Source organism: Paenibacillus sp. J31R98, assembly GCF_056269245.1.
Genome location: NZ_JBWDNO010000001.1, coordinates 1,672,052 through 1,729,722 on the forward strand (window position 1 = coordinate 1,672,052; position 57,671 = coordinate 1,729,722).

Sequence of the window (57,671 nt, forward strand, 5' to 3'; positions counted from 1 at the left end):
TGGAAAGAAGCGCTGCGATAAACAACTTGCGAATCGGAATGAAATCAGACAGCCTGCTGTACGTAATCGATGCGATTGCGAACAGGATGGAATAGCCTGTGACGATCCATGACGTCGTCGAAGGACTTAGCGCGAATTGTGCGGCTACATTAGGAAGCGCCAAGTTGAACATCATCGTATTCATAATGACTAGCACTACGGTGATGCCTAGAATAAGTTTTATTGATTTTTCATTTTTCATGCCAGCTGTTGTCTCTATTGTTGTGCTGGTATTTAATGCATTTATTGCTTTACTTGGTTTACCTCTTGAAATGGTTGTACTCATGTTCCCAATCCCTCCACTCCCAATTTGAGAACGATCGTTCTAGAATTTGCATAAAAATTATCGCTTCTCTAAAACCGCCATCGTCATATCCACAATATGGTTTAGTTTCTCTCTATCTTCCGTTGTTTTCACCATGACCCTGAGTCCAGTCAGCGCATTAATAAAGTAAGATGCCAGCCATTCTGCATTCCATTTCGCATCGATATCTCCCGACTGCTGTCCTGCTTCAATGAGCTGCCGGATGAACTGCTCCGAACGATTCAATCGTTGATTGACCATATCTCTGCATTCATCGTCGTGCAAAGAAAGCTCCACCGCAGTATTAACGAACAAGCAGCCCATCGGAGTGCCGTCTTCCTTCTGTCTCACTGTTCGCTCGAACATGGCGCGTATGGCTTCAATTGGAGATTGCTCCGGTTTAATGACATAACGATGAGCAATCATCTGATCGTAACGCTGCAATGCTTTCATATACAGAGAATGCTTGTCGCCAAACGTGTCGTATAAACTACGCTTGTGAACGCCCATATGCTCAACGAGATCCGACATGGAAGTCTTCTCGTAGCCTTGCTTCCAGAATAGCTGCACCGCTTTAAGCAGCACGGTATCTTCGTCGAATTCTTTCGCTCTGGCCATCGTCATGCCCCCCTTTCGAAACTGATCTTAACATATTGAGAACGATCGGTAAAGAATAATTATTGCCAGCTTGTCAGAGGGAAAATATCTCATAACGAAAGGAAAATAAGGACATAATGAAAGAGATGCAGACGGCCAGAGCAATAAACACGCTATTACACAAGGAGAATGCCTGTGTTCACCCTGAACGCTGTGAAAGATCACTTTTCTTCAAATCCCGACTACGTGTATCAGCGGATTCATATTGGAGGCGAAGCGATCTCCGTTACAGGTTTGAAGTCATTAATAAACTTCCCTCAATCGCTTCATTTACTCCGGGAACCGCTGCTCGCGCAGGAAACCTTCACCACCGAGCAATTCATCGAGCTCGGTCAGCCATTGCCCGATCATGCGGACGTGGAAACCGTTATAAGCGAGATATTGGATGGCATGCTGATCGCGGTTCAGGACGCTACGGGAATATGCATTCGTGTCATCCCTGTCCCTCATCCGCTCAGCCGACAGATCTCAACTCCACTGACGGAGAATAATGTTCGCGGTTCGAGCTCAGCTTTCATTGAGGACATCGACTGCAATATCGGACTGCTGCGCAAACATCTGCATACAAGCAATCTCATGATCGATCATTATTCTTGCGGAAGCATCACGAAGAACAGGGTCATGCTCTGCTATCTTAAGCAGACATGCGATCCCGCACTCCTGCGCACGATAACGGATACGTTGCAGTCCCATCTTGATGCGGAGGTTACCAATCTAAGAGAACTGTCGAAGCTATTCAAGTTCTCAAACCTCTCGCTTGTCTCCAGATACTTGGCAACCGAGCTTCCGCAAATGGCGGCACGGGCCATGAAAGACGGCAAAGTCGTCATCTTTGTCGAGCGGCTTCCATTCGCTATTATTCTGCCGAGTTTAATCTCTGACCTGTTCATGACGGAGGATGATATGAACCATCCCCCTGTATTTTCTGTGCTGCTTCGCTTACTGCGTGTTATCGGAGCATTAATGACATTAATTGCACCTGGATTATACGTAGCTATTGTCTCCGTTAATCCGGATGTACTCCGTTACGAGCTCGCACATACGATTGCAATCAGCCGACTGGATGTTCCGTATCCTGCTATTATTGAAGCTCTTCTACTGCTGCTCATCCTTGAATTGATTATGGAGGCGATTATTCGACTTCCCTCCAGCATTGGTCCAACCGTCACGATGGTAGGCGGTATCGTGCTGGGCGAAGCCGTAGTAGAAGCGAAGCTCGTAAGCAGCTTGCTCATTATTGTTCTTGCTGCCGTTACCATCTCGAATGCGACAGTCGTTGGTTACCAGAACTCCCATTCCATTCGATTATTTAAATATTTGCTGTTGTTTCTGTCCGCTATGTTCGGTGTGACCGGCTTGCTGTCAGGGATCGTCATCATCTGCGCCTACTTGTCCAGCGTCATCACGCTCGGAGTCCCCTATTTGCAGCTGAAGCAGCCTAAAGGTGAATAATATGTCGAAACAACTCAACGTGTCGGTCGCTTACGTCATCACCCATATAGGATTAATTTTCTTCATGTTTCCTACCTATATTATTGAAAGCACGAGACAATCGCATTGGATGCCGATTCTTACAGCCTTTCTCTTTCATCTGATCATCGTTAATGTTTATTTGAAAGGTCTCAGCTACTTCGAAGGCAAGAAGAATATCGTGATGATCTTGAAGGGAAGCCATAAATTAATCGCTTGGATCACTCTGATTCCTGTACTTCTCTATTTACTTGGCGTGATCATCTTGATGGTGCGGGCTAATGCGGAGATTGTATCTATCATATGTCTAGCCAATACACCGCTATGGATGCTCATGCTGCTGCTGCTGCTCATTCCGGGATATATGGTTATCAGCGGCGGCGTAAATAGTCTCCTGCGATTAGGGATCTTATTGACCTTCTTATTTGCTATACCGACTCTGCTTGTGCTCACAGCATCGTTCCAGAATATCGACTGGCGTTATGTGCTTCCCTTAATTCCTAGTGCGGAAGCTGCCAATTATCTCGCCCAGCCTTCGTTCTATAAGAGCCTATTCGCTTTTACAGGTGTATTCTTACTTCTCGGATTCTTCCCAACATTTGCAACAGTGAAGATGAAGTCCATATTTATCAGCAGCTTGGTGCTCTTGCCGCTCTATCTCATTGCGGTCTACGTCCCGATTCTAACACTTGGCGAAGAGACGGCCTTGCAGCTTCAATATCCCTATATATTCACGGTTGATACCCTCGAGATCGACTGGTTGATGTTTGACCGTGTGACCGTATTCTTGCTCATGAGTCTCATCGCATTCAGCTTCCTTCTCATCGCTTACACCATCTGGCAGATAAGTTATACGCTTCACACCAGTGTGATGAAAATAAAGCCGATCTACATCGTGTCCATTGTGCTAGTTATCGTGTACATCGTCTGCATAATCATTCCGGATTGGAAGATCGTAGACCACTTCTTCCAATGGAATACGGTCCTGCGCATCTATGTATCGATCGTTACCCCTACGATCATCTTCGTGCTTGGACGGATCCATCACAAGCAAATGAAACGTGAGCTGAAATCATCATGAAGCTGAAGTTCTGCGCGGCAGCCATGCTCCTGCTTATGCTCAGTGGCTGTTGGGATAACAAAGACATCAACCACCGAGCTTTGCCAATCGCCATGGGTATTGCTTATAAGGATGGGAACTATACCGTCTACCTGGATATTCCGAAAGTGAGCAGTCAAGAAAAAGGCATTCAGGTCTACTCGGATACCGGCAAGTCTATCAATGAGGTGATTGATCGAATCAGCATGAATCTGGAGAGTCAGGTTGATCTGCTTCATCTGAAAGTGATTATTGCCGATAAAACCTTCGCTCGGCATGGTCTGGAAGACGGAATTGCGAGCATCATTCGATCACGTTATATCGCACCGAAGACAGTGTTTGTAATTTGTGACGAGCCTCTTGGACGTTTCTTCGATCATATCAATGCCCAGTCCAATGATGGCAAATCGATCTATGACTTCTTCCAGAAGGATGCTGGCTGGAGTCCCCAAATTGCATATACCCATGTCTGGAAAATATTCCGCAGCATCCACTCCTACACCAATGACGTTGTTCTCCCGGTTATTAAATCCGGCGATACGACCGTTCTTGAAAGCACGGGCGCTGCCATTATGAAGAACGGCGCCATGGTTGGGCGATTAAAGAACGAGCAGACGTTGCTCTATAATGTATTTAATGGCGACAACATGATGGGGAAAATCGAGGTGATGGGACATTGCACCGTTCAAATCGTCAGCAGCCGCATCCATAATCGAGGCAAGTTCAAGGACGGCAAACCTGTCTTGAAGAGCACCTTGTACTTAAAAGTTATTCTTATCGACACCAAGGGCAATCCCTCGACGGAGCTGATTAAATCAGAGCTGCAAGCGCTTGTGAAAACGCGGTTTGATCAGATCTTCAAGAAAGTTCGGGAAGATAAAGCTGATATTTTTGGACTTGGCCAACATTTCCGCGATGATCTCCCAAGACCGGAGCTAGCGAAATGGCGGACGAAATATCTGCCTCAGCTGCAGATTGAGCTTAACGTGAAGACAATCGTCCGCAATACCGGTGATTTGAAATCTCCATAAGACAGCAGGAAACCCTGGTCCTTCGACCAGGGTTTATTATACTTATAGACAAGCTACCATGTGTTATCTTTAGTCTCTACGGGTACAAGCAGTGTAATGAACCACCAAATTGAAATCCCCATGCAGATCCAGAGCAGCGTATGCGTATCGATAAGCGCGTACAACAACCAGCTGAATCCCATAATTACGAACCAGACCCACGAGCTAAAGAGCAGAAACCAGACAATCCCTTCCGCTAACAGCTCGATCAGAAACTCAACGAAAGCTTCCAGCATTGAACCTGCCTCCCGCTTCCTCATCTCCGCGCCGCTTAGACGCTACATTCTCTAATATGCGAGTAAGCGGATTTTCGTGACAAGTTAATTCGCGAGTAGCTGCAAGCAAGCATCAATTGAATAAGCCGTGATTCTCGATTGTCACATGGACATGGGGGTGAATTTCGATCTTCGGATATTCTTCTTCCCAATTCAACGTTTTCCACGTCTTGTTGTGTAACGCCTTCAATCGCAGCCCGATGCCGAATCCGTCGCAGTTCGCTTGCTGCAGCTGTTTGATCATGGTTTGGGCACGATTGTTTAGAAGTTTCTCCAACTCCTTCTGCATGCTCCGCACGACCGCGCCCGTCACTTTAGCTCCGGAAGGGTTGTCTTGGAGCGCGCATCTTAATGTAACATCGATGTCTGCGCTGATGCCGTTATCCCTGCTTATCTTCATTCGTTGAGACGAAGTGACAAAATTAAAACTCGAATAAGATTGATCCGGACCGATTGGTTCAGTGAGCGAACCTTCAGATTTCTTGGGAAATAACATAACAAACATTCTTGAGAGATCGACGTTAAGCTTTCCCGTCATTTTCTTGCCATGCATCAAAGCGATCCCATCGATTCGAACTCGATTGCTACCCGATTTCGGACTCATATACGGAAGCATATTGTCGATGCCAGGGGTGAACAGAGTCGAGGTGAACAGAAACGGAGATTTCCTAGGTATTATGCCTTCCTGCTCCCCACTCACGACTAGATCGAATAAATACTCGCTAATTAACGATCGATCCTCAATATCAAGCTGAACGATGCGAGCGGCTGATTCTTTGACGATGATCAAAGCGACATCAATCGGATAAGCAGCTTCACGGTTAAAGAAGTCAATGGCTTCATACAGATCATTACTCGCGAATTTCTCGTTAATCAGGAGCACTCTGATTTCTCGCATATCCATATGCTGAGAGATGACCCTCTGCAGCTCAAAGATCGCCTCCTGCACTGAATGTCCCACGCCGCTTACTCGAGGTGTAACGACATGTCCCTGAGCTTCTAATGAAGTCTTTACTGTTGGTATGGAAACTGTCAACTTTACACGGTTGTTATCGAGTCGGTCAATGCCCGCAGTATGAACTGTTCGAATATTTTTCAGCTGTCGTTGATCCCAGCATCCGCTTATTAAAGGCAATAACAAAAACAGTAGCATAGCGGCGCGTTTCTTCACTTTGCTCGTCCTCCTGATCTGGAAACCCCTCCAGTGAGTGTAAATATGAGCAGCATGCAACAGATCAGCATGAAGGATACAGCTCCTCCATATTGACTGATCATGCCCAGCAGCCAATCCAATTGCGCTGAGGTGATTTTCCACAGACAGGCGATATACAAGAGAACGCAGCATACGATAGCCAGCTTCGGCGGAACCTCTTCTTGTCGCTTTAATAATGCGGAAACGGACGAAATGAACAGGAGCAAATAAGAATATAACGAGGTGATAATAAATAAATTCCATACCGAAATTAACAACAAATCGATTCTCTCGATGATGTCGAGCGAGATCGCCTTCATTTGATACAATAGCGGTTCCCTGATCATGGAGATGGTTTCTTTACCAAACAAGGCTGTCGAGGAGAATACGATAAACGCATAGAACAGCGTCGTTGTGCCATTGGCGTATAACGCAATGCGCAGTGCTTTCTTCGCTTCTGCAGCCGGATAATAGCGAAGCTTGAGCAAGAGAACTTCGACGCCCATTAACGCTAACACGATAATGATCGAACCGTTCCATATGCTTCCCGGTCCAGCTTCAAATACCGGCAGCAGGTAGTATGGATTCCAAAACTTCAGCAGGTAAGCAGAGCACGCGATGAATAACGTGATAAAGAATGTCGAGAAAACGGCAAATCTCGCATACGCCACAGTCGATTGCATGATCAAATAGAGCGTTATCGAAAGCATCAGCAGGAGCAAGAACCAGTCCGGCGTCTTCGGATAGGCCCATAGAGTCGTGGTGTAAAGCCAATTTGTCAAGATCACGTATGCGATTATGGCGTAGAAGGCTGACAGCAAGACCAGATAGATGCGGCCCCAGCTTCCAATACGGCTCACAAGCGATTGAAAGGCATTGGTCTCCCCCGACCCGCTTGCCAGCTTCCATATGAAGTATACGAATATGCAATTCATCGCTCCACCGACTAAACAGGACACCCATGCCCCAGTACCGGATTTCTCGTTTAATGCGTTCGCAATGGAGATGATTGCAGAGCCGAATTGCGCTTGAATGACGATGCAGAACAACTGAAACGATCCGATTCTTTGCCCTTTCCCGCTCATTTCGCTCTACTCCTTATCGGCATGCAGTATGGAACTCCGAACGTTTCAAGCGCGAAGAAATGAATTAGCAATAGGATCGATATAAGCGTTATTCCGTAAAATCCCAATATCCAAGCGCCAAAGACGAGCATAAGTTGGACGACTAAAGTAAAGTTGCGCATCTGATAAGTTGGAATCAAGAAGGATCCAATCATCGATAATGCGACGATAACAATGTATATATTGGAGACGAAGCCGATCTTGACGAGTGATTCGCTAACGATGATCCCGCCGGCAACGCCCACCATCTGTGCAATATGAGAAGGCAAACGGATCGTAGCTTCCGCGATGAGCTGAAAAATGACAATCATCATCACAGCTTCCACGATCGGAGAATAAGGTACGTTCTCGAGCGAGCTCTTGACGCTAATTGCCATCTGCGAAGGAAGGACTTCATAATGGAAACTCGTGGTCGCGATGTATAAGCTGCAGATATACAGACTGAGTATGATGCCGATTGCCCTTAAGGTCTGTAATAAGATGGCGGACATTGGACCTAACAGCACGGAATCGATTGACCTCAGAAAGGTATAAAATGAAGTAGGAACGATAAGACAGGTCGAGCTCTGATCGCAAAGTACGGCGACTCGCCCCTGCATAACAAGGCTCGTCGCCATATCGATACGTTCTGTGCCATACACTTGCGGGAATATGGAATACTTCGCGGTTTTCAGCTTTCTTTCCAATCGGCCCGGATGGACTTCCAGCTCCGTATTCACTTCCTTCACGCGGCGAATGGTTTCGGCAACGATCGCTTCATCCGCAACTCCCTCTTTCCAAACGACGGCGACCCGATGCAGCGACTCTCGTCCAAGCGAATGATAATGCACCTTCACACGGCCTGATGAAGCCCGTTTGCGAATGAGGTTCAAATTCACATTGAGTTGCTCGACAAAACCAGCCCTCTCGCCAACGAGGGAGCGTTCATTATCCGGCTCTTGTATGGATCGTACATTCGCTTGGTCAACATTCACAGAATACCAAACATCGTCAGCGCCATTGTGTCCGATCAACGCTTTTCCGCTTAATAAAGCTTGAACAGCCTGCTCCGCGTTGCGGCATACGCCTACATCGGCAGCCGTCGGCAAGTATCTCAATTCCATCTTCTCATAATCAGCGGATAAGGATTGAAACCACTGCTTGAATAAGCTGATTTCAATCTTCGATGGATCGCTGAGTGTTTCAATATATAGCAAGAGTACCGGCAAGCCGCTCATCTCGAATTCCCTGACAATGAGATCCTCTGTATGGTGCAGTTGGCTTTGGATGGTGTTTAGTTTCGCAGGCATCGATAATCGAATCCTTTGTGTGAGATACCAGTTATAATTTCCACCTTAAGGAAAATTATGACTACAGCTGCAATACCGTAATCTGCCCGCCTTCGATCACTTCGCCATTACATACATTTTCTTCTATAAAAATAATAGACTTATACTGAATTTTTTAATAGACTATTATATAGCGGTGCCATTAAAACCAAACACAAATAAGCAGCTACTGTCCCGGAACTCCAAGACGATAGCTGCTTTTTTTAATGGCTATGAATTAACACCTGACGTATTTACGCTTAAATCCGATTCTGCCTCGGTCAAGTTCTTTCTGGATGTTCGGGGCGGCATGAATCTGCTTCTTCGGCCCCTTGCCGTTATTCACTTCAACCGGACCTACCGCAGCAGCCGTCGCTACCGCTTTATCATGGAGTGGCACATAGGAAATAGCGACCGTGTAAATAAAGTGATTCATCGCGTATTTCGCTCGTTCCGGTGCATCATAGATCGTCTGTGCGATTTGATCGAGCATCGCGGCAAGCTTGCTCTCGTCAAACTCACTGTCCTTCCGGTTCCCCAGCAGCCAGCAATAACAGTTCCACCCTGCCGACATTTTCAGCTCGTCACCGCTTGCAATCCATTGATCGGCCACTTCTTGCGCAATGTCCGTCTCAGACAGAGTAACGGCAACTACATAATCTGACAGCATATAGAAGTAAGCTTTCGCGATCCATCGCTCGAAATCCGCAGCAGTCATCGCTTTCGGATCGGCAATGACCCCGGCAAAATACATCGCATCATAGTTGCCTGTATCATAAAGCTGATCAGCAAGCTGCTGATCCTTCTTAATCTTCTTGGCAATCGGCTTCATTTCACCCGTAGCTACGCCAAATACCGGTTCTGTCGCACCATTGGACATATACATCTTCTTCAATCTTTCCTTGCCTAGTGCTTCAAGCTCCTGCAACACCGTTGCTGCTTGCATCAATGGACTCATCCTCTCCCCTTGGTATTCCGATCGGCTTTCACATGCTTGAGCTGTGCAACAATGATAACACTGATGATGACCAGCAGGAACCATGAGCTGATCTTGCTGAAATGAACCACATGCCATTCATGATGCTGGTTCGGATATCTCCAGGCGCCAAGGAATGTCGCGATATTCTCCGCCAGCCAAATAAAGAAACCGACGATGAAGAATGCAGCGGTAAGCGGCATTCGATACGTCTTGGATCGAACATGATAGATGATCCACGTTCGCCAGAAAACAATCACGACAAGCCCTGTCAACCACCAACGGAGGTCAGCGATATAATGATTGGTGAAAAAGTTCAGATAGATGCTTCCGCCAACAAGTCCCGCGGGTATCAGCCCCGGCCAGCCAGTCATGTCCATCCTTAGTCTACGCCAGATCTGGCACATAAAGCTAGCTACGCTTGCATACATAAAGCCGCTGTACAACGGGACATGGAACAGCTTCGTAATCGCCGGCTCAGGGTACGACCACGACCCGATACTAACTTTATAGATTTCCAGCAGCAAGCCAATGACGTGAAACACACAGATTACCTTAATCTCATCTATGGTCTCAAGTCCACTGAAGTACATCAGAGCCTGCACGCCAATTAAGATTAGAAGAATGGCATCGTACCTCTGGATGAAGGGCACATCGATCATGCTTGAAATCGCCAGCGTACCGAAGATCGCTACTGGAAATATACAGCTCATTGCCTGATGATAGCCGAAGATCAGCAGCTGTAGTATAGGCACCATCGACCGCTTCACGTTCAATCCGTCACCTCCCATTATCGTCCTTCCTTTTCCTTAGAATACAAGAAAAAACAGAACAATAAAGAGAAATTTGGTTCGCGAAGATTTCGTATTTACAAGCATTTTGCCGCATCATAGGCCTACTAAGCCTATTCATCCTTACGATAACACTCCTGCTTTAGTCGTACACGCGCCTACAACCCTACTCACTGTCCTAGCCTAATTCTACCGTGCCCATCCATGCCAAGAGCCCCGTGATCGGGATATAAAAATTCGAGATGCCTATTGTGAACACGGTTATGCCTAGTGCCAATCACCTGATTATGGCAATAAACCTTTTCCTCCGTTCGTTTTCATGTAATATGGTCTATACCGATTCTGCCCATGAAAGGAAGATTCAACGTTGAAACCGAATTCGACAAACCCTAAATATGGTCCTAGAGCAATGCGAGCCCGAAAGCGGCGGATCGCTTCGATTCTGCAAGTCTCTGTAGGACTGCTGCTCATGTGTGTTGTGCTATATAGTATCTTTGCCACACAATCTCATTTCGCAGATAAGCCGCTCGCCTCGAAACCAAGCGGTCAACCAGCAGCAGACGATGCGACCAACAGCAATACGAAGAACGTAAAGCCGATAGACACTCGAGTCGATTCGACGACAACGACAACGTCAGCGCCGAACAACTCAGCTCAGGTGAAAGACGGTCAAGGGAAATCCAACTCGACGAGCGGGACTAACCCATCAACAACTTCAACGGCTACTGCTTCATCCGCATCGAAGCCGACGACAACCGTGAAAGACGCAAGACCCGTTAGCACTGCTTCAGCTTCGGCATCAACCTCTTCCGAATATCCGAAGAAGTATGTGATTCAGAAGGGCGATACACTATCGAAGATTGCGATGAAGTTCTATCATTCCAAGAAGCAAGTCAACCTTATTGCGAAAGCAAACGATATCCTGTTTATCAACGATATGGTTGAAGGAGAGACAATTACGATCCCTTCTCCGTCCGGTGGCGCTGGCTCATCGAATGGAGATCAACGTGATTTGGATTATTCGAAAGTCACTCTTCCTGCAACCTATCTCGTGCAATCAGGCGACACTCTATACCACATTTCGAAGCAATTTTACCGTACGGATGATTACGTGGATATGATTGCAAAGCATAACAAGCTGGATGCGAATGTAGGCTTGAAGGCGGGGACGTCACTGCTCATTCCAGCACTTCCTAAGCACAAGGTGAAAGTTGGCGAGACATTATCGAGCATCTCCAGACTTTATTATGGCGACAGCAAATATGCGAACGCACTTGCTAGCTACAATTTGTTGGAAGATCACGATATTGTTAAGATCGGCGACGAGCTCCTACTGCCTCAGCTTGATACGCAATAGAACCTATCAAAAAAAACCGCCCACATCCTGGGCGGTTTTCTAATTTGATGGCCATTCTTCTCTTTTGCTTACTCCCTGCTTGCTCTTATCGCTTGTTCAAGATCAAAGATGATATCATCGATAGCCTCAGTACCAACCGACAAGCGGATGAGACCCGGCGTAACGCCAGTCGCTTGCTGCTCTTCACCTGAGAGCTGCTGATGCGTCGTGCTGGCAGGATGAATAATAAGAGACTTGGAATCGCCTACGTTAGCCAAGTGCGAGAAAAGTTTAACGGAATTAATAACTTTCTTGCCTGCTTCTACGCCACCTTTAATCTCGAACGTAAGGATCGCGCCTTGTCCTTTCGGCAAGTACTTCTTCGCGAGCTCATACGATGGATGGCTCTCAAGTCCAGCGTAGCTGACCCACTCAACAGCTTCGTGCTGCTCCAGATATTCCGCCACCTTCTGCGCGTTCGAGGAATGGCGTTCCATCCGTAGATGAAGCGTCTCCAGCCCTTGCAGCAGCAAGAAGGAGTTGAATGGCGAGAGCGCAGCGCCCATATCGCGCAGCAGCTGAACGCGTGCTTTAATGATATAAGCAATCGGACCAACAGCTTGCGTGAAGACGACGCCGTGGTAGCTCGGATCCGGTGTTGTCAGTCCAGGGAACTTGCCGCTTGCCGCCCAGTCGAACTTGCCGCTGTCAACAATGACACCCCCGATAGACGTGCCATGTCCGCCGATAAACTTGGTAGCGGAGTGAACGACAATATCTGCGCCGTGTTCGATCGGTTTCAGCAAATAAGGGCTTGGGAACGTATTATCGACGATCAGCGGAATACCATTCTCATGTGCAATGCCGGAGACAGCCTGAATATCAAGCACATCGCCCTTCGGATTGCCGATGGTTTCGGCGAAGATCGCTTTTGTCTTATCCGTAATCGCCGCACGGAAATTCTCCGGGTTGCTTGGGTCGACGAAGCGCACCGTAATGCCTAGTTTCTTCAGCGTATACGAGAATAGATTATAAGTACCGCCATAGAGGCTTGTTGCAGATACAATCTCATCGCCTGCTTCGGCAATATTCAAGATCGAATATGTAATTGCTGCTTGTCCAGACGCGACGCCAAGTGCGCCAGCACCGCCTTCAAGCGCATTGATTCGCTGCTCGAATACGTCGGTCGTCGGATTCATGATGCGGGTGTAAATATTGCCGAACTCTTTCAAACCGAATAAGTTCGCTGCATGCTCTGTGTCTCTGAAGCCATATGATGTCGTTTGATAGATAGGAACTGCACGTGCGTAAGTCGAAGCATCCAGCTGCTGGCCGCCATGCACGGCAAGTGTCTCTTCAAGAAAACGTCTTTCCTCTGAAAATTGATTCGCCATTGACGTTCATCCTCCAAAGTTCAAGTTATGTCATACCCTTCCAATATATCATAGTCGTCTTCAGCGGTATAATAGATTCATTCTATTCGGGGCTCTCTCCCTCTCAGCCACCAATCTTCGCAACAATCTTCCCTTGTACATGCCGCTCTGACAGCAGCTTCAGCCCTTGTGGAATCTCTTCCAAAGCAATCACTCTATTCACCATCGGATCGAGCTTCTTCTCCGCAAGCAGTTGCAGGAATTCGGCTGCCATTGCTGCGAGATCTTCCTCAGCCTTTCTACCCGAGCCATAGGCTCCGCCGAGCATCAGCTTATGCAATGTGAATGTCTTCGTGGAAGGCTGAAAGTCAGCTACCGTCTCAGGTGCGCCTGCGATACATGCGAGCTGACCTCCGAATGACAGAACGGACAGATCCTTCTGCGAAGTGGCACGATTAATGGAGCTAACAATTAAGTCCACCCCTTCGCCTGCCGTGATCTCCATCACCTTCGCGTGCACATCCTCTTGGTTATAATCCAGCACATAATCAGCGCCAAGACTGCGCACATAATCGGCATTGTTCGGCGAAGCGGTTGCGATAATGGTGGAAGCGCCAAGCAGCTTAGCCAGCTGGACCGCATAGCCGCCTACTCCGCCGGCTCCTGCGTGCACCAAAATGGACTGTCCACGCTGTATGTGCATTTTGCGAACGAGAATTTGGTAAGCAGTCAAGCCAGCGCAAGGGAATGCTGCGGCATCCACGAACGAGACACCTTCGGGTATTGCCGCCGCTGTATGCGCTATAGTTGTGCTGTATTCTGCGAAGCCGCCAGGCTTGGAGAAATCACCATGATAAACGACACGATCGCCCACGTTCCACTGGGTAACGCCTTCCCCAACGGCATCAACGATTCCCGCGACATCGACACCGCTGACGTGAGGATACTGCCAATTCGGATGGCCGTTCATCGCTACCTTGTAGTCAACCGGATTAAGTCCCGCAGCTTGTACGCGTACCCGGATCTCTCCTGCCTTCACAGCTGGGACTGGCACCTCCGACAACACGAACTGCTCGGGCTTGCCCGGCTCATTTAATACGATTGCTTTCATTCGTTCCATCGTTTACTCCCTCTCCTTAGGACTACTATTCACTTCTACTCATAGAGCGTTCCTTATTCAACTGATTCTATACGGAGGTCGAAGGCTCCTGCTGCCCTGCCTCGATTCATTCCGAACGACTCGCCACTCCAGCCAAGAAGCTAAGCATGAATTGTACCGCAAGGCGTGAGGTTACATTGCGCATGTCAACAGTCGGATCGATACAGACAAAGTCGATTCCCATCACGTTTGGCAGTGTTCCAAGATGATACAGCGCATCAAGCGCGTCCCACGGATTCATCCCACCGGTCCCAATTGCTGGGCAGCCCGGTGCGTATGCTTGGTCAATAACATCGACGTCAAAACTCACATAGATCGCATCCGTTCCATCTCCTGCGGCAGCAAGCGCCTCGGCGAGCACCGTTTGAATCCCCTTGTTTCGCACATCCCGGGAAGTGAAAACATGAATCCCTTTGCTGAGTACATAGTCGTGGTAAGGCTTCGAATTCATAAATCCGCGGATACCGATTTGCGCGATGTTGCACCCCTCGGCAGCGCCTGATTCCAGGATGCCGCGGAATGGCGTTCCATTCGTTACGCCGCCGTCCTCGAAATTTCTAACATCGTGATGCGCGTCGAAGTGGATCATGCCCACCTTCTTACCTGGGTAGCGCTTGGCGAATGCTTTGACCGATGGGCAGCTAACCGAATGATCTCCTCCGATGACGATTGGGATAAGCTGAGGCTGTCGTTCATAGAGCATAGCTAGACAAGCTTCAATGCGCTTATGGCATTCACCGATATCGGTTACATGCATCTGAATATCGCCAAGATCACGGACTGTCAGCTGCTGTAGATCCACACCGTATTCCAGCGAGTAAGTGGTAAAGGATTTGAACGCTGCCCTCACAGCTGCAGGAGTCGTCGAAGCGCCGGATAGCGAGATCGAAGACTTGGAGAGAGGAACGCCGACGATGCCTGCTAGTAGCTCCTCTTGACCATCCCATGGACGGATCCAATGCGAAATTCTCGTCTCCATATGATCTCGAAACGTTGCCTGATCAGGCGATGCCAGAAAAGGTATACTTCCATTGCCACTGTCGCTCACTGCCCCCACTCCTCCGTCACAAGCTGTGCATTCCATACTGCGATTCGACCTCTCTTGATCACACCAAACGTATGGTTGATGCCAAAATGATAGGGCAAATAAGCAAGGCTTGGCGCATTAAGTATCGTTATATCCGCTTGCTTCCCAGCCTCTATCGAACCGATCTGGCCAGCTAAGCCGATTGCTGCAGCCGCGTTAATGGTGCAGGCGGTTAAAATCTCTTCGGGCGTCATTCTCAGGTTAAGGGAAGCCAGCATCATGATAATCTGAAGCGACTCCGTAGGGCACGAGCCCGGATTATAGTCTGTCGCAAGTGCCACCGGCAGCCCGAATGTATCGATCATCTCGCGTGCACGCGCATGCTGCTTGAGACCAAGATTGAAGGATGTTCCGGGCAACAGCACCGGAATAACCCCGCTGGACACAAGCGCGCTTAAGCCTTGATCAGAGGCAGCAAGCAGATGCTCCGCCGATATCGCACCGATCTCTCCGGCAAGCTCCGCTCCGCCGAGCGAGACGATCTCGTCTGCGTGAATCTTCGGAAGCAATCCGTATCGCTTGGCTTCTTGCAGAATTCGCCTAGATTGCGAAATGCTGAAGACACCCGATTCGCAGAACACATCGCAATACACAGCGAGCCCTTGACTCCCCACCTCTGGCAACATCTCCCTCACGATAAGCTCGACATATTCATCCGACCGCCCAGCATACTCGGTCGGCACGGCATGCCCACCCATGAAGGTCGCTACGAGATCGACCGGATGGTGCGAATGAAGCTGCTTGGCTACGCGCAATTGCTTGAGCTCATCCTCGAGCGACAGCCCATACCCGCTCTTCGCTTCAACGGTCGTTACGCCGCCCATCAGCATAATATCGAGACTTCTTCGTGCCTTGTCATATAGCTCTTGCTCGCTTGCTGCGCGGGTCGAGCGCACTGTGCTTAATATACCGCCGCCCTGCGCCAATATCTCCAAATACGGCACGCCCGAGCGCTTGAGCGATAGCTCATGCTCCCGTGAGCCGCCGTGCACAAGATGCGTGTGCGGATCAACGAAGCCGGGCGTAACCAGCTTGCCTTCAGCACTGACCGTCTTCGTGATTTCGATTCCGCTGAGCTGATTCCGTACATCACTCTCCGTTCCGAAGAGCACAATCCGCTCGCCTTGAATTGCAATCGCTGCATGTTTAATCTCGTTAATTATATGCATTTCCGCACCGTAACGAGGAACAGAGCCAGGCGGCGGCGTGACCAGAACGCCAATATCAGTAACAAGCAAGTCAATCGGCTTCGCATTCGAACTCATCGTGTATCAGTCCCCCTACTCTCGCATCGGGATGCGAATGCCGTGCTTCTGCGCTGTTTCGACCGCCTCATCGTATCCGGCGTCCACATGGCGAATGACGCCCATGCCGGGGTCTGATGTCAGCACAGCGCTTAGCCGCTCCGCCGCTTCATCGGTCCCGTCAGCAACAACGACCATGCCTGCATGCAGCGAATAGCCCATCCCAACCCCGCCGCCATGATGGACAGACACCCAGGAAGCGCCTGCCGATGTGTTGATTAACGCATTCAGTATCGCCCAATCGCCGACCGTGTCCGAGCCGTCCTTCATCGCTTCCGTCTCCCGGTTAGGGGATGCGACCGAACCGCAGTCGAGGTGATCGCGGCCAATGACAATCGGCGCTTTCAACTCCCCGCTGCGCACCATTTCGTTCAGCGCGAGGCCGAATTTCTCACGTTCGCCGTAGCCCAGCCAGCAGATACGGGCCGGCAGCCCTTGGAAGGCGACTCGTTCTCCCGCCATCTCGATCCATCTTCGAAGCCTTTTATTACCCGGGAAAAGTTGAAGGACAAGCTCATCCGTCTTCCGAATATCCTCCGGATCTCCGGATAAGGCCACCCACCGAAACGGTCCCTTCCCTTCGCAGAATAAAGGGCGAATGTACGCAGGAACGAAGCCTGGGAAGCGAAAAGCATCTGCCACCCCTTCGTCGTAAGCGACCTGCCGAATGTTATTACCGTAATCGAACACAACAGAGCCCATCTGCTGCAGATCGAGCATCGCTTGAACATGGGTAGCGATGCTTGCTTTGGCAAGCTGCACATACTGCTCTGGATTACGTTTACGCAACTCCCCTGCCTCTTCCAGTGACAAGCCTGCTGGCACGTAACCAATCAGCGGGTCATGCGCCGAAGTCTGATCTGTCGTGAAATCCGGCTTAATCCCGCGCCTTACAAACTCCGGATAGATCTCAGCAGCATTGCCTAGCAGCCCGATTGAGAGCGCCTTCCCCGCAGCCCTTGCTTCCTCTGCCAGCTCCAGCGCTTCGTCTAATGTCTCTGCAAGCAAGTCGCAATAACGAGTCTGGATACGCCGCTCGATTCGGGAGCGATCCACCTCAACCGCGATAACAACGCCTTCGTTCATCGTTACTGCTAGCGGCTGGGCGCCGCCCATGCCGCCAAGTCCTGCTGTTAGGGTGAGCGTGCTTCGCAAAGTGCCGCCCGCATGCTGCCTCGCAGCTTCAGCGAACGTCTCATATGTTCCTTGCAAGATCCCTTGCGTACCGATGTAGATCCAGCTGCCAGCTGTCATCTGACCATACATCATTAGCCCTTTCTTCTCGAGCTCGCGGAAATTTTCCCAGGTTGCCCATTTCGGCACGAGCACGGAGTTCGAGAGCAGCACACGCGGCGCTCGCTCATGTGTCTTGAAGACCCCGACCGGCTTCCCCGATTGAATAAGGAGCGTCTCGTTGCTCTCCAAGCGCTGAAGCTCGCGTACAATGGCATCATATGAGGGCCAATTCCGCGCAGCCTTGCCAATTCCGCCGTATACGACCAGATCCTCCGGGCGCTCTGCTACGTCCGGATCCAGATTGTTCATTAGCATTCGCATCGCGGCTTCTTGAATCCAGCCTTTGCAGGACAGCTCCGTCCCGCGCGGCGCACGAATGAGTCGCTTTGGTTCGATCGGTTGATGGTCACTCACTGTCATGGATGAGAACCTCCTTCAAGCGTTAATACAAGGGACCGCACACCGCTTCCACGCTCTTCAACCATTCGCCTGACAATAGCATTGTCGCCGTTCGCTCAATGTCCGCTGAAGTCGAGCGATCCTCTTCGACTTTCGGAACGATTACCCGCAAGCTGTCATATAACACCTTCGTTGCGGGCGCTAAGCCGCTTGCTCCGACGAACTCCGCTGCTTCTGCCGCGCAGATAAGCTCAATGGCCAACACTTTTGCCACATTATCGATCACCAGCTCCGCATGCCTCGCGGCGGTCGTCCCCATCGACACATGATCCTCCTGGCCTGCAGACGATGGAATCGAGTCGACGCTGGCGGGATGCGCGAGCACCTTATTCTCAGAGACGAGTGACGCGCTGACGTACTGCATAATCATAAGGCCAGATCCAAGACCTGGATTATGACTCAGAAATGCCGGCAATCCCCCGGATAGTGCCGGATTCACAAGCCGCTCCGTCCGCCGCTCCGATATATTCGCTAGCTCGCTCATGCCAATCTTCAAGAAGTCCATCGCAAAAGCAATCGGTTGACCGTGAAAATTACCACCTGAGATAACAAGCGACTTCTCTGGGAACAGGAGCGGATTATCCGTGGCGGCATTCATCTCAATCAGCAGCTTATCTTGCGTGTAGGCGAGCACCTGCCGAGTAGCGCCATGCACTTGCGGCAAGCAGCGAAGCGAATAGGCGTCCTGAACCCGAAGCTCGCCTTGGCGGGTTGTGTGAGCGCTCCCTTGCAGGAGCATTCGCAAGTTGCGAGCCACACCGATTTGCTCCGCATATGGCCTTGCAAGCTGCACTTCCTCAGCGAAAGCTTCCGGTATGCCATGCAACGTTTCCAGCGTCATTGATGCGATTACGTCCGCGATTCTCGCTAGCCGCAGCGCTTTCACATATGCGAGCGTTCCGATTGAGGTCATCACCTGAGTCCCGTTGATAAGCGCGAGTCCTTCTTTGGCTTGCAGCGTAATCGGCTGAAGTCCAGCTCTTGCCAGAGCCTCCGCTCCTCGAAGCCTCTTCCCTTGATAATACGCCTCTCCCTCGCCAATCAGCACGAGGACAAGATGAGAGAGCGGCGCGAGATCACCGCTAGCGCCAAGCGATCCTTGCTCAGGTACGACCGGATGCACGCGCTTGTTGATACAATCGAGCAAGAGCTGCAGCGTTGCCATCGTAATACCTGAATGGCCTTTACTTAGCGCGTTCGCGCGAAGCAGCATGAGCGCGCGTACCGCCGGTTCGCTCATCGGATTGCCGACTGCGCATGCATGGCTGCGAATCAAGTTCATTTGGAGCTGGGCTGCGTGCTGCGACGAAATAACGACGTCGCTGAACTTCCCGAAGCCTGTCGTCACGCCATACACCACTTGCCCACCTGCAACCAGATCCTCCACCATTTTTCGACAGGTGACGACCCGCTTCTCTGCTTCGCTGCTTAAGACGACAGGCCGATATTGGTACGAGACCTCTGCGATCAATTCAGGAGTGAGGCTTTCTCCATCCAGTACAATTGGCAACATGTCGACACTCCTCCCAGAATGGACGAGACAAGCAATGTCTTTCTTGCTTTACCATAAGAAAGGGACCGTGCGGAAGTTGTTCGCTTCCACGCGGTCCCTATTGACGAAGGGCAGTAATGCGATTGTCCTGTATCGTGCTTCGCGCCAATACATCGCCATCACTCATTCCCTAATGAATTTAGGTTTCAAGGTCATTGTTGCATGCGGCCATGATCAAGTCAATATAGATTCGCCCATCCCCGGTTGTCCTTTTTGAGCTAGCTTGCCCAACACATTCCACACCGTTTCATTCAACTACTGCCCTACTTTAAGTTCCAAACTGGCATCCAACCGCAAATAATCTTTGCTGCTTACGTTCGAGCCGTTGTGCTCTGGTGCGAATTCTGCCCAGCCGGAGACCTCATAATCACCTGTTGGAAAAGTCCCTTTCTGCGTTGCAGCGTAAAATTCCTTGATGAAGTCAACAAATGCTTTTGGATCATCTGCGCTATACCCGCCGCCGCCCTGATATCGTTCCTTTAACGGTACACCCTTCTTTAATGTGGTCGTAATACCGGGTTGATTCATCATATAGGCGATATCATACCCTCTTGTTCTCTCCTTGAGCGTAAAGTAAAACGGTGAAGCGGCATGTCTAATCTTGATCTCTGGTTGGTCCCCAATATACTCGAGCTCAGCGTAAAGATTCACTTGCTCTCCTGCTGCATAGTTTGCTTTATCGGTTATAAGACGATATACGAAGTCGTCCTTGGTCATTTTCCCATTCGAAGCGTTCTCCGAATGATTAGAGCCAGTCGAGCATCCGGCTAGCAGCAGAACAATGGCAACGCTGATTATCATGAGGAAGCGCAATCCCTATCACCTCGCCAATTCTCTGACAGACCCATCACGAGCGCCAATTATCACTTTGGCCGCGAGATTGATGAACAACCCATTCTCAACGACACCCGGTATCAGGTTAAGCGCTGTATGCAACTCACTCGGTTGTTCTATCCTGCTAAAATCACAGTCGGCAATATAGTTGCCATTATCGGTTATGAAAGGTGTATCGACTTGCATTCTCAACCGAGGGATGCAGCCATAAGAGGCCAGCTTCCGAATCGTTAACTCGTATCCGAATTTCACGATTTCCACAGGCAGAGGGAATCTGCCCAGCTTCTCTACGACCTTGCCTTCGTCGGCAATGATGATTAACTCCTTGCTGGCAGAAGCAATGATCTTCTCACGGAGCAGCGCGCCTCCCCCGCCCTTGATTAAGTTCCAGTCAGCATCGACTTCATCAGCGCCGTCAATGGTAAGATCAATTTCTTCAATCTCTGATAACGGAATTAGCGGAATCCCCAGTTTCTTAGCCTGTATTTCAGACTGCATGGACGTGGCAACAGCCTTCATGCTGAGGCCGCTCTTCGTCAACATGCCGAGCTTCTCAATTGCCCAATAAGCCGTGGAACCTGTCCCTAAACCAACTATCATTCCGTCACGTACATACTCAGCAGCCTTCTCCGCTGCAGCTCGTTTTGCTTCCATAGTCGCGTCCATCATCTTCTCCAATCTCGTAGATCTTATTAACGTAGTGTAACCTTTGGAGTTAACTCCAAATCAATCCTTATCGTCTGTTGCTCACACCATCCAGTTTCTAGTAAACTATGGCTAATTGCAAGGGAGGATTGAGCATGTTATGAAACAGAACAAATATGACGATTCCGGATTTTTCGCCAAATACAGTCAGATGCCACGTTCGGTCGGCGGGTTGGACGCTGCTGGTGAATGGAGTACGTTTCGCGCCATGCTACCTGAGCTACAGGGTATGAGGGTGCTTGACCTAGGCTGTGGGTTTGGCTGGCATTGCCGGTATGCTCGCGAGCAGCGGGCAAGCTCCGTGCTTGGCATTGAATTATCCGCGAACATGCTGGATCGCGCCAAGGAAATGACGAATGACGAGCAGATCGAATACAGGCAAATGGCTATCGAGGACGTCGAACTGCTAGCAGAATCGTTCGATGTTGTGCTTAGCTCGCTCGCGCTTCATTATGTGGATGATTTTGCCGCAGTTTGCCGTAACGTGCATAACATGCTGGTGCCTGGCGGCAGCTTCGTATTCTCGGTGGAGCATCCCATCTTCACAGCGCTAGCGGCGCAAGATTGGCACTATGGGCAGCAAGGCGAGAAGCTGCACTGGCCGCTGGACAACTATCATCAAGAGGGTCAGCGTCAATCGAGATTTCTGAATGAGGATGTCATTAAGTATCACCGCACGGTTGCAACATACATCAACGGCTTGCTCGCAGCCGGGTTTAGCTTGACGAAGCTGTCTGAGCTTCAACCAACGAAGGAGATGCTTGAGAGCAACCCTGCTTGGCAGGAGGAGGTTCGAAGGCCGATGTTCCTCTTAATCGCAGCGGTTAAGAGCTAACTGCTGCTCGAACAAACGAATGAAGGCCGCTTCAATTAGCGGCCTTCTTACATACTCATTCTATTTAATCATCTTCACGGGATAATAGTCTGGAATTGGCTTCTTGTAGTTCTCTCGGGCGAACTTAATTTGGTTCGGCGTCCACTGCGAATAGAACAAGCGAGTCTCGTGATCATCGCTGAGTGCGAGCACCTCGGGCACGGTTGCCCAGTTCGTCAGCGGATAGCTGGATGCGCGCGAATGGTAATTATGCATCGTGCGACGGCCATGCGTGCAGTCAGTCGTACCGCCTTTGCGTGTGTGATAGGTTGTAATGTTGTACAAGACGGCAGTGCCCGCTTGACCACGAATCGGAATCTCTTCGTAAGCCTCCCCAAGCTTAGCTTTCGCCTCATCAAGCGAATCGTACGTATGACTGTTCGGCACGAGACAGAACGCCGGGCAGCAGTCATGAACATCCGACAGATAGTAGATGACACAAGTGTAGGTGCTGATGTAGGGATTCTCGGGATCGTAGATTTTCCCGCCGAGCGTCCCGTAATAGCTGATATCACGGTGAAAATGCATCTCGCTGCTGCTCGCAAGGTCAGCCGTTACATCGCGAAAATCAAACTGGGCAAAACGAGCCTCGCCGAGCAATACCTCCTGTACGAGCGGAAAAGTAACGGGATGCCTGATGAAGCGATCCATCTCCAGCGGATGCGTCTGCAGCAAACCAACCGTACCAACTGCGCCTTCTTTGGGCTGATGCCACTGTTCCGGTGTCTGCTTCAAGGATGATTCTACCAACTGGTTCAAATAATCAAGCTCCGCTTGTGAAAGCGCCTTCGGAATAACCGCGAAGCCCTTCTCCTTATAGTGCGCGAGAATATCCTCTCTCGAAGGCTGGACCGTCTGTGTATTCATTAAGATTAGCCCCTCTTTCGTTTCATGGATAAGGAATCACTCGTACATTATGCAGATTGGGACAGGTTTAGACGATTTCTTTCCTAAAAAAATGAAGCCGGTACCGATATCCAGTTGGAGCATCCTCCGTCATGTTAATCGGTCCTGCTTTTCTCAGCAATATAATGTAATAAAAATTCGAAATCCTCTTCGAAAGACAATTGAAGCTCGCGAATCGCCTCAGCGCTATGCCAAGCAATCTCATGAATGAGCCCGTCAGGATCATGAATCGTTGGACTTCCTTCTATCACTTCGATCTCGTAATACGAGACGTGGAAAGCTGACTCCTCGAATCCGCCTTCTTTCTCATGAAGCTTCTGCTTAATCCTGCACCGATAGCCGGTCTCTTCATACACCTCGCGCACGCAGCAATCTTCCAATGTTTCGCCTTTCTCCATGCCGCCAGAAGGAACTGACCATGACTTTTCTTCTTCAGGCTTACCTTGCAGCACCATTAACAACTGCCCCGCTTCATTCACACATACGCCAGCAGCGCCATACCATTTATTCATGTACATCCCTCTTTTCTTTACTGGAAGAGTTCTCCAGAAACACCAGCTTTCCTGCCATATAAAAAGAAAAGAGCCCTTATAGGACTCACATGTTTTCGAAACTTTCACAGATGCGAGGAATTATCTACGTTACTATCTGAGAGTTCTTATTCGGCTCTCTCCAATTATTTCAGTGCCCCGAGCACGAATGCCTGCATCCGTGAACGCACCGTCATGGTCTGATAGAGATATTGAACATTCTTCGAAGATGTCACTTCACCGTTATACCACGAAATCGCGGAGGTCGTATCCGGATTCATCAGTCCCGATTCCTTAATGGTCCGCACGAAGCTTTTCTCAGCAGGCGCATACTGGCTGTCGAAGATCATGCACCAATCTCCTCTTGCTCTGGCGAGCGCTTTGTGCAGCGCATAACTGATCGTATGCTTCACATAATACAAGACTCGCACGCGCGGATCTTGATAAGGCTCGATGATGGCCTCGACCTCTTTCTGCGTCGCTAAACTCACGATTATAATCTCGCAGTTCGTCTCGTACTGATCGATGAGATTCCCGAAGGCAATTCTCGCCTTCTCGACTTCATTCGGCTTCACGACGAATAAAGCGGTGTATAAGAGAGGCATCCCACGCCGCATGCGAGTCTCAAAGTGCGAATGATGCACCTCGTTCCAGCACATGCGATACTTGGATGACTCATTCGCTATGTGCGTTGAGAGGCTGAATGGCGAATTGATCCGATAATCCATCAGCTCAATCGGCACAAACTTAATGTCGCAATAATCCGTCATGCGCAGCCAATAATCGTAATCCTGAATATACTTCATCCGATACCCGTCCAGCTTCCGGCAATATTCCGTACGATGGATGAAGGATGGGCCGATAATGCAGCCATCCAGTAGCGCTTCTTTGGGGCGATTCTGCCAGTTCCGCAAGGTAAGAAGAAATTCAGGCGTATGCGCATTCGTCCCATCCTCGAAGATCTGATTAAAGCTGCTGTATACAATGCCCACATGAGGTCCAGCGTGATCCATCTCGTACACCAATGTGCCAAGAAAATAAGGATAGTAAATATTGTCCGTCGATACCCATGTCAAATAATCATAACCTTGGTCCATCAGAATTTCGAAGCCGTAATTAAGCGCATAAGCTACGCCTTGATTGACTGGATATGACACGATCGTTACTCTTGGATCCCCATACGTACATTCCTGAATGAGCGGCAGAAGCTCCGGCGCCCCGTCGATTACAATCAGGAAGGTAAAATCGCTGTAGTTTTGGTAGCGGACGGATTGAATCGCCAAACGGATAAACGTTTCATCCTGATAATAAACGGGCATAACAACACCGACTTTCGCCATACCTGCACATCCCTCCCCCTTCTATTGTAATCTATGAAAATAGCACGCCTTTCGAGATAGTCAGAGCGCACATTTTGTCCAACTCTTCGTGAAAAAGAGAAAGCACGCCTGCATGTTCAGGCGTGCTTTGATCATTAAGGATTTATGGCCGCTCTAACTTGACAGGCAGCACGCCAACCGCGTCCTTCTGCCCAAGGACAACCCCTATCGCTGCCGCTGTGTTTGGCTCCTGCTTGCCGTACACGGCCAAAGCGGATTGTACATCGTGCAAGTAGAGCAGCTCGTATGGATTACCGAGGGACAACAGCGTATATCGCTTCTTTAGCCTATTCAACTCATCGATGACCGACTGTGTATCGCTCCAGTTGAACTGGCTGGCAACGTTACGGAATTGGTAGGATGCAGCGATGATATAGTCCGCTTTCGCAAGTGCTGGAAGAGCTTCAGCCGCATGCCCCGGCTTAATCAAGACCGTATCAACCTGCAAAGCTTGCGTAGACGCCGCTCGCAGGAGCTGATCCTTCAACTGCTTCGCCTGCCCTTCATCGGCAGCAGCAATAACAACATGGTCCCCCGGATGAATGAGATCCGGATGGATTTGGTCTCGGCCGGCGAGCAAGGTGACCGCCCGAGCCGCAATTTCATTCTCCACAACTCGGTGCTCGTATGCTCCGATGATGTTCTTCAGAGCTGCGAGCTGGGAAGCGAGACTCTCCCTTTGATCGAACAGTCCGTACTTGGATTTGAGCTCCAAGATCCGTTTAACCGAATCATGGATCGACGAAGCGGACAACCTTCCGCTCTTCACCGCTTCCACCAGCGTCTGATGTGCTCCTTCGATATTTTGCGGCATAAGAATGATGTCTACACCGGCAGCGACCGCGCGTTCAACCGATTGATTCTCGCCAAAATGCTCAGCGATCGCGTTCATCGTGAACGCATCGGAGATGATAACGCCTTTATAACCCAGTTCCCCACGAAGCATGCCCGTGAGTACCTTCTTCGACAAAGTCGCTGGGAGAGGAATGCTGCTGCCGTCCTTCAGGGACGTTACGCGTTCATTATCGACCGCGGGGAACGCGATATGCGCGGTCATGATCATCTCGACGCCGCTAGCTATCGCTGCTCGGAATGGCTTCAGCTCCACAGCATCGAGCCGCTCGCGGTCGTAATTCAATACCGGCAGACCGAGATGAGAATCGACTGCTGTATCGCCATGACCTGGAAAATGCTTCACAGCTGCGATGACGCCCGCTGCCTTCAACCCCTTCATCGTAGACAAGCCAAGACGAGTTACCAAGTCGGGGTCCGAGCCGAACGAACGCATCCCGATAATCGGGTTATCCGGGTTGCTGTTAATATCCAGATCCGGTGCAAAATTCAGCCGCAGCCCCAGCGCTTTCAGCTCTTCACCAGTCAGCTTCCCAGCTGCTTCCGCGAGAGAGTCATCCCCGGTTGCCCCTAGCGCCATCTGTCCTGGCAGATTCGTGCCGCCAGGAATTCGCTTGATCACTCCGCCTTCTTGGTCAATGCTTAAGAATAGCGGGATATCTCCTGCTTCCGCTTGAAGATCATGCGTGAAGGTGGTGAGCTGCTTCGCATCGACGATGTTCTTCTCGAATACGATCAGACCGCCCAGATCTTGATTATGCAATTGGCTCTTGATGCCTTCGTTCACAGTAGTCGTCACTTGACCATTCCACTGCCGGATGTCCGGCATCAACATTTGACCAACTTGCTCGCTCACGGTCATGTAAGAGATGAGCTTATCCCAATCCTTAGCCTCGATCGCTTCCGCTCGCTCGAAACGGATCACCCTCGCCAGGAATACCGCATATTCCGCACGCGTAACCGACCGATTCGGACGATAGGTCTGATCCGCGTACCCGCCTATGAGACCGTTCGAGCTCATGATCGCAATCGGATCAGCCGCCCAATGCGTCTTCGTATCCGAGAGGTTAACTTGCTGCGAACCGCTCTTCAAGCGATACGCGCGAGAGAGGAACGCTGCTGTTTCTGCGCGGCTGATCGGTTCGTCCGGATGAAATGCACCGTCCGGGAAACCGCCTGCAAGCCCCATCTCGGCTGCTACCTCGATCTCTTTATAGAATGGATGAGTGCGCGGCACATCCGAATACGTCGGATTAGCTCTCGCATTCTTATCCGGATAAAGCTCCCTCACCATGAATGTGACCGCTTGCGCGCGAGTCACTAGTCCTTCCGGCTTGAACATCCCATTGCCGTAGCCGGCAATTGTCCCGCGATGCGCCATGTAATGAATGCTGTCCTCCGCCCACTTCGCGTAAGTAAGATCAGCAAACTGTTGTTCTTTCGCGGATGCCGAAGCTGCATCGGCAGAACCAGCGCCAGCGTTTGCGCCTACAACCAACGCTCCAAGCACAGCTCCAGATATAGCAAATGTTCTAATTCGCATGGAATAACCCTTCTCCTACTCTATTTCTCTATTTTGCCAAGTTAGACGCCGGTTGGATCGTTTAGTTGCGATAGGAGCAATAGAAAAAGCCCGCATTCTCTGCGGGCACTCGGCTAACGGACTCCAGAAACGTTATTCGCTACTTTTGGACATGAAATAGGTTCATTTTATCAAAATAGCTTCTCTGGGTACCGTTAGAATAAAAACTCTAGCCATTTCTACCAAATAACGTGTCTGTAGTCCGTTAGCTTGCACTATGGAACACTCGTTAACACCACATCCCGATTCTTGATCGGAACAGTCGGTCCCTTCGTGATCTCATAAATATCCCCATTCAAGGTCTCCGTTTGAAGCGACAGATAGCCCCCGATAACCTTCCCCTCGCATTCCAACACATAACCAATGATATCGTTGTAAGGGCCGACCGCTTCCTCGAGATCGTATCCTGATTCTATGATTTCCTTGGAAGCGTAGGGAGCGAGGTCGAGCTTACCTTCATTAATGAGCAAGTCATAATGTTCCTTTACTGTCGGCAGTGATCCCGCACCATAGGTGTTCTCAGCTTCGAAACTTTTCAGCGTCCACCCATAACCCTTGAAGTAATCGACATGAGCGCTAGGGAAGTTTGGTTTCTGAATTGCAGTATTAGAGCAACCGCACAACATGATAATTAATGATATTAAACAAATGATAAATCTAAATTTCATCAGGGCTCCTACTCATAATTAATGTCGTTAAGTTAAACAAATTCTATTAATTTCCGATCAATGATGGCGATGTCGCCAATATCGGAGATTCCATCCCACCAAATGATCTGCTCCGCCTCTTCATTCTCCGCGAATTCTCTAGGCGTGTCGATCACGGTATAGAATAACGCGCCATATTCAGTGCGCTCCCCACCGTGAAAGCTCGGCTGCAGGTCGAATTTCATCAAACCTTTGAATACGACATGAGAAGCCATTTGATTCGTCTCTTCATAGAGCTCCCGAACCGCACACTCGCGTGCTGACTCGCCAGCTTCGATGACTCCACCTGGCAGCTCCCAGCTTTGTCTCCATTTATTAAACATCATTAAATACTTATTGTCGCATCGGACTACAATTAAGGCATGCGTGAATGGCGCATCGAATTCGAAGTTTTCTAGTTCGTGTTCCTTAATCGCAAGGAAGTCTGTAAATACATTTCCTTGTTGGTCGGTTACGATTGCCACGGTGAATCCTCCTAAGTCGAATGTTACAGCCATTCCGTCATATAGATCCGGTTCCCATTCAAGTCCGTCAGGATGAACTCGATATGATCCGATCGCTGAACAAGCTCCGTCACCTGTACATTTGCGTCTAACAAGGATTGATGCAATCCAGCTGCATCATGGACATTAAGGCCGAAAAAAGGCCGCTCCATTACAGGAACAGGTGATTCAGCCTTAAATAGATGAAGTACATGACGCTCGTACAGATGCAGCTCTACAAAATCATCAAAGTTATGAAGGCCGAGCGTAAAGCCGAGATGGTCGCAGTACCACTTCGATGCTTGTTGCAGATCAGCTGCGTAAAGCATAATCCCATACTCTCCTGTCAATCTCGTACTCATCTCTCGGCCTCCTATTTCACTTAAGTCGTTGCGTACACTTCACGAATCGCATCCTCAATATCTGGCTCCTGCACGCTGAGATCCTGTATCGGCAGCTTCTGCGATAAGTCCGCGATGAGATCAGCCGCCGTAATGCGGGCTTTCTCGAATTGATACCAGAGCCGCAGCCCATCCTGCTTAATGATCTGAGCGGATTCATGCTCCACATCTGCGCAAGGATGCTGCAGATCAACGACGAGCAGACGCTTCGGCGTCAGCTTGCCGATCAGCTCGCCAATCGGGCCATCCTCGACGACTTTTCCGTGGTTGACGATAATAAGCCTGCTGCACAGCTCTTCAACATCATCGAGATCATGTGTTGTCAGAATAACGGTAATGCCGCGTGTCCGATTCATCTCTTGGATAAAGCCGCGAATTGCACGCTTCGCATCCGCATCAAGTCCAATTGTCGGCTCATCCAGAAACAGCACATCCGGAGAGTGGAGCATCGCTGCGGCCAAGTCACCGCGCATCCGCTGACCTAGCGAGAGCTGCCGGACTGGCGTATCTATGAATTGATCCAGACGAAGCACTTCGGTAAGAGTCTTCATATTGTCTTCGTATGTTTGATCATCGATCTGGTAGATTCGTTTGAGCAGCTCGAACGACTCGCCTAGGCGCAGATCCCAGTACAGCTGTGTTCGCTGTCCGAAGACTACGCCAAGCTTACGTACAACTGCCTTACGATCCGCTTGCGGTGAGACGCCGCATACGCGAATATGGCCGTCGGTCGGGTGCAGAATGCCGGTGAGCATCTTAATCGTCGTGCTTTTGCCAGCTCCATTCGGTCCGATATAGCCGACTATTTCGCCGCGTTCGATGGAGAAGCTGATCCCGTCCACGCCGCGCACATTTGTTTTCTCGGGAAAGAAAAGCCCTTTGAGAGCTCCGCGAAGTCCCCGTTCTTTCTTGACAATGACATATTCTTTGACCAAATCTGTAACTTCAATAACTGGCATCGCTGCATACCTCCCGCTTATGAACCTGCACTCTCGTAATTTCGTAGCCCGATCTTAAACATCCTTTGCGACAACCAAAAACAGAGAATCCCGATTATTGGCGTCCAAAGCGCAATGCTCGTCGGCAGCCCGAACTCCCCTGGTTTGGATAGAAATTCAATTGAAGGATAGAACGTAATGAAGCCGATTGGTATTAGGAAGGTGAACAACAGCTGGATCATATATGGAAAAATATTCAGCGGGTACATCGTCCCTCTCTCCAGCATCGAGAGCGCGAAGTCTACCATGGATGCGTTCCTCTTCGTCCAGAATGCAATCGTACCCAGCGTGATGAACAAGGCTGCCCGGATGAGGACGCCACCGATAATGACGAGGATGATTTTGACCGTGTTTAATAATGTCCATTCGAAGCCGACAAGATGGCAGCCATAAGCAAAGATCAGCACGCCTGGGATGAGATCAATGAGTCCAATAAAGTTGAAATAGCTGGCGATAAGCTGGAAGAACACGTTCATCGGCCTGAGCAGCAGCCGGTCGAAAGCGCCGTCTATGACCATTCCGTCCATATGCCAGGTGTTGATGAACAGCACCACATTAATCCCGTGACTGAGGAGACCTAGTCCATAGATGAAGGCAAGCTCTGGAAAGTCCCATCCATTAAGCGGCTGGAACCTGTCGACGATAATCTTCAGCACCCAGATGCCTGAGAAATATTGGATGGGAATCATGAGCAGCCAGCTGAACAGAAAGAGCGGATATTCGAGCTGACGCTGGATCGCAAGCCGGGCGAAGCATGCAGCAACTGAATAGTAGTGACGGATCGTCGCCATCTCGTCGTCAACCTCCTTGAATTAATGTTTTGGACTTGGTGTGGCGCCAGAAGAGCGCGAGTCCGAAATATAGAATTGCGATCCATAAACCTTGAATCGCCATTGCGCGAAGCGCTTCGGCCGGTTCGGTCGCACCGATATAGATGCCAAGCGGTGTTTGATAGGTGTATTGAAAAGGCAAAAACTTGGAGATGGTTTGCACCGATTGTGGGAAGAGCCACAGAGGAACGAGACTACCGGAGAGGACACGAACGATGGCGTCTTTGACATTCCCCATGTTGCCTAGCTCCATCACCCAGAAGGCGACCAAGCCGACAAGCGCGCTCAGCAGCCACAGAATCGCATAGCTTAACAAGCAGCTTGGGATGAAGAGCAGCATACCGAGCCAGGTTGACGGCAGCGGGACACCGAACAAGATGGATGCAACGAGAAACAGTGGAAGCACCTTATTCAATAAGGAGCTGAGCATGGCCCCGATGTCTTCTGCTAGGTAACAAGCAAGCAGCGGGACTGGCCGGTAGAAATCGGTAACGATCTTCCCCTCGCGAATCTTGTAATAGATCGTGTTCTGTACATCCGTGACGAACAAAGAAGCTAGCAGAATCGAGACAATCGTGTACGTAACCAGGTCGTGCAGCGTCATTCCGGCGCCACTGCCCGAGCCGCCGCTATAAGCTGCTCTCCACAGAAAGACGGACGCCACCATAAGAATGAGGTTTGTACCGACAGAAGCGAACACTTCAAACCGGTAAGTGAGTCCCGTCAACACTCTTAACTTCGTCATATACCAATACGCTTGGAACATAGATGCCCTCTCTTCTCTATCTCTATTGGCAAATCAGGTGTAATCCACCACATATTACCACTTCTTTCGAGCTGTTGTCATTCGATTTGCAGAAAAAAGTACAAGCTTCGATGGGTCGACTTCTATTATAATTGTTCTGGTAGTTAATCCGGTTAATTCTATGATTCATTTAAAAAATCACATCTATGTTTGTACACGTCAGATTATGTTAAAATGTGTCGTATTGGAGGTCATTACAATGAATATTAAACAAGTATTGGGTTTACCGGATTTACTGGACGTTCGGAAAGTTATCTGCGTTCAGCCGCATCCCGACGACAACGAGGTTGGAGCCGCAGGCACACTGCGCGAACTTGCGCTGCGAGGTTGTGAAATCGTTTACATTACCGTCACGGACGGCAGTGCCAGCGGTTCGACAGGCGCTTCCAGCCCTGAAGAGATCATTCGCATTCGAGAGCAAGAGAAGCAAGCAGCTGGCCAACTGCTTGGCGTATCGAAGCAGATCGATCTAGGCTTCCACGATATGGGCCATTATTCGGAGGAAGATGTGCTGAGCAAGCTTATCCCGATTATCCGCGAAGAGAAACCGGACATGCTGATGACCGTGGATCCGTGGATGCCATACGAAGCCCATCCGGATCATATGAAGACAGGCAAAGCGGTCGCAACAGCGATGCTGTTCGCCGCGAACAAGGTTCGCTTCCCTGAAGGCGAACCGCATAGCGTTCCCCAAATCGCTTTCTACGCGACTTCGCATCCAAATACGTTTATCGATGTTACTCCACATTGGGAGACGAAGCTCGCTTCCATCTTGGCGCATAAGAGCCAGTTCGATAATGAGGAATGGCCGATGCTTCGCATGTATTTCGAGTATCAAGCCTCACAGCTCCACAGCAAGCTGAATCTGGAGCAAGCGGGTTTCGCAGAATCGTTCAAGGTTCTTGCGAGCCAGCAGCTGCACTTCTTCCCAGCAGCCTTATACAGCTAGATTCGAACCAGCCATTCACCCTACTAGGAGGCATCTCAGCTATGGTATCCACGTCCAAGAAGCTTGCGTACTCACTGAACCAAATTGGACTTAGCGTCTTATGGCAGGCGTTCAGCGCTGTTGCCGTCTATTACTACGTTGACGTACTCCATGTTTCCGGCACTTCCATTTCGATCGGCATGATCGTCTACGGAATCTTGAACGCGCTCTTCAATCTGCTGGCTGGCCATGTCAGCGACCGCACGCGCAGCCGCTTCGGCAGACGAATTCCTTATATCTTGTTCGGCAGCCTCCCCTTCGGCATCGTCTTCTACTTCCTGTTCAGTCCGCCAGCGGTTGATACGACGATGCTGCTTATCTATTTCTTCGCGCTTACTTTAATCTTTGATCTGATCTACTCATTCATCGGGCTGAATACAGGCGCTCTGTTTCCAGAGATGTACCAATCAAAGAAAGACCGCTATCAAGTATCTGCCTATCAGCAAATATTCAGCATTATCGGTATGATCTTCGGCATAGCGCTGGCCAAATCGCTTGGATTATCGCTCGGCTGGAGCTTAACCGCAGGGATCTTCGCTTTGATCGGTATCGTTACACTCTACGCATCACTTTACGGTTCATTCGAGAATCCAGCCTACGCAGAGAACCCGCTGCGCTTCAAGGAAGCAGCCGTCACAACGCTGAAGAATAAACTGTTCACTTCCTACGTGGTTGCTAATTTGCTTATCCAGCTGACGACGACGATGTTCGTCTCTCTGACCGCGTTCTACACCAAATATGTGGTTGAGCTCTCAGCAACGCAGAATTCGATTTTCCTAGGGGCTGTCTTCATAGTAGCCATACCGATGTCATTCATCTGGGCGAAGAGCGGTCTCCGTTTCGCAACAGTGAAAGCCGCAATTCTCTCTTCCATTCTGTATGCCATCATCTCGCTCGGCTTTCTGTTCGCGCATTCGCCGTCTGCCGTTATCGTCATTGGCGCATTGCTCGGTATTCCTGTTTCAGGCTTCATGCTCTCACTTCACGTCCTCATCTCGGACGTTATTGATTACGACGCGGAGCGCTCGGGGCGTCGCCGCGAAGGTATGTATTACGGCATCAACGGCTTTATCATCCGTATCGGCATGTCGATTCAGTACGCGATTATGGGCATCTTCTTCGCGACTAGCGGCTTTGACGAGAATGCCTCATCGCAGCCTGACAGCGCGATTAACGGCTTCCGGTTCTTGATCGGGGGCTTGCCATTCCTTATTTTGCTAATTACGGTATGGTACTTGCGACAGTACAGCAGACGAGAGAAGCAGTTAAGAGGAACGAATCTATAGCGTAGAGAGGCGGTTGAACGATGAAGAGGACACCGATTTCATTCCAGATCGCATCTGTGCCGCTTGCCATACAGCCCTATCTAGAAGATGCTTCCTTCTATGACAGCAGCTGCTCCGAGGATGCTAGAACTTATTTTGTTGAGCGATCAGACTTAAACCATGCTTTCCTCAAGATTCACAGACGAGGCGTATTAGAACGAGAAGCGGCCATGACCTCTTTCATTCATGAACACCAGCTTGCTCCCAAGGTGATCGCATACCATTCGGATGAACAGCATGATTACCTGCTGACAGAAGCAGTCAGCGGCGACGACGGAGCAGAGCAGCAGCATCTGAGTGATCCGCACCGGCTGGCGACGGTATTCGGTCATTATCTGCGCAAGCTTCACTCGCTGAAAGCGGATGGCTGCCCTTACTCGAATAAGACGGAAGACTTCTTATCCGACGCGCGGAGCAAGGGCAAGGATCTGTCACTGCTCGAAGCGGCCAACTACATCCCAACCGATGATACCGTTACACACGGAGATTATTGTCTGCCTAATATCATCATGAAGGACTTCGAGCTGCAAAGTTTCATTGATCTTGGAGATGGCGGAATCGGTGACAGGCATCATGATCTCTATTGGGGACTTTGGACGCTTCATTATAACTTGAAGACTGACCAGTATGACGATCTATTCCTGGATGCATATGGCAGAGACCATATTCACGAGAACGGTATCGCCTATTTCGCGAAGCTTATGGAACTGATGGAATGGTAGCCTAATCTTAATGAAAAAGCCCTCGTCCTGTTTAATAGGACGAGGGCTTCGTTGTTTATTTGACAGTTTCCAGTTCACGATTAAGTCCGAGCAGCTCGGAAGTTGAGGAATGAAGCTCATTAATCAGTTCCGGATACTTCACGAGTGACAAACCGTAGGAAGGAATCATTTCTTTAATCTTCGGCTCCCATGCTTTCATCTCTTGCGGGAAGCATCTGTTTATGACTTCAAGCATAACGGATACTGCTGTCGAAGCGCCTGGCGATGCGCCAAGCAATGCCGCGATGGAGCCGTCTGCACCTGTAACCACTTCCGTACCGAACTGCAGCGTTCCTTTGCCGGCTTCTGTATCCTTAATTACTTGAACACGCTGACCTGCCACGAGAATGTCCCAATCTTCGCTCTTCGCGTTCGGAACGAACTGGCGAAGGTCTTCCATACGCTTCTCCTTAGAGAGCATTACTTGCTGGATGAGATATTTCGTGAGCGACATACTCTTCGCACCGGCTGCCATCATCGTAACAACGTTGCTTGGCTTGACCGATGTGATCAGATCGAACATCGAGCCCGTCTTCAGGAACTTCGGCGAGAAGCCTGCGAATGGTCCGAAGAGCAGCGATTTCTTGCCATCGATGAAGCGAGTATCCAAATGCGGAACAGACATCGGCGGAGCGCCAACCGGCGCTTTGCCGTATACTTTCGCATGGTGCTGTTCAACCACTTCCGGGTTCGTACAGACCATGAACAATCCGCTTACCGGGAAGCCGCCGATACCCTTGCCCTCTGGAATTCCGGATTTCTGAAGCAGATGCAAGCTACCGCCGCCGCTGCCGATAAAGACGAACTTCGCCTTGTGGCGTTCAACCGCACCCGTACCCATGTTGCGAACTTTCAAATCCCACTCGCCATCACGCGTACGTTTTATATTATTCACAATGTGGTTGTAATTTATTTCAACATTCTTCTCTTGCAGATACTCAAACATAACCCTTGTAAGAGCACCGAAGTTAACATCTGTTCCAGTGTCGATGCGTGTTGCCGCGATCGGATCCTTCGGATTGCGGTTCTCCATAATGAGCGGAATCCACTCTGCCAGCTTCTTCGGATCATCCGAATATTCCATGCCTTGGAACAGCGGATTGCTGGACATCGCTTCGAACCGCTTCTTCAGGAAGCTGACGTTCTTCGTCCCTTGTACCATGCTCATATGCGGAATCGGCATGATGAACTCTTCTGGATTGCTGATTAATTCCTTCTTGATCAGATACGACCAGAACTGTCTGGAGACTTGGAACTGTTCGTTAATCTTGATCGCTTTCGTAATATCGACGGAGCCGTCCGGCTTCTCGTCTGTATAGTTCAATTCGCATAAAGCCGCATGTCCGGTGCCCGCGTTATTCCACTCATTGGAGCTTTCTTCGCCTGCGCTTGCAAGCTTCTCGAACACTTTAATTTCCCATTCCGGTTTCAATTCTTTCAGCAGTGCCCCGAGTGTCGCGCTCATAATTCCGGCACCAATTAGGATAACGTCTGTTTTGGATTGTTTGTGACTCATTTCTACCTTCCCTTACATGCTAATATTTTGAAGAAAAGAAGTAGGCGCATTGCAAATGCCAAGAGCTGATCAACTAGCTGTGCCTGCAGCCGTACTTTTCTCGGTTCATAACCAGTCGTTCGTCGGTCAGCGCTATTAATTACATTCTATTATATGATAGTTAGTTGTTATTTAAAAGTCGGTAAATTTCTGTGACAGAATCCTATAGCTGTTAACATGTGAGATACTGCCCAGTACATCCGAAGTTTGACATGCCTGTCATGAAATGTAGCTCGGGACATGCTTTGCACCTGTCCTTTAGCTGTGCAAGGCACCAAAAAAAGCAGCGACCGATGGTCACTGCTTCATAGGATCCGAGTCTGCTGCGTCGGACTCGCCGGTATTTGTAGCTTTAGACGTTTGATTAGAAAGTTGCTTCTTCGGAGTCGGCTCCGTTTTCTTCTTATTCATCTGCTTGCTTGGGAGCGCCAGCTGCTGCTTGTTCCGCTTAATCGGAGCAGTTGTATCCATTTTGCTCGCTGCAGTTTTGTTGGCTGCTACTTTGTTAGTAGCAGTTTTATTAGTAGCTACTTTGCTAGAAGCCGTTTTGTTGGGATTTTTCTTTGCGTCTGTTTTCTTTGCATCTATTTTCTTTGCTGCGGGTTTACTCGTCGAAGATGTCTTCTTACTCTTATTATTTTTCTTCTGCTCACGGATAATGGGTTGCATATGATCCAGATAGAATAACTTCTCTTTATTCTCTTTCACCGCGCAAGATTCTCTTAGCTCAGTAATTTCATCCGGCTCTTCAAACGTTTCCGAATCTTTGATCTGTTGCAGCTCCGCTGTCGTAATCGGTTGCTTCACGACGAGCACATGCATCATCATCTGATTCGCTACATTAAACTGTGACTGCCGAAGCAGTGACAGCTCCTGTTGATCGAAGCCACTGTTGTACGCCGGAAAATAAAAAAACTCCATGCGCATCAGACGCATATCTATCATCGGCTGTTCATTTTCCACTTCTATTACAGGCTCGGACCATGGCATACTCTGTGCAATCATATACTCATCATCCTGGCTAAGAATACGATCCGTACTCGTAGTCCAATAGCGCGGCGAATGCTCATTAAATAGCTGCTTGAATTGCGGATTAACGATATGACTGCTGACATGCGCATAAGGAACAACCATACAGATGATCGCTTTGTGCCGGCAGACTCGGTACAGCTCTTTCAATACTTCCACTAAGTTGTCTGCATACTCCAAGCTGTGCGAGGCCATAACGAATGAAACCGAATGATCCTTCAGCGGCAGTCGTTCATTGAAATCATGCACAAGATCGACACCAGGATACGCAATCCTGTCGATTCCGTAACTGTCGTGGAATTTATGGGCACCGCAGCCCAAATCGATTCTCATGCCAATTCCTTCTTTCTCATTTCCTGTTTCTATTAAGCTATTCACCTCGCAATCTACCGGACTATGTGTTTGTTCGCTAGCATTGACCTATCTTAATTGCTATTTTTCATTAATTGCTTGCCAGCCTGCTTAGCTTTGTGTTACGATACACCTTGTGTTCAGAACACATCTTCAAAAATGCGGAGCCGTGGTGTAGTGGCCCAACATGCCTGCCTGTCACGCAGGAGACCGCGGGTTCGAATCCCGTCGGCTCCGCCATTCCTATTCTTCTGACCTAATATGAAATGAAGTTATCGCAAAGAGCGGCATTGCCGCTCTTTTTTTGCGTTTACCTATAAATTAATCAGCGGCAGTTATCGACTTGGAACCACAAAGTCGTTAACTGCCGCTTTTTCAATTCTCATGTGCCGGTTGATCGATAAATTGATGGGTTCGCAGCAAGGTGAATTGACTCGCCAGATAGGCTGGCGAATAGGGCATATCATGACGAATCCAGGACACAATTGTGCCAATTAAGGCAGAGGAACCGTACCAGATAGCAATATCCTTCTGAATGCCCGCCTTTGTAATGGAAGAACTCGGTCCTGCCTGCTCCACTCGGGCGGCTACAGATTCAGATAACATTTTCAGCAAGCGTTCCGTAAAGATCGGCGTTCGCTTCGTACCCAGCACCACTTTGTAGAATTTCTTGTTCGCTGCGATATGCTCGAGCAGGCTAATAAACTTATGCGAATCCGCATCCTCAGCACTGCGGTTTACTTCGAGGGATTTATCGATTACCACTTGGATCTCTTCAATCATATCGTCCGCCATCTTCTCCAGCATATCGGGAATGTCGCGGTAATGCAGATAGAATGTGACCCGATTAATGGTGGCCTTCTCTGCGATCTTGTTGACCGAGATCTTCTCAAGCTCCATTTCTTGCAGCAGGTCAATCAATGCATCTTTAAGGAGCTGGCGTGTCCGAATGATTCGTGGATCAGTCTTAGGCTTCGTCGGCTCAGTCATAACCACCATTTCCTTTCCTAGTTCTGGAACAACAATATCCCATTGATCTGTTGTTTAACTGACCTGTAAGCGACACTCGCTTGTTAAAGTGACAATTAATTGACATTCCAGCTCAATGTGTCGCTTGTAAGAACCCGCAAACTGACTATAATCTAATTCATACAATGTTTATTATGTTACACGTTGTAAATTAAGTCTATCACTATTTTAGGGGAGATGGAACAAGTGAGTACTACAAAACTAGACATCAGTTCCGTTAAAAAGGGGCCAATCCTGTTCATTATGATTCTCGGCGCCTTTCTTGCGACACTGAATCAAACCGTCATGAGCGTTGCGACACCGGAGCTTATGAAAGACTTCAGCATTACCGCGGCAACCGCACAATGGCTGACCACGGGCTATATGCTCGTCAACGGTGTACTTATTCCGATTACGGCTTATTTCATGCAGCGATTCTCGACGAGGCAGCTATTCCTTGCTTCGATGATTATTTTCTTAGTCGGCACGGTCGTATCCGCACTGGCTGGAACATTCCCGATTCTATTGACCGGGCGGATGATACAAGCTGCTGGAGCCGGTATCATTATGCCGCTGCTCATGAACGTCATCCTCACGCTCTTCCCGCCTGAGAAGCGCGGTGCCGCGATGGGCATGATGGGCTTCGCGATTATTTTCGCTCCGGCAATCGGCCCGACGCTCGCAGGTTATCTGCTTGAGAACTACGCTTGGCAGTCGATGTTTTACGGTATGATTCCATTCGCAGTGATCGTTATTATCTGCGGTCATGTCTTCCTGCGGAACGTATCTGAACGCCGCGACACTCGAATTGATATCATGAGCGTGCTGCTGTCGACCGTTGGTTTCGGCTTATTGCTCTACGGCTTCAGCCGCGCGGGTTCGGCAGGCTGGTCAAGCGCTGAAGTTATCAGCTCAATCGTAATTGGCGTTGTTGCGCTCGCTGTATTCACTTGGCGCCAGCTCGTATCGAGTAGCCCGCTGCTTGATCTGCGCGCCTTCAAATTCAACATGTTCACGCTCACGACCATTATCAACGTGGCAGTGACGATGGTCATGTACGCAGATATGATGCTGCTGCCGCTCTACCTTCAGAACGCTCGCGGCTATACCGCTCTGGAATCCGGCTTGCTGCTCCTGCCTGGTGCGCTCGTGATGGGCTTCCTGATGCCGGTTGCCGGCAGACTGTTTGACCGCTTCGGCGCCAAATGGCTCGCGATTGTCGGTCTGATTATCACGATTGCCACGACAATCGGTTTCGTTGATTTGACAGATTCGACAAGCTACACGTATCTCGTTCTGATGTCCACAGGACGCCGGATCGGGATGGCGCTGCTCCTCATGCCGATTACGACAGCAGGTCTTAACCAGCTGCCTAACCGCCTGAATGCGCATGGTACCGCGATTTCCAATACGATTCGCCAAGTTGCCGGCGCTGTAGGTACTTCCCTGCTCGTTACCATCATGACGACCCGGACAACAACACATCTGACAGATATGATGGCTTCCGGTAGCGCCAATGATACGCAAGAGCATATGGTCATGGAAGCGTCGATCCAAGGCATCAACGACGCTTACCTCGTTATCGTAGCAATCGGTGTCGTCGGTCTGCTGCTCTCCTTCTTCATTAAGAAGGTGAAACAGGCGAATGAAGAAGAAGTCACTGTTCCGCTCAAACGTGCAGTGGCCAAAGAAGCTTAAGCGCGCAACGAAACTAAGGGCTGTCCCAGAAGTCATCACAGATGACAATGGAACAGCCCTTTTTCTTATGTTCAAGTATGGTTATGGTATGAAATGAACAAAATAAAGAATCCGAGCTTAAAGCCATATCGAAGCTTGAAGCTATAGTAAAATCAACCAAATACTGAAGAACAGCATGGCTGAACCTGCTTCTGCCAGGATGATTTTGACAAAAACCGGATCATTCATGACAAGCGTCCATCTGTACAATCCGATCCCTAGCGCAAAACATGCAATCATCCACACCAATCTCCACCTGAACAGATACAGATTCACAGCATTCGCTCCCTTCACTGCATTTCCTACATACTTTCAGCATATAGGTTCCATCTAAACGAATTGTGAACCAGATATTAACTTTATCTTAACTATCAGCTTGTGAGCTTCCTGAGCTTCTCGAGAGCAACAAAAAACCCGCCAAATACTGGCGGGTTCTAGAATAGAGCTGAAGCTTACAGAAGCAAGCCCTTCTCTTTCAAGTTCAGGTAACTCACAGTTGCCGTCTCAAGTCCGGTCAAATTGCGCAGCTGATCCTGCTCGACCGTCATCCATTCGACACCGATTTCTCGTGCCGCTTCGATGGATTCCTTGATCTGAACGACACCTGTTCCGACCGCTGTCCACTTGCCAATCTCATCTGTAGCGTAGACATCCTTCAAGTGAATCGCAGGCACGCGTCCTGCCATCTTGCGAAGAATATGCGCCGGTTCTGCGCCGCCAAGCGTAATCCAAGCGACATCGAGCCTAAAGTACAGATTGCGCGGGTCCGTATGCTCTGCCAAAATATCAAGCGCGTACAAGCCATTGAATGTCTTCTGGAACTCATGCGCGTGATTGTGGTAGCAGAAACGAAGTCCTTCCGCAGCGAAGCGCGCGCCTGCCGCATCATACAGCTCCGCGTCGAGCAGCAGTTGATCACGTGACTCAGCAATCTCCCACCAATAGGTAACATCCTTCGTTTGCAGGGCATGCGCCTCACGAATGACATTATCCAGCAGCTTCTCATCACGCAGTTGTTCTTTGTTCACGCTATGCGTTGCAACTTGAAGTCCAAGTTCGTGGAACCGTGCAACGTTCGCCAGAGCATCCCCATTCAGCAGCTCTGAGCCGCCTTCAATGCCTTCATAGCCGATTGCAGCGACACGCTCCATCGTTCCCCAGAAGTCTTGCTTCGCTTCTTCATGAACAATACCGATTAATCCGAGCTTTGGTCTAGTCATTGTCAATTACACGCTCCTATTTGGCGAATTGGCCATTCTCCAGCATTGTAATGAAAGGGCTGTCCGTAAGATCGGCGGACAGCGGCAGCATAACGCGCGCATTCCGGCGAACGGACTCATAGATGGCAAAGATAATTTCAGACGCACGAAGCGCTTTGCGGTGCGAAGCTTCCGGTTCCTCGCCAGATTGCAGACAGTCAATCGCATGGTGGACATAGCCGATCATCTGATCCGACATGGAGGACAGCTCCATCTCCGGCTTCCAGGAAGAATCGGAGTAGTTCACGCCTCTGACGATTTGGCCATCCCACATCACTTCGATGAAGCCTTCGGAACCGATTACCCGTACGCCAGCCCAGATCTTCGAGACATCGCCATCCGGTTCCCATGTGTCAATGGCGCCAGAATAGAGGTTCGCTTGGACGCCATTAGCAAAAACAACCTGGCCTGACGCGCCGCACTCGGACGGTACGTTGAACCAGTTGTAAATTTCGGTTGTATCCACTGCGCCTAGTACCGATTTCGCAGGTGTCTCGTTCATATAGCTAATGGCTTGATCGAAAGTATGAATGCCGCAATCTAGCAAATTCGGCGGAGAGTAGAGGTCAAGTCGAATCACTTGTCCGATACGGCCTTCCGCAATGAGCCGGCGAACCGTTTGATTGCCTTTGGCAAAGCGCCGCTGCAGCGAGAATGTCAACTGGCAGCCCGTCTCTTCCGCGATACGGCTCATCTCTTGGCACTCGCCCCAAGTGGCAGACATTGGCTTCTCACAGAGAACGGCTTTCGCGCCAGCTTCCGCACAATCCCGGAATACCGGCAGGTGAAGCGGTGTCCAGAGACAGATGAGAACGACGTCCGGTTTCTCCTTGTCTAGCATTTCCTTATGATCCGTATAAATGTTCCCTTGGAATCCAAATTCCGTATTCAACGTTTCAGCAGATGCTGCTGAGATATCAGATAAGGCAACAACCTCGAGTCTGCTGTCAGCTTTAATGCCGATCGCGTGCTCATGTGCGCGTTTCCCGCAGCCGATAAAAGCGACCCGGTAGATAGAAGAATTGCTCACTTCAATAATCCTCTCCTAAAACTGGATTTATTGGAACCAATTGAAACGTTTCAACTTCTCTATAAGAATACTCAATTATTATAGCGCTTTCAATATAAGAATTGAGATATGACAAAACTAGACAAACTACGAGCGAAAAGCCCGCCATACCTTAAGGTATAGCGGGCTTTTCTGTCATTTTAATAACACGATTCTGCTATTATTTGAACCATTTCGGCAGTTTCACAAGCAACAATTGAAGCACGAGGACGCTAACCGCACCGACTAGTATCGCATTCGATAGCAGCGTTCCCCAGAATCCAGGCAGCGATGCCAGATTCGATGGCAGCGCGATGGCTAGAAGCAAGGAAATACCAGCGACAGTGAGATTCGCCTCCGTCCGTTCCATCTTCATGAGCAGCGAGATGCCTGACATGAATAGCCCGGCTGCCGCCGGCAAGAACAGACCTCCGACGACGGCTCCGGGAGTTAAGCCGAGCAGCGCGCCAGCTTTCGGAACGAAGCCGAGGACGAGAAGCAGCCCGCCTGCCCAGATGACCGGATAACGAGATCCGGTCCGAGTTAGACGCAGCAAGCCGACGTTCTGGGCATAGGCTGTCGTTGGCAATCCACCTAACAGCGATGAAGCGATCGAGCCTGCCGATTCGCCGATAAAGCCGCGTCGAAGGCGGTCGTTCGTCAGCTCGATATCTGTAATCTCAGAGGCTGCTTGGTAGACGCCCATCGCCTCCATTATCGCTGCCAAGTAGGCAACCATAAATGTGAGGATGACGGTTGTATCCCATTCAAACGCGCCATACGGCATAAACTCCGGCAGTCCGAACCACGCCGCCTCTCTGACGCTGCTGAAATCCATTCCGCTTGTGAATGCCGCAAGTAGATCTCCAGCAAGCAATCCGATCAGGAAGGCATATCGCTTCCACCAGCCGCGCCCGAACACGGATAACAGCGTAACAACTATCGCAGTCATGATCGATAGCGTCAAGGTGGACGCTGACAGGAAGCCTTCCTCACCAGCACTTCCGCCTAGAAACTCATACATCGTGAATTGCGCCAAAACAACGCCGACCACACAGATTACAGTACCAGAGACGACAGGCGTGAACCACGAACGAAGCTTGCCGATCAGTCCGGTTGCAGATAGGAGAAATACAAGAATCGCGCTAATCAACATCCCGCCATAAGCGGCAGCTAATCCCGGCGCTTTGCCAGTCGTTATCATCAGCGTATCGAACGAAGCCGATGGCCCTTGTACAATCGGCAGCTTCGCGAGGCGCGTCGCTTGCAGCAGAGTCACAAGTCCTGCTACAACGAAGACCGTGTTAATGAACGAAGTCGTTGCGATCGGAGTCATGCCGATCATCGCCGCAATGAATAACGGATCGAGCCAAACATTAGATACGAACACATGTTGAAGGCCAAGCAGTAAGCCTTGGACTTTACCAACCTGCTGCTCGACTTCAAGCTTGATCTCTTCGGGTGCTGTTGTCATTGCTACTCGCCTACTCGCATGGTATTGCCGCCGGTCCATCGTGAAGTTTGGACGGCTTGCCGCAGCTCGCGCGCTGCGGCAGTCGGATTCTCCGCATGCGAGATCGCAGTGATGAAGGACACGCCGTCCGCACCAGCTCGGATGACCTGTCCCGCGTTCGCTGCTGTGATACCGCCGATACCGACAATCGGGATATGGATCCCATTCTCGCGCATCTCAGCAAGCACCTGCAGCCCAGATGCTGCCTTGGCATCTTCCTTCGTTTGCGTCGTGAACAGCGGCCCAACGCCGATATAATCAGCGCCTGAACGGATTGCAGCTTCCGCCTCGGCAACGTTATAAGCCGAAACTCCAAGCAGCTTGCCGCCAATTCGCTCACGCACCGCAGCAGCGCCTTCGTCCTCTTGCCCGACATGTACGCCATCTGCATCGATCGCAATCGCCAATTCCACATCATCATTTACGATAAAAGGAACGCTATGCCTCCGGCACAACTCACGCATCCGATAGGCGATTTCCACCATTGCCTCGCCCTTCAACGCGCCAGTTCCTTTCTCGCGGAATTGGAACAGCGTAATGCCGCCTTCAATAGCTTCCTTCAGCACTTCCATTGGATCCTTCAAACAATTGTTGCTGCCCATTATGAAATACACTTGCAGCGCCTCACGAATCGCCGCATCATGCCATGTTCGTTCACTCATCAGTTGCTCCTTCTCTCCCGGTAAGCCCAATGATTCGTTGGACCATGTCCTTGTCCGAGATGCAGCGTATCTTCAATTGCCGCTTGGATGAACGCTTTCGCCACCGGTACAGCATCGAGCACCGAAGAGCCTTTTGCCAGTTCTGCGGTGATCGCTGCTGCGAATGTGCATCCCGTGCCATGTGTATGTCTCGTCGCCTTACGCTCGCTGCGGAATTCGTAGAAATCGCGGCCATCATAGAGCAGATCGACAATTTCATCGGCTTCGGCTGGATCATGCCCGCCTTTCATCACTACATGCTTCGCGCCATAGGCTATTAGCTTCCTAGCTGCTTCCTTGCGGTCATTCAGCGTGATAATCTGCATCTCCGTGAGCAGCTCCGCCTCCGGGATATTCGGAGTAACCACGTATGCAAGCGGCAAGAGCGACTCTTTCAAAGCGCGAATCGATTCTTGTAGCAGCAGCGCCGCACCGCCTTTGGCAATCATGACCGGATCGACGACGACTTTCTCCCACTTATACTGCTGCAGCTTCTCCGCTACACAGACGATGATATCGCTAGAGAAGAGCATCCCTGTCTTCACAGCATCTGCACCAAGATCCGTGCCGATCGAGTCGATTTGCTGAGCTACCGCCTCGGTCGATAGCGGGTAAATCCCTTGCACGCCAAGCGTGTTCTGTGCAGTCACGGCCGTTATCGCCGACATGCCGAATGCGCGCAGCTCCTGAAATGTCTTGAGGTCGGCTTGAATGCCAGCGCCGCCCCCGCTGTCTGACCCTGCAATGGTTAATGCTCGTGCGACATTCATACGGTTACTCGCTCCACTTGTCCCAGTCGCTCAATATCTTCAGCCGATACGCGTGCCAATTGATTCAGGAACTCAATCTGGAAACTGCCTGGCCCTTGTTCAGCTGTCTTCGCAGCTGCAAGCTCGGCCGCTACGCTGTACATAACAAGCGCCGCTGCCGCCGCCTTCACGAAATCAGCCTCAGCCGCAGCGAACGCGCCGATAACCGAAGTTAGCAAACAGCCCGTGCCAGTAACGCGCGTCAGAATCGCATCTCCACCACGAACCACATAGGCCGCTGACCGATCTGCGACCACATCTTCTTTGCCTGTGATTACGATAATGGCGTTCAATTGCTCCGCTGCATGCTTCGCAAGCTCCAGCACATCGCCGTTTCCTTCGCCAGCGTCGACGCCTTTAATGCTCCACTCGCGACCGACCACATTGGCGATCTCAGCGGCATTCCCGCGCACGATATCAACGCGAAGCGTATTCATCAGATCTCTTGCGGTCTGCGTACGGTAAGCTGTCGCGCCTGCACCAACTGGATCAAACACCACCGGAACTCCGTGCGCATTCGCAGAAGCGCCAGCCAGCTTCATCGCTTCGACCTCTGTGCTGTTCAATGTTCCGATGTTAAGCACGAGTGCGCCTGAGAAAGAGGCAACATCAGCGACTTCCTCTTTGGCGTAAGCCATAATTGGCGACGCTCCAAGCGCGAGCAGCCCATTCGCTGTAAAATTCGTAACCACCACGTTCGTAATATTGTGAACGAGCGGATTCATTTGCTTCATTCTTGACCAGATCTGTACCACTTCTTGATTATTCATCTACCCCACGTCTCCCTCACATGATATTAATGATATAGATTAAGCATTAACATGCCTGAGCAACAAAAAACGCTCCACCCGCAACAAATTAGTCGCAGGCAGAGCGCATTAATAAACGCATGCTTCAGCAGTACCCTTCCTACGATGGCATTACCCAACAGGTATAACGGTCTACGACAGGTTAGCCGTACTCTCAGCCTGCTATCCGCAAGCTCCCGCGTTTATTCAATTGTGACAAGTGTAGTCTACCTTTTTGGAAAATGCAACAAGATTATTTGTTGGGCTGGATTGGAAGATATATACGAAAATGTAATGTCCGTAAACCATTTTCATTGCTAAGCTGGCTGCTCTTAGCGGGCAATGCCCTACGAGTGCGAGTAACCCCTCTCTCAGCGCTGAATTCACCGAGAATTCGAGCTGAGAGAGGCAATATCCTCTCTCACTCCTGAAAATGCTCCTCTTCGCGGCGAAATGCCCTCCGAGTGCGGGTAAACCCTCTCTCAGCGCTGAATTCGCTGAAAATTCGAGCTGAGAGAGACTATATCCTCTCTCACTCCCGAGAATGCTGCTCTTCGCGGCGAAACGGCGTCCGAGTGCGGATAAATCCTCTCTCAGCGCTGAAATCGCTGAAAATTTAAGCTGAGAGAGGCAATATCCTCTCTCACTCCCGAGAATGCTCCTCTTCGCGGCGAAATGCCCTCCGAGTGCGGGTAAATCCTCTCTCAGCGCTGAAATCGCTGAAAATTCGAGCTGAGAGAGGCTATATCCTCTCTCACTCTTGAAAATGCTACGCTTCGCGGCGAAATGCCCTCTGAGTGCGGGTAAACCCTCTCTCAGCGCTGAATTCGCTGAAAATTTAAGCTGAGAGAGGCAATATCCTCTCTCGATTATTCAACACGACCCTAATTGCTTTGATTTAAGTTGTATGTTCGGATTTTTTTCGTCCCTCTACCAGCGGGAAGTAGCAGTTTCTTTTGAAGCATGCGGTGAATGATCAGGTATGCCTGGTCTCTACTTAGTTGCAGCAACTCCATCACATCACGCGGGCGAATCGGACGGTCGAGGCGCAAGGCGTGGCGGAGGATTTCTGCTTCGATGAGATCGTTGAGACTGCTGGTCGAAGAGCGGTTGCTGCCAAGCCAACTGCCCATGAATTGCTGCAGCGTTTGTTCGCACATGCGCGGCCGTTCGTTCACATCGTCATAGGAGAACCGGAGGATTTGCCATCCGTCGATAATGAGCTGATTTTGGCGCATGAGTGAGTCAGCGAATTGCCAGCGAGTGGCTTTAGCGGCGTGAGGGCCGTATCCGTCGATTTCAATCGCAAGTTTGATAGGTGCTTGTATGAAAGCGAAGTCCAGAAAACGCGAACCGTCTTTGAAATCTGCTACCTCGTACTCTGCTTGAAGATGGTCGAAGCTTCGGAAAGCAGGATACCACACCTGCTGCAAAAACAACTTTTCCGCATGCCCATGCCCTTCCACTAACCGATGCTTTCTATCACCTGTTGCACCGACTCTCTGCTTCTCTAACCAATGTTGATAGGCCATCTGAAAGTTCATCGTCGAACGCTCCTCGCTTTAATAAAATAAAAAAACCGCCCATTCCAGAACACGTCGTGTCCAGAAAGAGCGGTGTGTGCTTCACAACCGTATTGAATTGAATTAAACATATCATAGCTTCTGAAAAATGAAAAGTAGAGGGATGCCAATTCCCACCATTATAGCAATTCCGACGAGCATACTTGCTCCATATGATACGGTGCGTTCAGATAATTGGATGGTTTCGCACGGAACTGGTGTTTCACCTGGAGATCGTTATTCCAGCGCACAGCGATCTTCCAATAACTATGCGGTTCGTTATCTCCTTGTTCCCACCCGCTAACTGCTCCGATACTTCCGAATCTTATCCGCATAAGACGCCGCCATCTGCTTGGCTGCCAGCTGGGACTCTGCATTTGCATACACCTGGAAGATCGGCTTCTCATGATCAGGAAGAATGAGCGTCCAGCCCTCTTCATGGAAGATCTTAATGCCATCTATCAGCTCGACATGCTTCCCTTTCGTCTCCTGCATCAAGAAGCGCATAACCTTCCCTTTCTCAGACCAAGGGCAGTCAACCTTCTCTTTCAGCAGCGCAAAAGCCGGGATCGTCTGCACCAGCTCGGATAACGAAGCTCCCTTATCCGCCATCATCTCCATGCAATGAACGAGCGTGTAGATGCCGTCGAGATAGACATGGAATCCGCCATGCTGGCAGCTCTCCAGAATGGAGCGCGTATCCGCCTTCGTCCGCGCGACTTTGCGATTGCTCTGGGCAACCATAAGCTCTGCGATCTCTGGAAAATGAACCGGCACATGAATGACATCGTCCTTGGACGCTTGCAGCTGGATGAGCATCTGAATCATATGGGTCAGCTCATCCGAGATCAGCTCGCCATGCTCCGTAACCAGCTGAATCCGCTGTCCGTTCGTATCGAGCATCAAGCCGAAGTCAGCGCCGTTGTCTCGCACCCAATGCGCAAGCTCCGAAGGCTCTTTAATGACGCCGTTCAACTGAATCACGCGGCAGCCCAGCTCCTGCAGAAACTCCGGCAATACATGGTTCAAGTTGTTCCCGTTATAGACCGTTACCACCTTATAGGAACGGCGCGCGATGAGCTTCGTATCGACGGACTCAAGCAGATCGCGGCGGTATAGACGGCTTACTTCTGCACAAGTGCGCTTCCGGCCGACTTCGCTTAGCTTGATGATGCGCTGATCTTCTTGCACAAAGGCATTCTCGATCTTGCGCTCCAACGCTTTCGTGATCGGCAAGCCTTGCTCATCCAAAAACTCAATGACTGCCTGCTCTTCTCCGTCTTCCTCAGTCATTCGCACGTAGATGCCAGCTGTGCAGTCGAGGTGACATGCCCCATAGCGGGCAATCGAGGAAGTGACAGCGCCAAAATGATACGTATGGATACCCGAAGCATGCAGTCCGGCAGCGAACGCTTCCGCCATCAATTCGGCGAATGGTGCCGCGTCATGGCCGATACCGACCGTAACGCCCATCGGCATCGATGTGCTTAGCGCCATCGACAACCGGTTCACGAAGCTGGTCGTCATATGGACGTTGCATGCGCCTTTGACGCCAAACTGCCCGAAGATCGTCTTCGCCGCCTGCTCGCCCCAGATGAGCGAACGCTTCAAGACGGCATTGTCTTCGACCGACTTGTTCGGGAACATTTTCACACCTGAGCCTACAACACTATGAACGCCAACGACACAATTGTCGCCGAGCACCGCGTCTTCATGAATCGAAGCACCGTAACGGCAAATCACATTCCGGCATAGCGTTGCGCCACTAATCTCCACGTTATTGTCCAGCATATTGTGCTTCCAAAGCACGGTTCTCTCTACCGAAGCCCGATCCAGGATCATAGATCCGCCGCCAATAATGCTATATTCGCCGATCATAGCTTGCTTGCCGATGACGCTGCGCTCCCCTATATAGGCTGGGCCAATAATGGAAGCCGTCGGATCAATCTTCACTCGCTCGCTCGCCCACACGCCCGGCGCAATCTCCCGTCCAGGCAAATCAATGTCGACTTTGCCGTCCAGCATATCGAACTGCGTTTGGCGATATTGATTCAGATTACCGATATCCGACCAATACCCATCAGCCACATAGCCGTACATCGGTCGGTTATTCTTCATGAGCAGAGGGAACAGATCCTTGCTGAAGTCGAACTCCTGATTCTTCTCCGAGTACTGGAATACTTCCGTCTCCAAGATATAGATCCCTGTGTTGACCGTATCGCTGAACACCTCGCCCCAGCTCGGCTTCTCCAGGAATCGGTTGATGCGGCCGCTCTCATCGGTCATCACGACGCCGAACTCTAGCGGGCTGTCGACTTGCGTCAATACAAGCGTTGCGACAGAGCCTTTCTCCCGGTGATAGTCGATCGCGCGAGTGAGATCGAAATCCGTAAGCGCATCGCCGCTGATGACGATGAACGTCTCGTCCAGGAACTGCTCTGCATTCTTCACGCTGCCGGCTGTGCCGAGCGGACTTTGCTCCTCGAAATAATGAAGACGGACGCCGAAATCCGAGCCATCGTCAAAATAATTTCGAATCGCTTCCGGAATAAATTGCACCGTAACTGCGATGTCCGTAATGCCGTGCTTCTTCAGCAGTGCAATCGTATATTCCATGACCGGACGGTCCAAGAGAGGAACCATAGGTTTCGGTGTGTTGCTCGTTAAGGGACGAAGACGGGTTCCTTTTCCACCAGCCATAATGACAGCTTTCATTGTAGCCCTCCTGTAATTTCAATTGTGGCAGCCGCTTCTTTGCTAGCTTGCAGCTGTGCTTGCTCTAGCACGACCTTGCGATACGTGCCGATTGTTTCACGCGCAATGGTATTCCAGTCATATTCATCAACCACTTTATGATAGGCGTTCCTCGCCATCGCTTTGGCATTGCTTTCGTCTTGCAGCATCATAGTGAGCCGCGTACTTAATGACTGCACGTCGCCTGGCAGCACCGTGTAGCCGTCTTCGCCGTCATGAACAATTTCCGCAAGTCCGCCTACACCGGAAACGATAACTGGCAGCTGTGCGGCCATAGCTTCAATCGCTACAATGCCGAACGGCTCGTAGAGACTTGGGAAGACTGCGGCATACGCCTCACGGAACAGCTGATTTCTTGTGCTGTCGTCTATAAATCCAGGGAAGCAAACTTTATCGCTAATACCCAGCTCGAATGCCCGGGATTTCAATTGATCCAGCATCGGTCCTTTGCCTGCCAGAACAAACTTCGCTTGCGGACAGGATGCGAGTACAGCTGGAATACTCTCGAGCAGAATATGAACGCCCTTCTCTCGAACCATTCTGCCGACATAGAAGACGATCTTCTCATCAGGCAGCGCGAAGGTCTCTTGTGTAACGTGTTCGGAACTAGAATGATCAGCTATTGCTTGGAAGTTATCTATGATCACGCCATTCGGAATCACATCCAGCTTATCCGCTGGGAGCTGGAAGAGACCGTGCAGTTCCCGCTCCATATACTCGCTGCACACGATGACCCGCCATGCTTCGTAGGTCATTTCCCATTCCTGATGGTGGATCTGATGCTGCAGCTCGGTGTGAATGCCTTGGTTGCGGCCATGCTCAGTCGCATGGATCGTTGCCACAAGCGGCAAGCCGAACTGGTACTTCAATGTCTTCGCCGCTTGATTGACCAGCCAATCATGGGCATGAATCAGATGGAACACGCCATAATTGCGGATCAAATGCGCAGCGTAATCGCTCATTGCTAGATTCAGCTGCAGAATCCATTCCATGAACGATAGATTCGCCGCTTGATAGGTGCGCACGCGATGGACATGCACGCCGCCATTGATCTCATAGGCAGGGTAGCCTTCTACATGAGAAGTAATGACGTGAACCTCTGTTCCAAGACTCACAAGCGTCCGGCTCAAATCAAAGACATGTCGCGACAGACCACCGACAACCATCGGCGGGTATTCCCAAGCCAGCATGAGCACTTTGAATCCTGTCGACGATGATGCCTGCAGATGGACGATGTTATCGTTGTCTATGGATCTGCCTGAGAAGTACACGCGATAATCCAAATCCGGGAACAGGTTATCTCGAAGTTCCACCTCAGCCAGCCACCGCTCATCTATGAATCCGGTTTGCAGCATTTCATAGAGTCGACCGAAACGGCCGACGTGATTATTCACTCTCTTAATGGCGTAGTCGACCATCGTGCGATTATCCATAATGAACGGCCAGTCGCTGCTTTGCGCCAGCAGCAGCTCACGCGCCGCTTGATTAAGCGCTCTGGTCTTCAGAGCATCCGCAGCCGGATAGCGATCTGCAAGCTCAATCATACGATCTTCCATATCATGCAGATGGCGATAAATCCACTGATTCGTATCGTTCAGCCATACTTCTCCATATCCGCCTCTTCCCCACGTTGAGAATGCGAGACGGCACTGTTCATTGACCGGATACTCATCCAAATAAGCCGTAGGTGTCGACAGCTTCACCGTCTGTTGCTCGGAATCTATCTTCCTGAACAGCTCCTCCAGCCACATCGGACCTTCATACCACCAATGACCGAACAGCTCCGCGTCATACGATGCGACGATGATCGGTTTGCGGTGCATATTCCCCGCTAGATGCTGAATTTGCTTCTCCCGGTTGAACATGAAATTGCCCGCATGGCGCTCAGCCTTCTGGCGCGCCCAGTCCAGGTTGTAAATCTGCTTCTCCATGTTCTGGCCTGTGATCCGGCAGTATTTCATCCCCGTGTTCAATCTCAGCCCTTCCACCGGAAGATGAGGATTCAGATATTCCATATCAAGCTCGTAGCCTATATCGCGATAATATTCGCGGTAATCGTTATCACCCGGATAGCCTTCCTGTGCGCTCCACACCTGCTTCGAAGTCTCTTGATCCCTAGCGAATGCGGCGATGCCTCCAGGAGTCATGATCGGCGCGTATACGCCTTGAGCCGGCGCTGGATCTGCATGCTGGAACACATGGCTATCGGTCATGAAGAATTGGATACCGAATTCCCGAAGCACATGATCAAGCTCCTCTCGGTATCCGCATTCCGGCAGCCAGATGCCGCGCGGTGCTTTGCCGAAATGCTCGCTGTGTACCTTCACGGCATTCTCAATCTGAGCCCGAAGCGCTTGCTCCGTACGGATATAAGGCAAGATGGCATGCGTTGCGGAGCAAGTGATGATCTCCAAACAGCCTCGATCCGACATCGCTTTGAAGCCTGCTATAATGCAGGAATTGTAATCCTCTAGGAAACGCCGGCGAGTATGGCGGAACTTCTCCGCGTACATCATGACAACAGGCAGCAGCGCTTCATCTTCTTGAACTCTAGCAATCTCTTTATCCGCAAGCGCGATAAGTTGATCCATATGTTGAACGTACCGCTCCTGCAGCAGCGGGCTTGCAAGCATGGAGAGCAGCGTCGGCGTCATCGACATCGTTAGCTGAAACGTCACTTGGTCCCGAACGAGCCCCTCCATCATGTTCAGCAGCGGAATATACGTTTCGGTAATGGCCTCAAAAAGCCAGCGTTCCTCGATATAACGTTCACTTTCAGGATGATGCACATAAGGCAGATGAGCGTGCAGCACAATGGAGAGATAACCTTTTTCCACAGTAGACTTCCTTTCCGGTTGTTTATTCTGCAATGGAGTACCCGGTGAACGATTCAGCCCAATCGGGCTGCTTGACTGGCTCAACACTGGCCCACACGCTGTTGTTCTGAGCGGAGCTGTGCTCGCCGTGCAGTCTTGGCGTTTCGACCGCTTGTGAGCGAAGCAGCGAAATAAATCTGCCGTCAATTGCAGTCGTGCCGAGATCGACACAGTAAACAGTTCCCGCCGACATTCCTTTGATGAACCAATTGTCCGCCTGCGCATTCACCTGAATATCCCACGACCGGTTCGCGTTATCGCCATGGAAAGCCGTGTACGATACGTCGTATACCCGTAGCCATTTGGGCAGCTCTTGCCAAGCACAGTGAAAATGCTGCTCAATCATCCGAATTCGCCGCTCGGTCAGCATCCAATAAACATATAAGGTATTCGGATCTCTTGGGAGCAGCACAAGCCTGTCCTGATTGAGGCTTGAGGTCTGCGGCAAGTATGCAAAGTCCACATCAGGAACTTCTGCATGCTGACCTTTCCTTCCACCGCTACGGCTGCTCTGCGGCAGAAGACCATGCTTCGCCAAGTGATACCTGACCTTACTGCTGCTGATGCCAAGACGCGCTGCAATTTCCCTCTGAGACAATCCATCTTGCTTTAATCGAATGATATCTTCCAAACGACAACGTACCCCCTTCATGCTTATTGCGGCTGCTCTACAATCGCTAAACATCTACCGCACATTTACGCATTATAAAGGGATCTGGCTGAAAATTTGCTCGAACGATGCGATATAAAAAAAATAGAGACAAGGACTCATCTGCAACAGATGTCCCATGCCTCTTTTTCCAAATTCATGTTTTTTTTTCGTGAAAATCCATCATTGAATACGCTTTATCAGCGCGATACACAAACAGGCATAAAGAACTAGGGGACTAAATACCTATTCAACGTTTGGCTGATGCTGTCGGCAGATTTACAGATATTAGTCGTGCTTCGACAGCAATCACAAAGCGACTGACACGGCTTGTAACAAATCAGTCACTTTTCACATCAAACGAATAACTGACTGGTTAATTCATTGCGTTCTCAGCTGAATTTACTCGTTATTGAAGCCGCTCATGAAGCTCTTGCCGATATTGTTCCATATCAATGACGCGGCTCTCCAGGCGCGATTTCTCGGCGGCGAATGCCATCAGATGGCTCTGGACGGATACTTGCGCCCCTGTCAGGCTCGCTCCCTTCCCGCCTTCGCTCACCAGCTTAATGAAGTCGCGCATAATGCCGAAATCTCCTCCGCCATGCCCTTCAGCCGGCGCTTGAATCGTAATCGTCTTCGTTGCTCCTGTTGAGAAATTAAACAGCTCGATGACGTTCTTCTCCATATGCGCTCGTATCTGACCACCGGTTCCCATCACATTCATGGACCTGCCGCCTTCCATCGTAAAGGCGCACATGGTGAAGGCAACCGTTACCTCATTGGCGAATTCCAAATTGACGACCTGGTGATCGACAACGTTATTATCGCAGTGGTAGACGCATCTGCCATAGGGTCCAACTCGCAATTCATGCAGTACAGCTTCTCTGCTGATATCTTCACTGACGACCTTGCGTATTGCGAGACCAGCCCAATCTTCGCGCTCCAGGTACATTCTCGGTGCGTAATACGGGCATGTTTTCTCTACAGGACATCCATCCGTACAGCGTAAGGGAGCACCTTCCGGAGCATGCTCAGCACGAAAATGCGTGAGCGACCCGAACGACGATACTTTTGTACAATTCGAATCCGCTAGCCATAGCAGCACGTCCATATCATGGCAGCTTTTGGACAGAATCATCGGGCTGGAAGACTCCGAGTTGCGCCAATTCCCGCGTACGAAGCTGTGTGCTTGATGTCGATGCTCCACATTCTCTGTATGCTGAATCGCAATCAATTGTCCGATCGCGCCATCGACAAGCAACTGCTTCAGCTGTTTATAGAATTCGGTATAGCGCAGTACATGACATATCGCGAATACCCGGTCATGCTTCGCCGCAATTTCACCTAATTGCACACACTCTTCCGGACTCGCCGCCATTGGCTTCTCCAGGAGCACATGATAGCCCTTCTCGAGCGCTCGTTTCGCTGGTTCGTAATGCAGCTGATCCTGCGTGCAGATCACAACCGCATCTGCAAGCTTCGGGCCATCCAGCAGTTCTTCCCATTGAGCGAAGCTGTACTCTACGGCGATGCCATGAGCGACTTGAAAGTTCGCACGCCTAACCTCGTCGAATTCGGCTACAGCTATAAACTGCAGCTCGCCCGGGAACTCGAGACCGTATGGACCATACGCGCGAGCACCGCGTTGACCAGCTCCGATTAACGCCGCTGTCACTATTGACATCAACATCCATCTCCTATCGCAGCGATCCTTTGTATGCTCGATTATGATGCGACTACGCCTGCCTTAACAAGTGACTAAAAAGAACAAGACTGCCTAAATCGGCAGTCTTGTGAGGATTATCCATAGAGTTGTTCGAATTCAGCCTTCGTCATGCCATAAATACACTCATCGTAATGCCGGCCTTTCGTATAGACCATATTCCGCAACGTGCCTTCCAGCTGGAAGCCAAGATGTTCTTGGAGCGCTCTCGACCCGTCGTTGAATGCATACACAGATGCGCTCACCTTCTGATAGCGGAGCTCCTCAAAGTAGTAGCGCAGCACCGTCTTCACCGAATCCGTAGCATAACCGTTGCGCCAATGCTCGCGGAAGATAGAGATTCCGTACTTAAACGTTCCAGTACGCGCATTGCAGCTCATCGTATTCATGCTGCCGACAAGCGTCCCGTCATGGGTAACAATCGCCAGAAACACATTGTCGCCGTCTGGACCGCTCTGCGCCTGCTGCAGCGCCCACATCCCAGTGCCTTCCTCCGAGCGGGGAAAATGAATCTCGTCACATAATCTCGCATTCTCGGAATCGAGATCATTATTATGAAACTCTGCCCAATCCTCCGGCTTGACCGGACGCAGCCTAACTTTGGAGCCTGACCAAGCGTAATGAGTCGACATTCTGCTGCTTAACCTCCTTGATCTGCTTGCATAAACTTCCATCTCTTCTACTACGTTAGCATAAAATGACCTTAAACTGCATAAAAAAGTGCCCGAGAAGAAGTCACAAAGACCTCACTCTCGGACACACAGCTTCGTCGCTATGTCGATACAGACGCCACTTCGTCCCCATCGCGTCTCAATTTGCCTCTAGCAAACGAACACTTGCCTCGTCGTTGTAATATTTGCTCATCGCGACAAGCATATTGCCCATGCGTTCCTCTTCTGGATATAAGACGCGAAGGACGCCTTCTTCCCTTATCGATTCTGCAGTCAACTTGCCAATCGCAACCGCAAGCACGCTTGTCGACATTGCTTCATGAACTGCTTCCAAGATGCCAAGACGCGCCGCGTAGCCCATCACATAGCGGACCTGCACCGTACTCGTAAAGGTCACGGCGTCGATTTCACCACGGACGATCTCCTGCAGAAGCTGCTCAATGACTTCGTCAGCTGGCGGCACATGTCGATACGGCAAGAGCTCCTCACATATCGCTCCGCGCTGAATGAGCTCCCCGGTAATCTTCGGCGCAGGATCGCCATATAATTGGAGCGCAACACGGCAGCCATGCAAGTCATAGCCGTCTAGTGCCCGCAGCAAGCCGGCTGTTGTGCCGTCATCATCGCGCACTTCCGGCACAAGATCCAGCTTGCGCAGCGCATTCACCGTCTTGTAGCCTCGAGCAGCCAGCTTCATTCGGCTAAGCGCTGCCCGGAACGGCTCGGCTAAGCCGAGCTTCTCTGCGGTTTGCAGCAGCGCTTCAGTCCCCGCGCCCGTCGTGAGGACCAGCCAATCGGCGGGCTGGTCAATGAGTTCCCGAAGCTGCAGCTCGATATGCGAATCATCGAGAAATACCGTTCCTTGC

At 50.3% G+C, this 57,671-nt stretch carries 52 protein-coding genes and 1 tRNA gene (2 of these 53 running past the window's edge); 10 read left to right on the forward strand and 43 right to left on the reverse strand.

The annotated features are described in order from the left end of the window. Both AC0YNX_RS07540 and AC0YNX_RS07545 read right to left on the reverse strand, forming a co-directional pair. Positions 1-325, reverse strand: the 5' portion of a protein-coding gene (locus tag AC0YNX_RS07540; protein WP_475815006.1) for an MFS transporter. The gene continues 1,082 nt to the left of window position 1, outside the view; 325 of the gene's 1,407 nt are visible here — the first part of the coding sequence; it begins with the start codon at positions 323-325; the stop codon falls past the left edge of the window. Between the two features lie 57 nt (positions 326-382). Then, entirely contained in the window at positions 383-961 is a 579-nt protein-coding gene (locus tag AC0YNX_RS07545) for a TetR/AcrR family transcriptional regulator (RefSeq protein ID WP_475815007.1), read from the reverse strand. A gap of 174 nt (positions 962-1,135) precedes the next feature. On the opposite strand from AC0YNX_RS07545, the gene AC0YNX_RS07550 reads away from it, so the two are divergent. From AC0YNX_RS07550 to AC0YNX_RS07560, 3 genes are read left to right on the forward strand one after another with little or no spacing between them, the layout of a single operon-like run. Next, positions 1,136-2,452, forward strand: coding sequence for a spore germination protein (locus tag AC0YNX_RS07550; protein WP_475815008.1), 1,317 nt, complete (start codon positions 1,136-1,138; stop codon positions 2,450-2,452). A 1-nt stretch (position 2,453) separates the two neighbouring features. Beyond that, the gene (locus AC0YNX_RS07555) at positions 2,454-3,551 is read left to right on the forward strand and encodes a GerAB/ArcD/ProY family transporter (protein ID WP_475815009.1); all 1,098 of its coding nucleotides are present in this window, start codon (positions 2,454-2,456) and stop codon (positions 3,549-3,551) included. Next, positions 3,548-4,600, forward strand: a complete 1,053-nt coding sequence (locus AC0YNX_RS07560) for a Ger(x)C family spore germination protein (protein WP_475815010.1) — start codon at positions 3,548-3,550, stop codon at positions 4,598-4,600. Before AC0YNX_RS07555 ends, AC0YNX_RS07560 begins: the two co-directional genes overlap by 4 nt. Before the next feature lie 53 nt (positions 4,601-4,653). Here the strand turns inward: AC0YNX_RS07560 and AC0YNX_RS07565 are convergent, their stop codons facing one another. From AC0YNX_RS07565 to AC0YNX_RS07590, 6 genes are all read right to left on the reverse strand, one after another. Next, positions 4,654-4,875, reverse strand: a complete 222-nt coding sequence (locus AC0YNX_RS07565) for a hypothetical protein (protein ID WP_475815011.1) — start codon at positions 4,873-4,875, stop codon at positions 4,654-4,656. A 112-nt stretch (positions 4,876-4,987) separates the two neighbouring features. After that, positions 4,988-6,085 carry a Ger(x)C family spore germination protein gene (locus tag AC0YNX_RS07570; protein ID WP_475815012.1) on the reverse strand — a complete coding sequence of 366 codons (1,098 nt, stop codon included), beginning with the start codon at positions 6,083-6,085 and terminating at the stop codon, positions 4,988-4,990. After that, the gene (locus AC0YNX_RS07575) at positions 6,082-7,191 is read right to left on the reverse strand and encodes a GerAB/ArcD/ProY family transporter (RefSeq protein ID WP_475815013.1); all 1,110 of its coding nucleotides are present in this window, start codon (positions 7,189-7,191) and stop codon (positions 6,082-6,084) included. The genes AC0YNX_RS07570 and AC0YNX_RS07575 overlap by 4 nt, the downstream gene beginning before the upstream one ends. Next, complete coding sequence (locus AC0YNX_RS07580; protein WP_475815014.1) at positions 7,188-8,519, reverse strand: spore germination protein; 1,332 nt, start codon at positions 8,517-8,519, stop codon at positions 7,188-7,190. Before AC0YNX_RS07580 ends, AC0YNX_RS07575 begins: the two co-directional genes overlap by 4 nt. A gap of 256 nt (positions 8,520-8,775) precedes the next feature. Next, entirely contained in the window at positions 8,776-9,483 is a 708-nt protein-coding gene (locus AC0YNX_RS07585; protein ID WP_475815015.1) for a DNA alkylation repair protein, read from the reverse strand. An 8-nt stretch (positions 9,484-9,491) separates the two neighbouring features. After that, a complete protein-coding gene (locus AC0YNX_RS07590; protein ID WP_475815205.1) occupies positions 9,492-10,271 on the reverse strand; it encodes a DUF817 domain-containing protein in 780 nt (259 codons plus the stop codon). A 400-nt stretch (positions 10,272-10,671) separates the two neighbouring features. On the opposite strand from AC0YNX_RS07590, the gene AC0YNX_RS07595 reads away from it, so the two are divergent. Next, complete coding sequence (locus tag AC0YNX_RS07595; protein ID WP_475815016.1) at positions 10,672-11,661, forward strand: LysM peptidoglycan-binding domain-containing protein; 990 nt, start codon at positions 10,672-10,674, stop codon at positions 11,659-11,661. 68 nt (positions 11,662-11,729) lie between these two features. Here the strand turns inward: AC0YNX_RS07595 and AC0YNX_RS07600 are convergent, their stop codons facing one another. The 8 genes from AC0YNX_RS07600 to rpiA all read right to left on the reverse strand — a co-directional run bounded on the left by AC0YNX_RS07600 (position 11,730) and on the right by rpiA (position 21,298). Next, positions 11,730-13,034: a homocysteine synthase gene (locus tag AC0YNX_RS07600; protein WP_475815017.1), complete on the reverse strand. Its 1,305-nt coding sequence runs from the start codon at positions 13,032-13,034 to the stop codon at positions 11,730-11,732. Positions 13,035-13,137: 103 nt separating this feature from the next. After that, positions 13,138-14,133, reverse strand: a complete 996-nt coding sequence (locus AC0YNX_RS07605) for a zinc-binding dehydrogenase (protein ID WP_475815018.1) — start codon at positions 14,131-14,133, stop codon at positions 13,138-13,140. A gap of 106 nt (positions 14,134-14,239) precedes the next feature. Then, a complete protein-coding gene (gene hutG, locus AC0YNX_RS07610) occupies positions 14,240-15,220 on the reverse strand; it encodes a formimidoylglutamase (protein WP_475815019.1) in 981 nt (326 codons plus the stop codon). Then, on the reverse strand, positions 15,217-16,524 hold the full coding sequence (hutI, locus tag AC0YNX_RS07615) for an imidazolonepropionase (RefSeq protein ID WP_475815020.1): 1,308 nt from the start codon (positions 16,522-16,524) through the stop codon (positions 15,217-15,219). The genes hutG and hutI overlap by 4 nt, the downstream gene beginning before the upstream one ends. A 15-nt stretch (positions 16,525-16,539) precedes the next feature. Beyond that, the gene (gene hutU, locus AC0YNX_RS07620; protein ID WP_475815021.1) at positions 16,540-18,219 is read right to left on the reverse strand and encodes a urocanate hydratase; all 1,680 of its coding nucleotides are present in this window, start codon (positions 18,217-18,219) and stop codon (positions 16,540-16,542) included. Between the two features lie 22 nt (positions 18,220-18,241). Next, positions 18,242-19,771 carry a histidine ammonia-lyase gene (gene hutH, locus AC0YNX_RS07625; RefSeq protein ID WP_475815022.1) on the reverse strand — a complete coding sequence of 510 codons (1,530 nt, stop codon included), beginning with the start codon at positions 19,769-19,771 and terminating at the stop codon, positions 18,242-18,244. 294 nt (positions 19,772-20,065) lie between these two features. Next, complete coding sequence (locus tag AC0YNX_RS07630; RefSeq protein WP_475815023.1) at positions 20,066-20,611, reverse strand: hypothetical protein; 546 nt, start codon at positions 20,609-20,611, stop codon at positions 20,066-20,068. A gap of 18 nt (positions 20,612-20,629) precedes the next feature. After that, positions 20,630-21,298 carry a ribose-5-phosphate isomerase RpiA gene (gene rpiA, locus AC0YNX_RS07635; protein WP_475815024.1) on the reverse strand — a complete coding sequence of 223 codons (669 nt, stop codon included), beginning with the start codon at positions 21,296-21,298 and terminating at the stop codon, positions 20,630-20,632. A gap of 151 nt (positions 21,299-21,449) precedes the next feature. Here rpiA and AC0YNX_RS07640 point away from each other — a divergent pair, with 151 nt between their 5' ends. Continuing rightward, complete coding sequence (locus AC0YNX_RS07640) at positions 21,450-22,184, forward strand: class I SAM-dependent methyltransferase (RefSeq protein ID WP_475815025.1); 735 nt, start codon at positions 21,450-21,452, stop codon at positions 22,182-22,184. Between the two features lie 60 nt (positions 22,185-22,244). Here the strand turns inward: AC0YNX_RS07640 and AC0YNX_RS07645 are convergent, their stop codons facing one another. From AC0YNX_RS07645 to AC0YNX_RS07690, 10 genes are all read right to left on the reverse strand, one after another. Then, complete coding sequence (locus AC0YNX_RS07645) at positions 22,245-23,090, reverse strand: phytanoyl-CoA dioxygenase family protein (protein WP_475815026.1); 846 nt, start codon at positions 23,088-23,090, stop codon at positions 22,245-22,247. Between the two features lie 134 nt (positions 23,091-23,224). After that, positions 23,225-23,641: an NUDIX hydrolase gene (locus AC0YNX_RS07650; protein WP_475815027.1), complete on the reverse strand. Its 417-nt coding sequence runs from the start codon at positions 23,639-23,641 to the stop codon at positions 23,225-23,227. Between the two features lie 164 nt (positions 23,642-23,805). Continuing rightward, the gene (locus AC0YNX_RS07655; protein ID WP_475815028.1) at positions 23,806-24,999 is read right to left on the reverse strand and encodes a glycosyltransferase family 2 protein; all 1,194 of its coding nucleotides are present in this window, start codon (positions 24,997-24,999) and stop codon (positions 23,806-23,808) included. A 142-nt stretch (positions 25,000-25,141) separates the two neighbouring features. Continuing rightward, complete coding sequence (locus AC0YNX_RS07660; protein ID WP_475815029.1) at positions 25,142-27,433, reverse strand: glycoside hydrolase family 3 N-terminal domain-containing protein; 2,292 nt, start codon at positions 27,431-27,433, stop codon at positions 25,142-25,144. Between the two features lie 254 nt (positions 27,434-27,687). Further along, positions 27,688-28,140: a hypothetical protein gene (locus tag AC0YNX_RS07665; RefSeq protein WP_475815030.1), complete on the reverse strand. Its 453-nt coding sequence runs from the start codon at positions 28,138-28,140 to the stop codon at positions 27,688-27,690. A 32-nt stretch (positions 28,141-28,172) separates the two neighbouring features. Beyond that, the gene (locus AC0YNX_RS07670; protein ID WP_475815031.1) at positions 28,173-28,643 is read right to left on the reverse strand and encodes an NUDIX domain-containing protein; all 471 of its coding nucleotides are present in this window, start codon (positions 28,641-28,643) and stop codon (positions 28,173-28,175) included. 23 nt (positions 28,644-28,666) lie between these two features. After that, positions 28,667-29,023, reverse strand: coding sequence for a VOC family protein (locus tag AC0YNX_RS07675; RefSeq protein ID WP_475815032.1), 357 nt, complete (start codon positions 29,021-29,023; stop codon positions 28,667-28,669). Positions 29,024-29,043: 20 nt separating this feature from the next. Next, entirely contained in the window at positions 29,044-30,021 is a 978-nt protein-coding gene (locus AC0YNX_RS07680) for an ABC transporter ATP-binding protein (RefSeq protein WP_475815033.1), read from the reverse strand. Positions 30,022-30,038: 17 nt separating this feature from the next. Beyond that, a complete protein-coding gene (locus tag AC0YNX_RS07685; protein WP_475815034.1) occupies positions 30,039-30,851 on the reverse strand; it encodes an ABC transporter permease in 813 nt (270 codons plus the stop codon). Positions 30,852-30,858: 7 nt separating this feature from the next. Further along, positions 30,859-31,635 (reverse strand): ABC transporter permease, encoded by a 777-nt coding sequence (locus AC0YNX_RS07690; RefSeq protein ID WP_475815035.1) that lies wholly within the window; start codon positions 31,633-31,635, stop codon positions 30,859-30,861. A 259-nt stretch (positions 31,636-31,894) separates the two neighbouring features. Here AC0YNX_RS07690 and AC0YNX_RS07695 point away from each other — a divergent pair, with 259 nt between their 5' ends. The 3 genes from AC0YNX_RS07695 to AC0YNX_RS07705 are packed head-to-tail and all read left to right on the forward strand — an operon-like array spanning position 31,895 to position 34,730. Then, positions 31,895-32,644 carry a PIG-L deacetylase family protein gene (locus tag AC0YNX_RS07695; RefSeq protein ID WP_475815036.1) on the forward strand — a complete coding sequence of 250 codons (750 nt, stop codon included), beginning with the start codon at positions 31,895-31,897 and terminating at the stop codon, positions 32,642-32,644. Positions 32,645-32,685: 41 nt separating this feature from the next. Then, the gene (locus tag AC0YNX_RS07700; RefSeq protein ID WP_475815037.1) at positions 32,686-33,969 is read left to right on the forward strand and encodes an MFS transporter; all 1,284 of its coding nucleotides are present in this window, start codon (positions 32,686-32,688) and stop codon (positions 33,967-33,969) included. Positions 33,970-33,989: 20 nt separating this feature from the next. Continuing rightward, positions 33,990-34,730: an aminoglycoside 3'-phosphotransferase gene (locus AC0YNX_RS07705; RefSeq protein WP_475815038.1), complete on the forward strand. Its 741-nt coding sequence runs from the start codon at positions 33,990-33,992 to the stop codon at positions 34,728-34,730. A gap of 55 nt (positions 34,731-34,785) precedes the next feature. Here AC0YNX_RS07705 and AC0YNX_RS07710 read toward each other — a convergent pair whose 3' ends face one another. Together AC0YNX_RS07710 and AC0YNX_RS07715 are read right to left on the reverse strand one after the other, a co-directional pair. Further along, on the reverse strand, positions 34,786-36,285 hold the full coding sequence (locus tag AC0YNX_RS07710; protein WP_475815039.1) for a malate:quinone oxidoreductase: 1,500 nt from the start codon (positions 36,283-36,285) through the stop codon (positions 34,786-34,788). A 336-nt stretch (positions 36,286-36,621) separates the two neighbouring features. Next, complete coding sequence (locus AC0YNX_RS07715) at positions 36,622-37,686, reverse strand: class I SAM-dependent methyltransferase (protein WP_475815040.1); 1,065 nt, start codon at positions 37,684-37,686, stop codon at positions 36,622-36,624. Between the two features lie 181 nt (positions 37,687-37,867). Here AC0YNX_RS07715 and AC0YNX_RS07720 point away from each other — a divergent pair. Next, positions 37,868-37,944 (forward strand) — tRNA-Asp (locus AC0YNX_RS07720). A 135-nt stretch (positions 37,945-38,079) separates the two neighbouring features. Here the strand turns inward: AC0YNX_RS07720 and AC0YNX_RS07725 are convergent. Continuing rightward, positions 38,080-38,694 (reverse strand): TetR/AcrR family transcriptional regulator, encoded by a 615-nt coding sequence (locus AC0YNX_RS07725; protein ID WP_475815041.1) that lies wholly within the window; start codon positions 38,692-38,694, stop codon positions 38,080-38,082. Between the two features lie 216 nt (positions 38,695-38,910). On the opposite strand from AC0YNX_RS07725, the gene AC0YNX_RS07730 reads away from it, so the two are divergent. Further along, positions 38,911-40,410 carry a DHA2 family efflux MFS transporter permease subunit gene (locus AC0YNX_RS07730; RefSeq protein WP_475815042.1) on the forward strand — a complete coding sequence of 500 codons (1,500 nt, stop codon included), beginning with the start codon at positions 38,911-38,913 and terminating at the stop codon, positions 40,408-40,410. Positions 40,411-40,551: 141 nt separating this feature from the next. Here AC0YNX_RS07730 and AC0YNX_RS07735 read toward each other — a convergent pair whose 3' ends face one another. The 14 genes from AC0YNX_RS07735 to AC0YNX_RS07800 all read right to left on the reverse strand — a co-directional run. After that, entirely contained in the window at positions 40,552-40,689 is a 138-nt protein-coding gene (locus AC0YNX_RS07735) for a hypothetical protein (RefSeq protein WP_475815043.1), read from the reverse strand. Between the two features lie 212 nt (positions 40,690-40,901). Continuing rightward, positions 40,902-41,669, reverse strand: coding sequence for a sugar phosphate isomerase/epimerase family protein (locus tag AC0YNX_RS07740; protein ID WP_475815044.1), 768 nt, complete (start codon positions 41,667-41,669; stop codon positions 40,902-40,904). A 16-nt stretch (positions 41,670-41,685) separates the two neighbouring features. Next, positions 41,686-42,738 (reverse strand): Gfo/Idh/MocA family protein, encoded by a 1,053-nt coding sequence (locus tag AC0YNX_RS07745; protein WP_475815045.1) that lies wholly within the window; start codon positions 42,736-42,738, stop codon positions 41,686-41,688. Positions 42,739-42,937: 199 nt separating this feature from the next. Continuing rightward, complete coding sequence (locus tag AC0YNX_RS07750; protein WP_475815046.1) at positions 42,938-44,230, reverse strand: uracil-xanthine permease family protein; 1,293 nt, start codon at positions 44,228-44,230, stop codon at positions 42,938-42,940. Between the two features lie 2 nt (positions 44,231-44,232). Next, positions 44,233-44,931 (reverse strand): thiamine phosphate synthase, encoded by a 699-nt coding sequence (thiE, locus tag AC0YNX_RS07755; RefSeq protein WP_475815047.1) that lies wholly within the window; start codon positions 44,929-44,931, stop codon positions 44,233-44,235. Further along, a complete protein-coding gene (gene thiD, locus AC0YNX_RS07760; protein WP_475815048.1) occupies positions 44,931-45,740 on the reverse strand; it encodes a bifunctional hydroxymethylpyrimidine kinase/phosphomethylpyrimidine kinase in 810 nt (269 codons plus the stop codon). Before thiD ends, thiE begins: the two co-directional genes overlap by 1 nt. Beyond that, complete coding sequence (gene thiM, locus AC0YNX_RS07765) at positions 45,737-46,549, reverse strand: hydroxyethylthiazole kinase (protein ID WP_475815049.1); 813 nt, start codon at positions 46,547-46,549, stop codon at positions 45,737-45,739. Before thiM ends, thiD begins: the two co-directional genes overlap by 4 nt. Positions 46,550-47,451: 902 nt before the next feature. Beyond that, positions 47,452-48,111 carry a DNA-binding response regulator gene (locus AC0YNX_RS07770; protein ID WP_475815050.1) on the reverse strand — a complete coding sequence of 220 codons (660 nt, stop codon included), beginning with the start codon at positions 48,109-48,111 and terminating at the stop codon, positions 47,452-47,454. Between the two features lie 318 nt (positions 48,112-48,429). Further along, positions 48,430-50,844: a sugar phosphate nucleotidyltransferase gene (locus AC0YNX_RS07775; RefSeq protein WP_475815051.1), complete on the reverse strand. Its 2,415-nt coding sequence runs from the start codon at positions 50,842-50,844 to the stop codon at positions 48,430-48,432. Continuing rightward, positions 50,841-53,720: a 1,4-alpha-glucan branching protein domain-containing protein gene (locus AC0YNX_RS07780; RefSeq protein WP_475815052.1), complete on the reverse strand. Its 2,880-nt coding sequence runs from the start codon at positions 53,718-53,720 to the stop codon at positions 50,841-50,843. The genes AC0YNX_RS07775 and AC0YNX_RS07780 overlap by 4 nt, the downstream gene beginning before the upstream one ends. A 22-nt stretch (positions 53,721-53,742) precedes the next feature. Then, positions 53,743-54,390 carry a DUF4912 domain-containing protein gene (locus tag AC0YNX_RS07785; protein WP_475815053.1) on the reverse strand — a complete coding sequence of 216 codons (648 nt, stop codon included), beginning with the start codon at positions 54,388-54,390 and terminating at the stop codon, positions 53,743-53,745. A 427-nt stretch (positions 54,391-54,817) separates the two neighbouring features. Continuing rightward, positions 54,818-56,095 (reverse strand): Gfo/Idh/MocA family protein, encoded by a 1,278-nt coding sequence (locus AC0YNX_RS07790; RefSeq protein ID WP_475815054.1) that lies wholly within the window; start codon positions 56,093-56,095, stop codon positions 54,818-54,820. Between the two features lie 116 nt (positions 56,096-56,211). Further along, the gene (locus AC0YNX_RS07795) at positions 56,212-56,766 is read right to left on the reverse strand and encodes a GNAT family N-acetyltransferase (protein WP_475815055.1); all 555 of its coding nucleotides are present in this window, start codon (positions 56,764-56,766) and stop codon (positions 56,212-56,214) included. Between the two features lie 178 nt (positions 56,767-56,944). Beyond that, positions 56,945-57,671 carry the 3' portion of a uroporphyrinogen-III synthase gene (locus tag AC0YNX_RS07800; protein ID WP_475815056.1) on the reverse strand. The gene runs 107 nt beyond the window's last position, so the window shows 727 of its 834 coding nt (coding positions 108-834); the start codon falls outside the window, past its right edge; its stop codon occupies positions 56,945-56,947.

Coding starts and splice junctions, on each gene's coding strand:
- AC0YNX_RS07590 (WP_475815205.1), bottom strand. CDS start 10,271: ATGGTGCCTATACTACAGCTGCTGATCTTCGGCTATCATCAGGCAATG.
- AC0YNX_RS07640 (WP_475815025.1), top strand. CDS start 21,450: ATGAAACAGAACAAATATGACGATTCCGGATTTTTCGCCAAATACAGT.
- AC0YNX_RS07655 (WP_475815028.1), bottom strand. CDS start 24,999: ATGGCGAAAGTCGGTGTTGTTATGCCCGTTTATTATCAGGATGAAACG.
- AC0YNX_RS07630 (WP_475815023.1), bottom strand. CDS start 20,611: ATGATAATCAGCGTTGCCATTGTTCTGCTGCTAGCCGGATGCTCGACT.
- AC0YNX_RS07680 (WP_475815033.1), bottom strand. CDS start 30,021: ATGCCAGTTATTGAAGTTACAGATTTGGTCAAAGAATATGTCATTGTC.
- AC0YNX_RS07715 (WP_475815040.1), bottom strand. CDS start 37,686: ATGAGAATCGATTTGGGCTGCGGTGCCCATAAATTCCACGACAGTTAC.
- AC0YNX_RS07585 (WP_475815015.1), bottom strand. CDS start 9,483: ATGCAAGCAGCAACGGTGTTGCAGGAGCTTGAAGCACTAGGCAAGGAA.
- AC0YNX_RS07560 (WP_475815010.1), top strand. CDS start 3,548: ATGAAGCTGAAGTTCTGCGCGGCAGCCATGCTCCTGCTTATGCTCAGT.
- AC0YNX_RS07665 (WP_475815030.1), bottom strand. CDS start 28,140: ATGAAATTTAGATTTATCATTTGTTTAATATCATTAATTATCATGTTG.
- AC0YNX_RS07735 (WP_475815043.1), bottom strand. CDS start 40,689: ATGATTGCATGTTTTGCGCTAGGGATCGGATTGTACAGATGGACGCTT.
- hutH (WP_475815022.1), bottom strand. CDS start 19,771: ATGTTGCCAATTGTACTGGATGGAGAAAGCCTCACTCCTGAATTGATC.
- AC0YNX_RS07555 (WP_475815009.1), top strand. CDS start 2,454: ATGTCGAAACAACTCAACGTGTCGGTCGCTTACGTCATCACCCATATA.
- AC0YNX_RS07605 (WP_475815018.1), bottom strand. CDS start 14,133: ATGGAACGAATGAAAGCAATCGTATTAAATGAGCCGGGCAAGCCCGAG.
- AC0YNX_RS07600 (WP_475815017.1), bottom strand. CDS start 13,034: ATGGCGAATCAATTTTCAGAGGAAAGACGTTTTCTTGAAGAGACACTT.
- AC0YNX_RS07650 (WP_475815027.1), bottom strand. CDS start 23,641: ATGAATAAATGGTATGGCGCTGCTGGCGTATGTGTGAATGAAGCGGGG.
- AC0YNX_RS07695 (WP_475815036.1), top strand. CDS start 31,895: ATGAATATTAAACAAGTATTGGGTTTACCGGATTTACTGGACGTTCGG.
- thiM (WP_475815049.1), bottom strand. CDS start 46,549: ATGAATAATCAAGAAGTGGTACAGATCTGGTCAAGAATGAAGCAAATG.
- AC0YNX_RS07565 (WP_475815011.1), bottom strand. CDS start 4,875: ATGCTGGAAGCTTTCGTTGAGTTTCTGATCGAGCTGTTAGCGGAAGGG.
- AC0YNX_RS07700 (WP_475815037.1), top strand. CDS start 32,686: ATGGTATCCACGTCCAAGAAGCTTGCGTACTCACTGAACCAAATTGGA.
- AC0YNX_RS07705 (WP_475815038.1), top strand. CDS start 33,990: ATGAAGAGGACACCGATTTCATTCCAGATCGCATCTGTGCCGCTTGCC.
- AC0YNX_RS07795 (WP_475815055.1), bottom strand. CDS start 56,766: ATGTCGACTCATTACGCTTGGTCAGGCTCCAAAGTTAGGCTGCGTCCG.
- AC0YNX_RS07545 (WP_475815007.1), bottom strand. CDS start 961: ATGGCCAGAGCGAAAGAATTCGACGAAGATACCGTGCTGCTTAAAGCG.
- AC0YNX_RS07675 (WP_475815032.1), bottom strand. CDS start 29,023: ATGAGTACGAGATTGACAGGAGAGTATGGGATTATGCTTTACGCAGCT.
- AC0YNX_RS07750 (WP_475815046.1), bottom strand. CDS start 44,230: ATGACAACAGCACCCGAAGAGATCAAGCTTGAAGTCGAGCAGCAGGTT.
- AC0YNX_RS07725 (WP_475815041.1), bottom strand. CDS start 38,694: ATGACTGAGCCGACGAAGCCTAAGACTGATCCACGAATCATTCGGACA.
- hutU (WP_475815021.1), bottom strand. CDS start 18,219: ATGACAGTGAGTGACCATCAACCGATCGAACCAAAGCGACTCATTCGT.
- AC0YNX_RS07575 (WP_475815013.1), bottom strand. CDS start 7,191: ATGAGCGGGAAAGGGCAAAGAATCGGATCGTTTCAGTTGTTCTGCATC.
- AC0YNX_RS07685 (WP_475815034.1), bottom strand. CDS start 30,851: ATGGCGACGATCCGTCACTACTATTCAGTTGCTGCATGCTTCGCCCGG.
- AC0YNX_RS07645 (WP_475815026.1), bottom strand. CDS start 23,090: ATGAATACACAGACGGTCCAGCCTTCGAGAGAGGATATTCTCGCGCAC.
- rpiA (WP_475815024.1), bottom strand. CDS start 21,298: ATGGAAGCAAAACGAGCTGCAGCGGAGAAGGCTGCTGAGTATGTACGT.
- AC0YNX_RS07660 (WP_475815029.1), bottom strand. CDS start 27,433: ATGCGAATTAGAACATTTGCTATATCTGGAGCTGTGCTTGGAGCGTTG.
- AC0YNX_RS07770 (WP_475815050.1), bottom strand. CDS start 48,111: ATGAACTTTCAGATGGCCTATCAACATTGGTTAGAGAAGCAGAGAGTC.
- thiD (WP_475815048.1), bottom strand. CDS start 45,740: ATGAATGTCGCACGAGCATTAACCATTGCAGGGTCAGACAGCGGGGGC.
- hutI (WP_475815020.1), bottom strand. CDS start 16,524: ATGAGTTCGAATGCGAAGCCGATTGACTTGCTTGTTACTGATATTGGC.
- AC0YNX_RS07790 (WP_475815054.1), bottom strand. CDS start 56,095: ATGTCAATAGTGACAGCGGCGTTAATCGGAGCTGGTCAACGCGGTGCT.
- thiE (WP_475815047.1), bottom strand. CDS start 44,931: ATGAGTGAACGAACATGGCATGATGCGGCGATTCGTGAGGCGCTGCAA.
- AC0YNX_RS07740 (WP_475815044.1), bottom strand. CDS start 41,669: ATGACTAGACCAAAGCTCGGATTAATCGGTATTGTTCATGAAGAAGCG.
- AC0YNX_RS07580 (WP_475815014.1), bottom strand. CDS start 8,519: ATGCCTGCGAAACTAAACACCATCCAAAGCCAACTGCACCATACAGAG.
- AC0YNX_RS07710 (WP_475815039.1), bottom strand. CDS start 36,285: ATGAGTCACAAACAATCCAAAACAGACGTTATCCTAATTGGTGCCGGA.
- AC0YNX_RS07775 (WP_475815051.1), bottom strand. CDS start 50,844: ATGAAAGCTGTCATTATGGCTGGTGGAAAAGGAACCCGTCTTCGTCCC.
- AC0YNX_RS07730 (WP_475815042.1), top strand. CDS start 38,911: ATGGAACAAGTGAGTACTACAAAACTAGACATCAGTTCCGTTAAAAAG.
- AC0YNX_RS07690 (WP_475815035.1), bottom strand. CDS start 31,635: ATGACGAAGTTAAGAGTGTTGACGGGACTCACTTACCGGTTTGAAGTG.